At 58.4% G+C, this 55839-nt stretch carries 54 protein-coding genes and 1 pseudogene (1 of these 55 running past the window's edge); 24 read left to right on the top strand and 31 right to left on the bottom strand.

From position 1 onward, the window contains the following. Positions 1–199, top strand: a 199-nt coding sequence (locus ACR0A2_RS15555; RefSeq protein WP_480446871.1) for a hypothetical protein, incomplete at its 5' end; no start/stop codon positions are given. Positions 200–388: 189 nt separating this feature from the next. On the opposite strand, the gene ACR0A2_RS15550 is transcribed toward ACR0A2_RS15555, so the two are convergent. Then, the gene (locus tag ACR0A2_RS15550) at positions 389–892 is read right to left on the bottom strand and encodes a hypothetical protein (RefSeq protein WP_480446872.1); all 504 of its coding nucleotides are present in this window, start codon (positions 890–892) and stop codon (positions 389–391) included. Between the two features lie 421 nt (positions 893–1313). Here ACR0A2_RS15550 and ACR0A2_RS15545 point away from each other — a divergent pair, with 421 nt between their 5' ends. From ACR0A2_RS15545 to ACR0A2_RS15535, 3 genes and pseudogenes are all read left to right on the top strand, one after another. Next, positions 1314–1658: a hypothetical protein gene (locus ACR0A2_RS15545; RefSeq protein WP_480835936.1), complete on the top strand. Its 345-nt coding sequence runs from the start codon at positions 1314–1316 to the stop codon at positions 1656–1658. Between the two features lie 411 nt (positions 1659–2069). Then, positions 2070–2462: pseudogene (locus ACR0A2_RS15540) on the top strand (integrase core domain-containing protein); the annotation flags it as partial. A 265-nt stretch (positions 2463–2727) separates the two neighbouring features. Continuing rightward, on the top strand, positions 2728–3402 hold the full coding sequence (locus ACR0A2_RS15535; RefSeq protein ID WP_480835934.1) for a hypothetical protein: 675 nt from the start codon (positions 2728–2730) through the stop codon (positions 3400–3402). An 878-nt stretch (positions 3403–4280) separates the two neighbouring features. Here the strand turns inward: ACR0A2_RS15535 and ACR0A2_RS15530 are convergent. Together ACR0A2_RS15530 and ACR0A2_RS15525 are read right to left on the bottom strand one after the other, a co-directional pair. Then, a complete protein-coding gene (locus ACR0A2_RS15530; protein WP_480835932.1) occupies positions 4281–5390 on the bottom strand; it encodes a ParB/RepB/Spo0J family partition protein in 1110 nt (369 codons plus the stop codon). Beyond that, on the bottom strand, positions 5387–6694 hold the full coding sequence (locus ACR0A2_RS15525) for an AAA family ATPase (RefSeq protein WP_171118234.1): 1308 nt from the start codon (positions 6692–6694) through the stop codon (positions 5387–5389). Before ACR0A2_RS15525 ends, ACR0A2_RS15530 begins: the two co-directional genes overlap by 4 nt. 696 nt (positions 6695–7390) lie before the next feature. On the opposite strand from ACR0A2_RS15525, the gene ACR0A2_RS15520 reads away from it, so the two are divergent. From ACR0A2_RS15520 to ACR0A2_RS15510, 3 genes are all read left to right on the top strand, one after another. After that, complete coding sequence (locus ACR0A2_RS15520) at positions 7391–7861, top strand: DnaA N-terminal domain-containing protein (protein ID WP_253283585.1); 471 nt, start codon at positions 7391–7393, stop codon at positions 7859–7861. Positions 7862–7901: 40 nt separating this feature from the next. Further along, a complete protein-coding gene (locus tag ACR0A2_RS15515; RefSeq protein ID WP_480835930.1) occupies positions 7902–9041 on the top strand; it encodes an aminotransferase class I/II-fold pyridoxal phosphate-dependent enzyme in 1140 nt (379 codons plus the stop codon). A 77-nt stretch (positions 9042–9118) separates the two neighbouring features. After that, positions 9119–9727 (top strand): helix-turn-helix domain-containing protein, encoded by a 609-nt coding sequence (locus ACR0A2_RS15510; protein ID WP_171118228.1) that lies wholly within the window; start codon positions 9119–9121, stop codon positions 9725–9727. A gap of 54 nt (positions 9728–9781) precedes the next feature. Here ACR0A2_RS15510 and ACR0A2_RS15505 read toward each other — a convergent pair whose 3' ends face one another. Further along, positions 9782–10552, bottom strand: coding sequence for a transporter substrate-binding domain-containing protein (locus ACR0A2_RS15505; protein WP_152460614.1), 771 nt, complete (start codon positions 10550–10552; stop codon positions 9782–9784). 121 nt (positions 10553–10673) lie between these two features. Here ACR0A2_RS15505 and ACR0A2_RS15500 point away from each other — a divergent pair, with 121 nt between their 5' ends. From ACR0A2_RS15500 to ACR0A2_RS15485, 4 genes are read left to right on the top strand one after another with little or no spacing between them, the layout of a single operon-like run. Next, positions 10674–11414 (top strand): amino acid ABC transporter ATP-binding protein, encoded by a 741-nt coding sequence (locus ACR0A2_RS15500; RefSeq protein ID WP_171229337.1) that lies wholly within the window; start codon positions 10674–10676, stop codon positions 11412–11414. 9 nt (positions 11415–11423) lie between these two features. Beyond that, complete coding sequence (locus ACR0A2_RS15495) at positions 11424–12182, top strand: amino acid ABC transporter permease (protein WP_171118222.1); 759 nt, start codon at positions 11424–11426, stop codon at positions 12180–12182. An 11-nt stretch (positions 12183–12193) separates the two neighbouring features. Further along, entirely contained in the window at positions 12194–12529 is a 336-nt protein-coding gene (locus ACR0A2_RS15490) for a carboxymuconolactone decarboxylase family protein (RefSeq protein WP_171331556.1), read from the top strand. Between the two features lie 5 nt (positions 12530–12534). Beyond that, positions 12535–13584 (top strand): aromatic ring-hydroxylating dioxygenase subunit alpha, encoded by a 1050-nt coding sequence (locus ACR0A2_RS15485; protein WP_480835926.1) that lies wholly within the window; start codon positions 12535–12537, stop codon positions 13582–13584. Positions 13585–13587: 3 nt separating this feature from the next. Here the strand turns inward: ACR0A2_RS15485 and ACR0A2_RS15480 are convergent, their stop codons facing one another. Then, positions 13588–14691: a hypothetical protein gene (locus ACR0A2_RS15480; RefSeq protein WP_480835924.1), complete on the bottom strand. Its 1104-nt coding sequence runs from the start codon at positions 14689–14691 to the stop codon at positions 13588–13590. A 153-nt stretch (positions 14692–14844) separates the two neighbouring features. Here ACR0A2_RS15480 and ACR0A2_RS15475 point away from each other — a divergent pair, with 153 nt between their 5' ends. Then, complete coding sequence (locus tag ACR0A2_RS15475; RefSeq protein WP_480835923.1) at positions 14845–15426, top strand: carboxymuconolactone decarboxylase family protein; 582 nt, start codon at positions 14845–14847, stop codon at positions 15424–15426. A gap of 51 nt (positions 15427–15477) precedes the next feature. Here the strand turns inward: ACR0A2_RS15475 and ACR0A2_RS15470 are convergent, their stop codons facing one another. Beyond that, positions 15478–16410 carry a hydrogen peroxide-inducible genes activator gene (locus ACR0A2_RS15470; RefSeq protein WP_480835921.1) on the bottom strand — a complete coding sequence of 311 codons (933 nt, stop codon included), beginning with the start codon at positions 16408–16410 and terminating at the stop codon, positions 15478–15480. Positions 16411–16517: 107 nt separating this feature from the next. Here ACR0A2_RS15470 and katG point away from each other — a divergent pair, with 107 nt between their 5' ends. After that, entirely contained in the window at positions 16518–18698 is a 2181-nt protein-coding gene (gene katG / locus ACR0A2_RS15465) for a catalase/peroxidase HPI (protein ID WP_480835919.1), read from the top strand. Between the two features lie 87 nt (positions 18699–18785). On the opposite strand, the gene ACR0A2_RS15460 is transcribed toward katG, so the two are convergent. The 20 genes from ACR0A2_RS15460 to ACR0A2_RS15365 all read right to left on the bottom strand — a co-directional run bounded on the left by ACR0A2_RS15460 (position 18786) and on the right by ACR0A2_RS15365 (position 39889). Then, on the bottom strand, positions 18786–20300 hold the full coding sequence (locus ACR0A2_RS15460; protein WP_480835917.1) for a malonate--CoA ligase: 1515 nt from the start codon (positions 20298–20300) through the stop codon (positions 18786–18788). 75 nt (positions 20301–20375) lie between these two features. Further along, on the bottom strand, positions 20376–20549 hold the full coding sequence (locus tag ACR0A2_RS15455) for a malonyl-CoA decarboxylase domain-containing protein (RefSeq protein WP_171229344.1): 174 nt from the start codon (positions 20547–20549) through the stop codon (positions 20376–20378). A gap of 84 nt (positions 20550–20633) precedes the next feature. After that, positions 20634–22148 (bottom strand): aldehyde dehydrogenase (NADP(+)), encoded by a 1515-nt coding sequence (locus ACR0A2_RS15450; RefSeq protein WP_480835950.1) that lies wholly within the window; start codon positions 22146–22148, stop codon positions 20634–20636. A gap of 72 nt (positions 22149–22220) precedes the next feature. Next, complete coding sequence (locus ACR0A2_RS15445; protein WP_480835915.1) at positions 22221–22901, bottom strand: GntR family transcriptional regulator; 681 nt, start codon at positions 22899–22901, stop codon at positions 22221–22223. Between the two features lie 190 nt (positions 22902–23091). Beyond that, entirely contained in the window at positions 23092–24117 is a 1026-nt protein-coding gene (locus tag ACR0A2_RS15440) for a trans-3-hydroxy-L-proline dehydratase (protein WP_480446886.1), read from the bottom strand. A 7-nt stretch (positions 24118–24124) separates the two neighbouring features. Beyond that, positions 24125–25228, bottom strand: coding sequence for a cis-3-hydroxy-L-proline dehydratase (locus ACR0A2_RS15435; RefSeq protein ID WP_480446887.1), 1104 nt, complete (start codon positions 25226–25228; stop codon positions 24125–24127). Positions 25229–25243: 15 nt separating this feature from the next. Beyond that, positions 25244–26494 carry an NAD(P)/FAD-dependent oxidoreductase gene (locus tag ACR0A2_RS15430; RefSeq protein ID WP_480835913.1) on the bottom strand — a complete coding sequence of 417 codons (1251 nt, stop codon included), beginning with the start codon at positions 26492–26494 and terminating at the stop codon, positions 25244–25246. 66 nt (positions 26495–26560) lie between these two features. Continuing rightward, the gene (locus tag ACR0A2_RS15425; protein ID WP_480835912.1) at positions 26561–27493 is read right to left on the bottom strand and encodes a 4-hydroxyproline epimerase; all 933 of its coding nucleotides are present in this window, start codon (positions 27491–27493) and stop codon (positions 26561–26563) included. Beyond that, positions 27484–28443 (bottom strand): dihydrodipicolinate synthase family protein, encoded by a 960-nt coding sequence (locus ACR0A2_RS15420; RefSeq protein WP_480835911.1) that lies wholly within the window; start codon positions 28441–28443, stop codon positions 27484–27486. Before ACR0A2_RS15420 ends, ACR0A2_RS15425 begins: the two co-directional genes overlap by 10 nt. A gap of 39 nt (positions 28444–28482) precedes the next feature. Then, positions 28483–29205 carry an amino acid ABC transporter ATP-binding protein gene (locus ACR0A2_RS15415; RefSeq protein ID WP_152460597.1) on the bottom strand — a complete coding sequence of 241 codons (723 nt, stop codon included), beginning with the start codon at positions 29203–29205 and terminating at the stop codon, positions 28483–28485. Further along, on the bottom strand, positions 29202–29864 hold the full coding sequence (locus ACR0A2_RS15410) for an amino acid ABC transporter permease (RefSeq protein ID WP_152460596.1): 663 nt from the start codon (positions 29862–29864) through the stop codon (positions 29202–29204). The genes ACR0A2_RS15415 and ACR0A2_RS15410 overlap by 4 nt, the downstream gene beginning before the upstream one ends. Positions 29865–29875: 11 nt before the next feature. Next, positions 29876–30538 (bottom strand): amino acid ABC transporter permease, encoded by a 663-nt coding sequence (locus ACR0A2_RS15405; RefSeq protein WP_480835909.1) that lies wholly within the window; start codon positions 30536–30538, stop codon positions 29876–29878. A 69-nt stretch (positions 30539–30607) separates the two neighbouring features. Then, positions 30608–31408 (bottom strand): transporter substrate-binding domain-containing protein, encoded by an 801-nt coding sequence (locus ACR0A2_RS15400; protein WP_171229353.1) that lies wholly within the window; start codon positions 31406–31408, stop codon positions 30608–30610. 444 nt (positions 31409–31852) lie between these two features. Further along, entirely contained in the window at positions 31853–33079 is a 1227-nt protein-coding gene (locus tag ACR0A2_RS15395) for a Tm-1-like ATP-binding domain-containing protein (RefSeq protein WP_480835907.1), read from the bottom strand. 13 nt (positions 33080–33092) lie between these two features. Beyond that, positions 33093–34034 carry a homoserine kinase gene (locus tag ACR0A2_RS15390; protein WP_480835905.1) on the bottom strand — a complete coding sequence of 314 codons (942 nt, stop codon included), beginning with the start codon at positions 34032–34034 and terminating at the stop codon, positions 33093–33095. Next, positions 34031–35326 carry an aspartate aminotransferase family protein gene (locus ACR0A2_RS15385; RefSeq protein WP_480835904.1) on the bottom strand — a complete coding sequence of 432 codons (1296 nt, stop codon included), beginning with the start codon at positions 35324–35326 and terminating at the stop codon, positions 34031–34033. Before ACR0A2_RS15385 ends, ACR0A2_RS15390 begins: the two co-directional genes overlap by 4 nt. A 15-nt stretch (positions 35327–35341) precedes the next feature. After that, positions 35342–36826: an aldehyde dehydrogenase gene (locus tag ACR0A2_RS15380; protein WP_480835903.1), complete on the bottom strand. Its 1485-nt coding sequence runs from the start codon at positions 36824–36826 to the stop codon at positions 35342–35344. Between the two features lie 5 nt (positions 36827–36831). Next, complete coding sequence (locus tag ACR0A2_RS15375) at positions 36832–38352, bottom strand: tripartite tricarboxylate transporter permease (RefSeq protein WP_171640792.1); 1521 nt, start codon at positions 38350–38352, stop codon at positions 36832–36834. Between the two features lie 7 nt (positions 38353–38359). Next, complete coding sequence (locus ACR0A2_RS15370) at positions 38360–38896, bottom strand: tripartite tricarboxylate transporter TctB family protein (protein ID WP_480835901.1); 537 nt, start codon at positions 38894–38896, stop codon at positions 38360–38362. A 63-nt stretch (positions 38897–38959) separates the two neighbouring features. After that, on the bottom strand, positions 38960–39889 hold the full coding sequence (locus ACR0A2_RS15365; protein WP_152460587.1) for a tripartite tricarboxylate transporter substrate binding protein: 930 nt from the start codon (positions 39887–39889) through the stop codon (positions 38960–38962). Between the two features lie 108 nt (positions 39890–39997). Here ACR0A2_RS15365 and ACR0A2_RS15360 point away from each other — a divergent pair, with 108 nt between their 5' ends. After that, a complete protein-coding gene (locus ACR0A2_RS15360) occupies positions 39998–40777 on the top strand; it encodes an IclR family transcriptional regulator (RefSeq protein ID WP_480835900.1) in 780 nt (259 codons plus the stop codon). A 34-nt stretch (positions 40778–40811) separates the two neighbouring features. Further along, positions 40812–42164: an aminotransferase class III-fold pyridoxal phosphate-dependent enzyme gene (locus ACR0A2_RS15355; RefSeq protein WP_480446902.1), complete on the top strand. Its 1353-nt coding sequence runs from the start codon at positions 40812–40814 to the stop codon at positions 42162–42164. A gap of 33 nt (positions 42165–42197) precedes the next feature. Here ACR0A2_RS15355 and hpaR read toward each other — a convergent pair whose 3' ends face one another. Further along, entirely contained in the window at positions 42198–42638 is a 441-nt protein-coding gene (gene hpaR / locus ACR0A2_RS15350) for a homoprotocatechuate degradation operon regulator HpaR (protein WP_171233309.1), read from the bottom strand. A gap of 105 nt (positions 42639–42743) precedes the next feature. On the opposite strand from hpaR, the gene ACR0A2_RS15345 reads away from it, so the two are divergent. Genes ACR0A2_RS15345 through ACR0A2_RS15315 form a run of 7 tightly spaced genes read left to right on the top strand, consistent with a single transcriptional unit; the run spans position 42744 to position 49722 of the window. After that, on the top strand, positions 42744–43142 hold the full coding sequence (locus tag ACR0A2_RS15345; RefSeq protein WP_480835899.1) for a 5-carboxymethyl-2-hydroxymuconate Delta-isomerase: 399 nt from the start codon (positions 42744–42746) through the stop codon (positions 43140–43142). A gap of 3 nt (positions 43143–43145) precedes the next feature. Continuing rightward, positions 43146–44654, top strand: coding sequence for a 5-carboxymethyl-2-hydroxymuconate semialdehyde dehydrogenase (gene hpaE, locus ACR0A2_RS15340; RefSeq protein WP_152460582.1), 1509 nt, complete (start codon positions 43146–43148; stop codon positions 44652–44654). Between the two features lie 54 nt (positions 44655–44708). Continuing rightward, positions 44709–45551 carry a 3,4-dihydroxyphenylacetate 2,3-dioxygenase gene (gene hpaD / locus ACR0A2_RS15335; protein ID WP_480446905.1) on the top strand — a complete coding sequence of 281 codons (843 nt, stop codon included), beginning with the start codon at positions 44709–44711 and terminating at the stop codon, positions 45549–45551. 58 nt (positions 45552–45609) lie between these two features. After that, positions 45610–47007 carry a pyridoxal phosphate-dependent decarboxylase family protein gene (locus tag ACR0A2_RS15330; RefSeq protein WP_480835897.1) on the top strand — a complete coding sequence of 466 codons (1398 nt, stop codon included), beginning with the start codon at positions 45610–45612 and terminating at the stop codon, positions 47005–47007. Then, the gene (locus ACR0A2_RS15325; RefSeq protein WP_480835896.1) at positions 47004–47858 is read left to right on the top strand and encodes a fumarylacetoacetate hydrolase family protein; all 855 of its coding nucleotides are present in this window, start codon (positions 47004–47006) and stop codon (positions 47856–47858) included. Before ACR0A2_RS15330 ends, ACR0A2_RS15325 begins: the two co-directional genes overlap by 4 nt. Next, positions 47855–48655 carry a 2-oxo-hept-4-ene-1,7-dioate hydratase gene (gene hpaH, locus ACR0A2_RS15320; protein ID WP_480835895.1) on the top strand — a complete coding sequence of 267 codons (801 nt, stop codon included), beginning with the start codon at positions 47855–47857 and terminating at the stop codon, positions 48653–48655. The genes ACR0A2_RS15325 and hpaH overlap by 4 nt, the downstream gene beginning before the upstream one ends. Before the next feature lie 11 nt (positions 48656–48666). Then, positions 48667–49722 carry an aldolase/citrate lyase family protein gene (locus ACR0A2_RS15315; protein ID WP_480835893.1) on the top strand — a complete coding sequence of 352 codons (1056 nt, stop codon included), beginning with the start codon at positions 48667–48669 and terminating at the stop codon, positions 49720–49722. A gap of 99 nt (positions 49723–49821) precedes the next feature. On the opposite strand, the gene ACR0A2_RS15310 is transcribed toward ACR0A2_RS15315, so the two are convergent. Genes ACR0A2_RS15310 through paaG form a run of 4 tightly spaced genes read right to left on the bottom strand, consistent with a single transcriptional unit; the run spans position 49822 to position 52970 of the window. After that, positions 49822–50418: a TetR/AcrR family transcriptional regulator gene (locus tag ACR0A2_RS15310; RefSeq protein WP_171205859.1), complete on the bottom strand. Its 597-nt coding sequence runs from the start codon at positions 50416–50418 to the stop codon at positions 49822–49824. Between the two features lie 3 nt (positions 50419–50421). After that, a complete protein-coding gene (gene paaK, locus ACR0A2_RS15305; RefSeq protein ID WP_480835892.1) occupies positions 50422–51732 on the bottom strand; it encodes a phenylacetate--CoA ligase PaaK in 1311 nt (436 codons plus the stop codon). A 24-nt stretch (positions 51733–51756) separates the two neighbouring features. Next, a complete protein-coding gene (paaI, locus tag ACR0A2_RS15300; RefSeq protein ID WP_171170296.1) occupies positions 51757–52182 on the bottom strand; it encodes a hydroxyphenylacetyl-CoA thioesterase PaaI in 426 nt (141 codons plus the stop codon). A gap of 2 nt (positions 52183–52184) precedes the next feature. Beyond that, positions 52185–52970 (bottom strand): 2-(1,2-epoxy-1,2-dihydrophenyl)acetyl-CoA isomerase PaaG, encoded by a 786-nt coding sequence (paaG, locus tag ACR0A2_RS15295; protein WP_152460574.1) that lies wholly within the window; start codon positions 52968–52970, stop codon positions 52185–52187. A 121-nt stretch (positions 52971–53091) separates the two neighbouring features. Between paaG and ACR0A2_RS15290 the strand changes: the two genes are divergently transcribed. Further along, positions 53092–55107, top strand: coding sequence for an FAD-dependent oxidoreductase (locus ACR0A2_RS15290; protein WP_480835890.1), 2016 nt, complete (start codon positions 53092–53094; stop codon positions 55105–55107). Between the two features lie 70 nt (positions 55108–55177). Next, positions 55178–55839 carry the 5' portion of a TRAP transporter substrate-binding protein gene (locus ACR0A2_RS15285; protein ID WP_480835888.1) on the top strand. Its footprint extends 358 nt past the window's final position, so 662 of the gene's 1020 nt are visible here — the first part of the coding sequence; the start codon lies at positions 55178–55180; the stop codon falls past the right edge of the window.

Below are 55839 nucleotides of genomic sequence, written 5' to 3'. Positions count from 1 at the left end.
ATCCGTCCGTTTCAGCAGTTTATCCAGCTTGCGGGATAAACGGCTCACCAGTTTCGTCTATACAACTCTCAAAGAAATTTGCGACAGAACCACGCCTAGTATTCCGCTTCCCCAGGTTGGCGGCGGTAGTGGCGGCGGTGGCGACAAAGAGAAAAACATTCGCCCTACGCCGGTGGAACGGCTAGGTAAATCTGGTTAAGAGGACCGCCCTTCGGACACCTAAATTGGTCTCGATGAGGCAGTCGTTCCACAACAAGCCCATGGCAATCATTAACTTGGTTGCCATGGGCTCTTCTCCGACCGGCATAAAGACGGAAAAGCAGTTTATTGAATGGGTGGAAGAAGTCAGGTCAGCCGGGCACGAATGTCGGCTGACCCTGGAAGCTATTCAATCAATTTCGGGCAGCCAAAACCCACCCCGCTCCCAACGGTAAACGCGGTCAACCAATTTCGACGGGCAACAGTTTGAATCATCCTCAGCTAAGTCTTTCCCGACGATATGAAGTCGGGTGGGCGAGAGCGCTTCTACTGATGTCAATCCCCGTGACGGCATACCGACGATGTCAATTTCGGTCGTAGCCCACATGTCGACATAGGCTGCAAAAGGCCGATATTCAGGAACACGCACAACGACCGGAGTGAAAGCGGCTGTTCCTGTTCCACCTGCACAGCCTACGTCCGCAACAGGAAATGCGATATATGTGCTAATATCAAAATCGTCTGTGCCAAGATCCGCAATCAACGTTTTTTCGGCTTCTGAACCCACGCAACCGACAGCATTAACAAATCTGTCCACTTGCTCGTTTACAATAGCCTCTCTGTCAGCATCCATTGCTGTTGCACTCGACGCAAGCAATGCCATCACACCAGTGGAAGCGAGAAATTTTTTCATTTTTTGCCTTACTTGAAACCACAAATTGTTCTGCTTTTAATAAAGGCTGGGTTGGGTTCTTCAACTCAAAAGTGAGCTGTCTCCCGGCCATCGAGGTGATCCGAACTCACTCCCACGGCCGGGTCCGGTTCAGCAAGAACACCCCACCTGGTTCACAGCGCTACTTCTGCCGGCGACCTGTGGTCCAGCTCACTGCAAACAGTGAACATCAACAAATCCGCGAAATTTGCCGCGGTACAAGCTCGTGAGACCTCGCTACCACACTCATGCTTCCTGGCACCCGAATAGTCATTGCTGCTCAGGTGTCGGAGGATATTAGTGTGGATGACGCGTTGTTCTGGTGTCATTCTGATTGCCTTGACGACGCAATATTCCTAATGAAATTGGCTCCACCAAGTGTAATACAGGCGACTAGAACACAATGAAAAAAATAGTCCTCTCAGTAACTTTCGGAATGGTCGCATCAGCAAGCGTGGCTGAGACCATCCATTTATACTCTGACACGCATGATCTTCCGCCGCCGTACTCACAAGAGTGGCGAGCGACTCCTGAAGACAAAGCATTCGAAGAGCAACTTGACCGCGAAGTTTACATCCGTGGCGAAGGCAAACTCGGTGAGTTCTTCGGTGTCTTGTATGTCGATTGCGAACAGCCAAAATACTCAAGATGGTTTGTATCCGATGGGTTCCTCGACCCTGAAGACGTTCCGGCTCAGGCCATCAAGAACCTGCGGAAAGTGATCTGCGATACCGGCGAAGAAGCATAATTAAGATCGCGATTGAAATAAAGGGGACCAAAAGGGGGATCAGGTGCCCCCTGCCCCGATCAACAGTAACTGTAACAGAATCCAGGTGGTCAACCCGTACATGTAAGGGTGAGTCAGATTGACCCAGTTTGGTGGCGTTGGGCTGAAACAGAGAGAAACTCACGGTGGCGACGCAATTCTTACTTAAACGCACCGCGCTACCAGGCTTTTGAAGGCTTTCGCCGAAACCTGCGCCAACCCGAAATCATAGCATTTGACGTACTTAACGAACGCGCACGGTTTATTGTCGACCATACTGAAAACTCAGGCGTGTCAGTCGGGGATGAAAATACAGATGAAGCCCCCTTCTAGAGGCGGTATCCTTGATGCCGTCTAGTAAGCAGATTCTCATTTGATTTCAAAAGTATTTGAGAAGCGACCGTGGTGCACAAGCCGAGGCTGCTCAGCGATTACGGCTCTTCCTTTGTCGCCGCCGAGCTGGCTGACTATCTCGAAGGCAAAGGCATGGATCATGTGCGCGGTGCGCCACATCACCCGCAGACCCAGGGCAAGATCGAGCACTGGCACCAAACAGTGAAGAACCGCGTGCTGCTGGAAAACTACTTCCTGCCAAGCGACCTGGAACGTCAGATCGGCGCCTTCGTCGACCCCTATGACAACCATCGCTAACACGAGAGTCTGGAGAACCTGACCCCTGCCGATGTCTACCACGGTCGCGGGGCAAAGATCCTGAAGATGAGAGAGAAGATCAAGAAAAAGACAATCCGAAAACGCCGGTTGCAGCATCAAGCCGCCGCCGCCTAAACTCAGACAGAAATCGAACCAGAGCCTCCGTTACCAAACTGCTTGCGCTGTCCGGAAAACTCTGACGACGGACAGTCCGGTATTCGATAAAAGCACCAAAATGCCCAACCCACTGTGCCCTTAGCCGGACGGAAGTCTATCAAAATGATTTTAGAGAAAGCCACGCAACACTACGATGAGAAACCATTATAAATTAGCACTTTAGGCTTGCAAAGGTGAGTTGTTGTTTGCAGCTTGCCGTCAACAAAAAGGAGAGTTTTGAACTATGAAGACAGTCACCGCGTTTGTGGCATCCCTGTTTATCCTTCCTGTAGCTTTGGCAGCGCAAGTCACCAAAGATTACGCACCATTCATGGGTGAATGGCGCATGGTTGGGAAGCCGATCCATATGCGCGTCTTTGTTCAGGATGGTGCAGTGGTTGCAGAAGGTTGTATCCTCAAAGAAGGGTATCAGCCGACATCAACTTCGGGAAGGGCCGAGATCTTCCTTGAAAACGGCGTCAAACAACTTCACGCGCCAGGGTTGGGAGCGGCTGCAGTTGAGAATGAGAACTTCCTGAGGGTCGGAAGAAACACTCTTTTGACGCGCACCTCCAGTAAGGAATGGCCCTGCGATAACCCTTATCATGACATTCTGGGATCCTACACGGCGGTCGGAATGTATACTCAAGGCAAGCTCTCACCGTTCACAGCGTACGACGTTCAAATGATTGTTTTCCGCGTGGCTGATACGGTCTTTGCGAAAGAGTGCATGGCGGGCGGCAATCTCAAGCCTCGCGCGCATATCGAGCGATTGACCTACAAGGACAAGACGTACTTTAGCGCTGATCGTGGAACACCTTACGAGGTCACTCCACTCGATGAGGACAAGACGCTTACCAAGGGTGCAGTTGTCTACCGTCCAGACGATGATCTGATCTGGGCCTGCCCGGAAACATAAAATCCAGAGGGCGATACGGTAACCTCGGGTGAGAGTTACCATATCTCCTGCATTAGAGTGGAACCTCGTTCCTGTCGTAGCCCGTTCACAACCTGCAGACAAGTCGGCAATGCCCCCAACTTCATGATGCCCGAACAGGCGCTGTACGCCGCGTTTCCAGAGCGTAGGCATGTACCATCGAAAGTACGGGCCTTTGTCGACTACTTTGCCGACCATTTAGGGAAAGGGCCTCCTTACTGGGATCGTGACGCAGGTCTTACTGCGCTCCTCTAACTAATCCAAACACGAACATATCCACTGTTTCGCCATACATCGCGGCGTGACGCTTCGTCGGGGTTCCGTTGCAAAGTTTTCGCTTGGTCAGAACCCGGCGAAGGGTTCGACCCAGCTTCAAATCTTTCATCTTGCAAACCCCCCACCCGCCTTACGCGCAAAAACTGACCGTTTTGATCGCTACTTTTCGTACATCCCCAAGCTTCTATCATATCCGATAATTTTTCTTATCATTTGGAACTGCTCTAGCCGAGATTGTGTTCAGTGAGTAGCCGTCATATCACCTTATTCCCGTGTCACATGTTGCATGCCGAAATCTCGAGCAGGTATCGGGCGCCCTTCCGTGATCTAAACGTGCGAACCCGAACAAGACCCCGTGGTTTTAGGCCCCGACAACACTCCGTGAAACTGACCGTTCCTGAACCAACATCAATGATCGAAGCCACAAGCCCCGTCTCAAGCTGCGGCAGCATCTATCACGGGACACGAGTTCAAGGCAAAAAAATTATGGGCAGGAATCCCTTGCTGAGAACGCCCTGGCATTAGCGACAAAACAAAGGCGCCGGATTCGACCGGCGCCTTTTCGCGGACCTTCAAACCACACCTTACCCGTGGGTAAGATCGTCTTCCTCGGGAAGAGCATCGATGAAAGCAGCTATTGCCGCCTCAAGTTTGCTGCGATCAACACGCGTAAAGTCCAAATCATATCTCAACTCAATTCGACCACTGGATGCCGAGCACTTGGCGATCCCTGCCCGTCCTGATACCTGAAACGTGGTCTTTGCACGTCGTGGTTTATCGGCGCTTTCAACCGGAGTCTTCTTCGCCACGCTTGTTTCCGGCGCGCCCAGAAATGACCTGAGGATAGCAACCTCACGCGCTCCGTCACGGTCCGGCTCGCTCATGATCGCGGCACTTACCTGGCGCACCAAACCGGGCGTTGCATCCAGTTTGCGCTTCAGCTCTACGCCTACGTTGCGCGGAATGTCGTTCGGATGTTTCAGAACCTTGTCCAACATCATCAGCAAACTGGCAAATGCCCTAATGTAACTCCGCTTTGTGTAACTGGCAGATTTGAACAGCGTAGAAACCGCTTTGTCTACATCCGGGCAATCATTTGCCGGGTCTTCGGCATACGCGCGCGCCAGAGCACCCATTTCCGCAAACGAGATATCCTTGCGGATCAGGTTCTCATCAACCATGCGCCGGTAGCTGCTGTCGAGATCGCCCGCCTCTGAAATACCCGCTGGAATTCTGGCATAAGACTCATCGCCCGTTTCCTCATACAAGGCCCGATAGGCAGACAGGCGCCGCATCCCCTGGATCAGTTCAAATCGTCCGTCTGAGCGACGCTCAAGTCGAATGGGGTTGGACAATCCGATTTCCTGAATTGACGCTTTTAGCTCGTCCAGTTCCGGATCCGGCCCTGGTTTGCGATCCCGCGTCAGCTTTTCAAACAGAATGTCAGCCAATGCTACGCGTTCGGTCACCAGACCTTCGGACCGCAGGCGCACGAGTTCATGCGCAAGACGATCGTTTTCTGCGCGAATGGTTTCTTCCGTCGATTGCTGGTCGCGCAGCGCATCGGCATTTTCCGAAATGGCCGCAGCCATCGGGCCTCGCCGCTTTTCAAGAACCTTGTCCGGAACCTTGCCGACAGGAATGTCATCCATTGCGGGCAGGTCGATATCAAACATTCTGCGCTTGCGGCTCATGCGTCATCCTCCAGCTTGTCCCAGGCAGACAGCATCACACCTCGGAATTCCTCGTAAACATTGTCGAACGTCGAACGGGCCCGACGCCAGGTTTCGCGGGTCATTTCGCGATAATCCATTTCGTACACCGAGCTCAGAAAGCGGCCGGATTGCTCGACCGCGCGGGTCATTTCAACAGGGTGCTGGGCGACGTGGTCTCCGAAAACCTTTTGGAACGCGTCAAACATCGCCAGATGCAACGCGTTTCCGGGCTCGTACCTTGTAAGCAGAAACCGCAGTTCGCAGAAGGTTTTGGGAAGACCGATCTTACCCGTGGGTAAGGTTTTGTCGAACCCATAGGCCAGGTCCTCCAAAGCTTCTGCCAGCTGACCGATAAAGGACGTGGTCGAGTCATATTCCCAGTACCCGGGGCCAGACGGGATGTACAACATGTCCGCCGCGAACACCGCGTTCATGGACTGATACCCAATGGCCGGCGGGCAATCGAACAGGATCAGGTCATAGGCGTCGTCAGGGATTTGATCCAGATACCGGGACACTGCGGCAAAGAAAGACCATTCAGGGTTCAGGTGGCGATACTGTGCCGAGGCAAATTCGACGAAGGCCGCGTTCGCACAGGATGGGATCGCATCGATGGTGGACCAGGACGTCCGCCTGATGAAATCGCTGATCCGCAGATCTCCAAGCCCCATATCCGTGATCGCCGGGGGCAGTTCCCGGCGGGGCAGGGCGGTGCCGGACTCGGCCGCGGCGGGCCGGTTGTTCATGCGCTCGGTCTCGCGGATCAGGTCACGCGCCATGATCCCCCAGACAGTGTAATCCTCGGCGACATCGGTCAGGCCCATAGAATGGCTCAGCGTGGCCTGCGGGTCGAAGTCAACGACAAGAACACGGTACCCATCAAGCGCGGCAGCATGCGCAAGATGCAATGCCACCGTTGACTTGCCCGCCCCGCCCTTGAAGTTCGCCACGGCTGCGCGAATGGCCCGCTTGCCCTCGGGACGCGGCGGCATGAGGGACTTGCGATTCACCTTGAGCCGCCGCCGCAACTCATTCACCTCCTCCAGGCTGAACCAGCGCTGCCGCCCTTCGGGCTCAACCTCGCCTCCGGGCAGAGACGGATCAGCGGCCAGCTTTCCGCGAAAGGTTGACTGGTTGACCCGGAAGATCAGTTCGGACACCTCCCAGCTCGAAAACCGGCGGAGTGTCTTCTCCATCTCGGGGCTGAAGGTCTGCTGGCGAATCCACCCCTGGAGTTTGAGAGATTGATTGCGCAATGCATTCAGGTCTTCGTGCGTGTACATGCCTCATGTCTCTTTGTTTGGAACGTAAATTTCTGTTCGTTTCTTATTTACGCCCGATTTGCGCTTTACGCAAAAGAAAATATGATGAAACTCAAGTCTTACCCACGGGTAAGAAAACAAGGCCCTGCAAGGCCGTCGCCGATTCGGCAGCGCAGAAGATGAAGGGTGACGATTCGCAACACGCCCTCAACCGTATTTAGGGGGGCATTCTTTCTGGACCGGCGATATATGGGGGGACATAACAAGCCAATAAGGGGTCATCCTGAACGTCCCCCTTCACCAATACTTCACCAGATTTCTTTTATTTTTTGATCTGGATTGGCGCAATTTTCTGACCTGTTTCAGACTCTTCTTGACAGAATCGAAGCTTTGGACGCTAATTAGGCCAAGATGACGAAAAGCGTTGGCAAACAGCGCTAGATCGGCGGGACACACCCGTCTGAGGCAGATAGAGCGGTGAGAACGGGTATGCAGCTGGCTAAACCGGTCGGGCGAAATGCGGCGGCCTTGAAATATGATATACTTTCTGCGCTCACCATATATGCGTTGTCAGGCGACAAGCATCGGCAACGCAGCGTACTGCGTGTCATCTCATTGATTACGACACGATATAACTGGCGAAACAACGAATTATCGATTGGACGCGAAGAAATTTCGCGCCTTTGGTCAGTGAACGAAAGGACTGTAAAGCGCGAAATGGCCAGATTTCGCGCATTAGGTTGGGTAACGGTCAAACGGCCTGCTGCACGGGGCCGGGTCGCGGTCTATGAAATCGACCTCAAACAGATCATGATCGATACGCAGGAGGTCTGGCCGATCATAGGCTCCGATTTCCAGGCCCGGATGAGCGAGGATTCCGAGCCCGTAACAAATGTCGTGCCTTTCGCGGCAAAATCCCCGGGGCCTGAAATCAACACTCCCGAAGCCAAGCCCGAGGATGTCTGGTCGCAGGTGCAGTCAATCCTTCACGGCCGCGATCCCGAGCTGTGGGCGAGTTGGTTCCAGCATCTGTCCGAGTCGGAAAGGGCAGGGGGACGCGTCATTCTGGTTGCACCCTCGCGGTTCATGGCGGATTACATTGCACAGAAATGGACGGCACGATTGCTGGCCGCCTACAGCCGCGTCGATCCCAGTATCAGAACGGTTCATGTAAACGCAGCCGATTGAGGCTGTCCGGTGCGCAGCACGGCCGAGCAAAGGATACATCATGATCAACCGAAATTTTCAACCATTTCGGGTCGAACAGTTTCTGTCCGAAACGGAACACGGGGTGGTCTTCAATTTCTCGGAAAGCGGCGTACATCCCATGTCGTTGCAGGGATTGATAGAGCTGGCCGGGATTGATCTCGAGGCTCTGCTGACAACGATGATCGACTATCCGCAAGTCAATGGAAAGCAATCCCTGCGCGACACCATCGCAGGCTTGTATCCGGGGGCCTCGGCAGATGGGGTATTGGTCACGGTCGGCGCAACCGAAGCGAACACGCTGGTGGCCAGCACCTTGTTGGAGCCCGGCGACAACGTTGTGTGTTTCCGACCGACCTATGAACAGATTTCAGGAAATGCCTCCAATCTGGGCAACGAAGTGCGTTGGGTCGATCTGATCGAATCCGCAGGGTGGGGCATAGACGCGGAAGCGCTGGAGCGGGCGGTTGATGACAGAACCCGCATCATCCATGTGGTGAACCCGAACAATCCAACGGGCCGTATCCTGACCGAAGCGGATCGCGCCCGTATCGTATCGGCTGCCGAGCGCGTTGGCGCCTGGATCGTTTCAGACGAGGTTTATGCCGGAACCGAGCGCGAAGGTGACACCGAAACACCTTCGTTCTGGGGAAGTACGGACAGGGTTCTTGTGGTGAACTCCATGTCCAAGGCCTATGGGCTTCCGGGGCTGAGGCTGGGATGGCTGGTTGGGCCCGACGACATCATTCAGCACTGCTGGCGGCGGCACGAATATGCGTCGATCGCGGCATCCATGTTGTCGATGGAACTGGCGGACAAGGCGCTTGCCGAACCGGCACGGTCCAAGTTGAAAGCCCGTGCGCGCCGTTTGATCCGCACGGGGTTTGACGTTCTGACGGAAGAACTGGCGCGGCATCAGGGGGTGTTTTCCGTTGTACCACCTCAGGCGTCGGCCATGTCGTTCGTGCGGTTCAATCTACCGATCGCATCCGAGGCGTTCAGCATGCGCCTGTTGCGCGAAAAAGACGTACTGGTCATTCCGGGGTCGCGGTTCGGGGTCGAGAACCATTTTCGGTTCAGCTCGGCCCTGCCCGAAGATCATCTGCGCAACGGGTTGGCCAAGTTGAATGATCTTACAGGAGACATTCTGAACGGACGCTGAGAGTTTGCCGCCGAATTTGTGCGAGAGGTTGGTGACATTTCTTTTGCCTTTTTCATACGTGTCGATAGGCTTCGCAAATGGAAGATTCACCTGTGCTTTCCGCCGAAAAACCGCCGCTGGATCACCTGGTCGGGTCCGCGGTGAAAACGCATCGCGCGCTGGCCGGGTTGACTCTGGCCGAATTGTCTCAGCGGTCCGGCGTGTCCACGGCGATGATTTCCAAGATCGAGCGCGGTCAGGTGTCAGCCTCACTGGCGACGCTTGAGGCCTTGGCCGGCGGAATCGGCGTTCCGTTGATCAACTTCTTCGCCGGTACGGTCGAACGCACGGATGTGTCATTTGTGGCTGCGGGTGAAGGTGTAACCGTGCAACGGTTGGGCACCGGTTTCGGGCACAGTTACAAGCTGATCGGTCGGGCCGAAGCGAAACATGTCAGTTTCGAGAGTTTCAGCGTTACATTGGAAGGTCCGTTGGACGAACGCCCGCTTTACCAACACCAGGGTGTCGAATTCATCCACGTCACCGCCGGCGAGATGGTCTATGGCTGCGGTGAAGCCGCCTATCACATGCGGCCGGGCGACAGTCTGAGTTTTGATTCAAACGCCACTCATGGGCCGTTGGAGTTGAAAACTGACACGGTCAGCTTTGTCACCGTGGTTGCCAAGGCCGTGTCGGGCGACAATTGAAAAACGCCCGGCGACCGGGCCGGGCGTTTGGGAATCAAGGTGATCCGAGAAGAATCAGAGGCCCCATTTCTTGCGATTTTCCTCGAAGAACCCTTGCGCCTTTTTGACTTCGATCCAGTTGTTTACATAGTTGATCCACACCTGATCGGCCTGTGGCAGGATCATCGCGATGGGTGACGGCGAACGCGGGCCTGCATTCTTCACGCGTACCACCGGAAATTTCGCCTCGAGGGTCGAACCTTCGATGTTCGACGTGATGAAGACATCCGCGCGTCCTGCGATTACTTCCTGAAAACCGCGGGCCGGGGCCTCGACCACCTTGATTTCTGCGTTCGGGAACCATTCGCGGACGCGTTTTTCGAATGTTGTGCCCAGGGTGGTCGCGACCTTTACTCCGGGCTGGTTGATCGAGTCATAACCGTCGAACTTGTCGGCCTTGTCCTTGGTCGTATAGGGGAAGAGTTCCACCGAAATATAGCTGTCGGAAAAACCTGCGACCTTCATGCGTGGCGGCGAAATCGATGCCGAGCCGGTCAGGTGATACTTGCCTGCCACCACACCGTTGACCAGTGTTTTCCAGTCGGTGGGGACATATTCGACCTCGACCCCCAGATCGGCGGCCAGCTCGTTCATGATGTCGATGTCGTACCCTTTGTAGCTGTTGGTAGCAGGGTCGCGGAGCGACATGGGATTCCAATCGCCCGTGGTGCCCACCTTGAGCACGCCGGAATCCAGCACCTCGTTCAGTGCAGATTGCGCCTGCGCAGCGCCTGACAAGACAAGTCCAAGCGCAGCGGCTGCCGCAGCTTTCCAAAAAGTGTTCATCGGTTTCTCCCGTTGGTGGCGTTTCGACCTTGTGGCCGTATTCTTCATTGATTTAAGCCCAAAGGGAAAGATAACCTCAAGAAAATATTATACTGGGACTAAAACAGGGGCAGTTCATCTTATGCCAGACGCCGCAATCGAACTTGTGGGCGTGAACAAGTGGTTCGACACGTTTCACGTTCTCAAGGACATCAATCTGACGGTCAACAGCGGCGAAAAGGTGGTGATTTGCGGGCCTTCCGGGTCAGGAAAATCCACCGTTGTGCGATGTATCAACCAGTTGGAAAAACATCAGAAAGGCACTATCCGCGTAGATGGGATCGAGTTGACGGATGACGAGAAATCCGTGGCCAGGATCCGGTCCGAGGTTGGAATGGTGTTCCAGCAGTTCAACCTGTTCCCGCATCTGACCGTATTGGAAAACCTGACTTTGGGCCCGATCAAGGCGCGCGGTCTCGGCCGCAAAGAGGCAGAGGAAAAAGCGCGCCACTATCTGGACCGGGTGCATATTCCAGATCAGGCCGACAAAAAGCCCATTCAGTTATCGGGTGGTCAGCAGCAACGCGTCGCCATCGCCCGGTCGCTGTGCATGGAGCCGCGTGTGCTGCTGTTTGACGAGCCGACCTCGGCACTGGACCCCGAGATGATCTCGGAAGTGTTGGACGTGATGGTCGAGTTGGCCAATGAGGGGATGACCATGGTGGTTGTCACGCATGAGATGGGGTTTGCCCGAAAGGTGGCCGACAAGATGATCTTCATGGATGCCGGTGAAATCGTCGAAGAAGGCAAGCCCGAACATTTCTTCACCGATCCTCAGTCCGATCGGTGTCGCAAATTCCTGTCCCAGATCCTGCAACACTGAGAGGGGCCGATGAAAAAACTTCTTCTCATTTTGCCTCTGCTTCTTCTGGCAGGCTGTTCGTCGTCGCAGACCTGGGGCTGGTACGTTATCGATCCGACGACGGCCTCGGGTTGGACCAATGTGAAATTCCTGATCTCGGGGATGGGCGCGACGATCCAGATTTCCCTGATCGCCGCCGTTCTGTCGATCGTCATCGGATTGCTGGTCGCCCTGCCGGGATTGTCCGAAAAACGTGGCTGGCGGGTTGTGAACCGGGTTTACGTGGAGTTCATCCGCGCCATTCCCCTGTTGCCGATGCTGTTCTGGGTGTTTTACGGCTTGCCCATCGTGTTTCAGTCGATGGGTCTGAACATCCCCATCGATCCCTTCTGGGGGGCGATCATAACGTTGGCGATTTCAGACAGCGCCTTTACGGCCGAGATCTATCGCGCAGGCATTCAATCCATTGCGCGTGGACAGCGCGAGGCAGCGCAGACCATCGGGCTGAACTATGTGCAGACCATGCGCTATGTGATCCTGCCGCAGGCGATCCGGCGCATTCTGCCGCCTTTGGCAAACCAGTTCATCTACATCGTCAAGATGAGCGCCTTTGCCAGCGTCATCGGGATGCAGGAACTGACCCGCCGGGCGAATGAACTGGTGGTGACGGAATACCGCCCGCTGGAAATCTACACCCTGCTGATTTTCGAATACCTGATCCTGGTTTTGATCATCTCAGCCGGGGTGCGCTGGCTGGAGCGTCGCATGGGCGCGGACGAGCGCGGATAAGGAGTGAAGAAATGAACTGGAAAGATTTCATGGCTGAGACCGAGGCCAATATCGGAACCTTCTCGAAAGAAGTGCCGGAAACCGTGCGCGGCTTTGGCATCATGGGCAAGGCGGCCAAGACTGACGGGGCGCTGAGCGAGAAAACCAAGGAGTTCATGGCGCTCGGCATTGCGATCGCGACCCGCTGCGACAGCTGCATCGGATTCCACGTGCGTGCGCTGGTTCGGCTGGGCGCAACCCGCGCTCAGATGTGCGAGGCATTGGCCATGGCCACCTATATGGGCGGCGGGCCGTCCTATGCCTACAGCGCCAAGGCGCTCAGGGCTTTTGACGAGTTTTCGGAGTAAGAAACATGCGTCCTGATCTGGCCGGAGCAGAGGGGTTTATTCGCAACAGCTGGTACGTCGCCGGACGGTCCGAGGATTTTGGCCGCAGCCTGAGTGCCGTGCGAATGTTGGGCGATGATATCGTAATCTATCGTGACACAGCGGGCAAAGCAATCGCGTTGGAGGACGCTTGCCCGCATAGAAAGCTGCCGCTGTCTCGGGGCACCATCGAAGGGGATCATGTGGTTTGCGGCTATCACGGTCTGACATTCGGCTGCGGCGGTGAATGTGTCAGCGCCCCGACACAGCTGGACAATCCTCCGCGCCGCGCCGCCGTGCATGCATACCCGGCCGAAGACCGCTGGGGGTTTCTTTGGTTGTGGATGGGGGACCCGGACAAAGCCAGCACAGACGATATCATCGACATCCCCAATTTCGACAACCCGTCCTGGGGCAAGACCCGGACCGGGGCGATGGAGATGGCGTGCCATTACCTTTACATTATCGACAACCTGCTGGATCCAAGCCATGTGGCCTGGGTGCATCTGACCTCGTTTGCCGGGGCGGGAACCGACAACCGCCCGCTGGATCTTGAAGAAACCGAAAGCGGCGTCATTGTTTCGCGCTGGATCGCGGATGAACCCGCGCCGCCCTACTATGCGCCGATACTGCCGTTTGGGCCAAGCTGCGACCGCAAGCAGCATTACGAATGCCGTCTGCCGTCCACTGCGATCAACATGTCCATTTACACTCCGGCCGGAGAAGGAAGGGCGGATCGGCCGATTTCGCCCAATGCCTTTGTCAATATTTCGTACAACTTCATCACACCGGTCGATGCGGAAACATCGCGGTATTTCTGGTTCCAGCACCGCAACATGCACGCGGATGACACGGCCATGTCGCAGCGCATGTTCGAAGGCGCGGTCATGGCCTTCAACGAGGACAAAGAGGTTCTGGAACACGTTCAAACCGGCATGGCGCGGCGCAAGACCGGCTATATCAACCTCGGGCTGGACGCAGGCGCGATGCGGTTCCGCGCACGGGTTGCAAAGCTGATCGCGCAGCAGGCCGGCTGATCATCAGGCCGACAAGCGCCCGTTCGCGCCTTGGCCCACGTGTCGGGCCGGGGCGTCGAACACCGCTTTGATGCAGGGATACCGGTCGAGAATTTCAGCCCCACCGGGCAACAGGTCGGCCCGGAGAACACCGGCATCCCAGATCGAAACACCGTCCACGCGGATCGTCGGGTCCAGCACGTTCAGCGAAATCTCACCCGGCGCATAATGCCCGCATGTGTGAAAGTGCAGCAGACGCGGATTGCCAAAGGCCGACCCGCTCCAACGTTCAAAATTGCTTCGGGCCGGGGTCGTGTAGGCGCAGCCCGGGTGGATGCCTGCGTGCCAAGAATGCATGGTCAGGGGGTCAAGGTCGAACATCTTGCCGACTTTTTCGTAATGCATCTGCGCGCAATGCACATCCATGGGATGGCCGTCAAAGCCGGTCAGGCGGTTGTTTTCGAACCGTATGTTCAGCGGTTCGCGCAGGTCGCAGCCGTATGGTTCGTAGAATTTCGAACCGGTGCCGACCAGAAACCCGTCCTGAACCAGCACGCCGGAAAACCCCTGCGCGGGAACCGGGGCAAAGACCGACATCGGAAAACGCGCCACGCTGACATCCGCGGCACCTGCTGGGGGGAAGGCGGCGCCGGGGCCGGCGAAGTCGGTGCCCAATGGGCAGGTTACGTGGATGTGCCCGGCATTGGCCAGCAGCCGGTTGACCGCGTTTTTCAGTTCAACGAACCCGGTGTAGTTTGCGCGCCCGAAACCCGAGGCCAGCATTCCGGCGTCCAGCGCATATGACATGATGGGCCGAACGCCCCTCATTCCCGCGTCGAAACGAATCTGATCGCCGGTGCGGGACAGAAACAAGGTGCGATCCGCCGCTTCCATCGCCGTTTTCAGATCCGCTGGCAGCGATGAACCCATAGGATCGAATGCGAGGGTTCGAACTGTGGTCTTGATCCGGTTCTGTCGCGCGCATTCCACGATAGCCTCGGTGATCTCGGCATCATAATACCCGTTAGCCGCATCTTCGCAGACCACAAGCAACTGGTCGCCCGCCGTCAGGCCGCCGCATCTGAACAACAGGTTTTCGGCACCCGCCATAAGCTCTGGACTGTGCATTCGCGTTGATCCTCAACAAAATCCCCCGCGCTGGTTTTTACATCTTTCACGTTTCCGTGATCCAGAAAAAATTTCACCTTAAGAAAAAAATTAACTGACATGCCTGTGGGCTTTGTACATAAGCTGAGCCCGAACAAGACAGGAGACACAGCAATGAGCGCTTGGATCGAGATGATCTCGGACGACAAGGCCGAGGGCCGCCTGAAAGATCTGCTGGACAAGGCCCGCACCCCTCATGGCACCGTGGACACGGTCATGCGTGTGCATTCATTGCGGCCCGAAACGATGAACGGGCATGTGACGCTGTACCGTTCGGTCCTGCATTCCGACGACAACCAGTTGCCATTCTGGTTCCTCGAAGTTGTCGCCAGCTATACCTCGATCCTGAACGATTGCACCTATTCACTGACCCATCACTTCATGAACGTGCGCAACCTGCTGAAGGACCAGCCGCGCAGCGACCGGATTTTCGTCGCGCTCAAGGCGCATCGGCCCGAGGATGAATTCGAGGGCATGGAACTGGCGCTGCTGCGCTATGCCGCCAAGCTGACGACGGATGTTGGCAAAATGGTCAAGTCCGACTTCGAAGCGCTCAAGATTGCTGGCTGTGAGGATGGCGAGATCCTGGAGGTCAATCAGGTCTGCGCCTATTTCAACTATTCAAACCGGTTGCTGAACGGGTTGGGTGCAACGACCGAGAATGATGTGATCGGCTATTACACCGGTGACGACTGACGAGTTGCGCCGGGTCTGGCCTTCGTGCCGAGGAACATCGTTTCGGGCGGGTCAGCCTGTTGTTTCAGGCTGAGGCGGTTTCACGCCCCACGTGTTTTCCTCGGCTGTTTTGCGGATGATCGCGCCGATCTTCAACAGGTTTTCGCTGAGCGGGTTGGTCTTTCGCCAGATCAGACCAATCGTCCGTGTCGGCGGCGTGTCCTGAAACCGGGCAATGGACACATCCGCGGATCGGGTTTCCAGCCCGACCGCCATTTCCGGTATCAGGGTCACACCGATGCCGGCGCCGACCATCTGAACCAGTGTGGAAAGCGAACTGCCCTCCATGATGTGCTGCGGTTCGATGTTGCGGATCGAACAGAAGGACAGGGCCTGATCCCTGAAGCAATGCCCCTCTTCCAGCAACAGCAGGCGCATGGTTCTGAGCTGCGAGGAACTTGGCATCGGCAGGTCGGCATCCTGCGCCGGGCGAACCAGCAGAAAATCTTCGTTGAACAGCGAGAACTCGCGGAGGCTGGGTTCGGAGACGGGCAGGGCAACGACACCGAAATCCAGTTTCGAATCCAGTATTTCACCGATCAACGTCTTGGTTATCGTTTCCTTGGGTTCGATGGTCAGTTGTGGGAAACGCTGCGACAAAGCTTTGATGATCGAGGGCAGCAAATAGGGCGCGACCGTGGGAATGACCCCGATTCTGATGCGGCCGGACAGGGGGCCCGAGGGAGATTGCACCAATTTCCCCAAATCCTCGACCCGGGTCAGGATTTCGCGGCCATGTTTCAGCACGTCCTCGCCAAGTGCTGTCAGGCGGGTTTGCCGGGCCGCGCGTTCGACCAGCGGCCCACCCATGATTGCCTCCAGCTCTTTGATTTGTATGGAAAGCGCGGGCTGCGATATCGCACTGGCCGCGGCGGCCTTGCCAAAATGGCCGTGCGTGGCGAGCGCCTCGAAATAGCGCAGATGTTTGAGGGTGAGTGCCTTCATATGAAAAATTAATCACAACGATAGTAATTACAAATTTCCAATTATCGAAGCCGTGGGGTACGAGTCAAGATATCTGAACCCCTAGGTAAATACTCAGGAGATTTACAATGGACGGTACCCCCCACAATCACCAAACCGGCGGCTGCCCTGTCATGCATGGCGGCAATACTGGTACGGGCAATTCCGTCACCAAGTGGTGGCCGGATGCGCTGAACCTGGACATTCTGAGCCAGCACGACACGCGCACCAACCCGATGGATGCCGACTACAACCATCGTGAAGCGGTCAAAGGGCTTGATTTCAAAGCGGTCCGTGCCGATGTCGAGGCGTTGCTGACCGACAGCCAGGACTGGTGGCCGGCTGACTGGGGTCACTATGGCGGGCTGATGATCCGTCTGGCGTGGCACTCGGCCGGGTCTTACCGTCTGGGGGATGGTCGAGGTGGCGCCGGTTCGGGCAACATCCGGTTCGCGCCACTGAATTCATGGCCGGACAATGCAAGCCTGGACAAAGCCCGCCGTCTGCTGTGGCCGGTGAAAAAGAAATACGGCAACGCGCTGTCCTGGGCCGATCTGATCGTTCTGTCGGGCACGGTGGCGTATGAATCCATGGGATTGAAGACCTTTGGTTTCGGCTTTGGTCGCGAAGACATCTGGGGCCCCGAGAAAGATGTTTACTGGGGTTCTGAAAACCAGTGGCTGGCCCCGTCCGAGAACCGCTATGGCGATCTGGAAACCCCCGGCACGCTGGAAAACCCTCTGGGTGCGGTGCATATGGGCCTGATCTATGTGAACCCCGAAGGCGTGAACGGCAACCCGGATCCGGCCAAGACCGCGCTGCATATCCGTGAAACCTTTGCGCGTATGGCGATGAACGACGAAGAGACCGCGGCATTGACCTGCGGGGGGCACACCGTCGGCAAAGCCCATGGTGCGATGCCCGGCGACAATATCGGCGCCGAGCCCGAAGCCTGCCCGGTGTCCAGCCAGGGGCTGGGATGGGAAAACCCTGATCAGAACGGCAAAGCGGCCAACGCCTTTACCTCGGGGATCGAAGGGGCGTGGACGAAAGAGCCGTTGAAATTTGACATGGGCTATTTCGACTACCTGTTCGGCTACGAGTGGGAACTGGGCAAATCACCCGCAGGTGCCCATCAGTGGCAGCCCGTCGACATGCCCGAAGACGAAAGGCCGGTTGACCCGACCGACCCCTCTGTTCGTCGCATGCCGATGATGACCGATGCGGATATGGCGATGAAGGTCGACCTGACCTACAACGCGATCTGTCAGAAATTCATGGCGGATCCGGACTATTTTGCCGATACATTTGCACGTGCCTGGTTCAAGTTGACCCACCGCGACATGGGTCCGCGCGTCAACTATTATGGCCCGGACGTGCCGTCGGAAGACCTGATCTGGCAGGATCCGATCCCGGCCGGTTCGACAGATTACGACATAGATGCCGTCAAGGCCAAGATCGCAGACAGCGGCCTGACCATCGCCGAGATGATCACTACCGCCTGGGACAGTGCCCGAACCTTCCGCGGGTCGGACAAGCGCGGCGGCGCAAATGGGGCGCGCATCCGACTGGCGCCGCAAAAGGACTGGGCGGGCAACGAACCCGAACGTCTGGCGAAGGTGCTGGGTGTGCTGGAGCCGATCGCGGCGGAAACCGGTGCATCGATTGCCGACGTGATCGTTCTGGCGGGCAATGTCGGGCTGGAGCAGGCGATCAAGGCCGCAGGCTTTGACGTGGCGGTTCCGTTCTCGGCCGGTCGCGGCGACGCGTCGATCGAGCAGACCGATGTGGACAGCTTCTCGGTACTTGAGCCGCTGGCGGACGGGTTCCGCAACTGGCAGCTGAAGGAATACGCGGTCTCGCCAGAGGCGATGATGCTGGATCGCGCGCAACTGCTGGATCTGACCGCGGCCGAGATGACCGTTCTGGTCGGTGGTCTGCGTGTGCTGGGTGCCAACCATGGCGGATCGCCGCATGGCGTCTTCACCGACCGGGTGGGCCAGCTGACAACCGACTTTTTCGTCAACCTGACGGATATGTCGCTGAGCTGGCATCCGGTTGACGGAGGCACCTATGAGCTGCGCGACCGCGCCTCGGGTGAGGTCAAGTTCACCGCAACCAGCGCTGATCTGGTCTTCGGTTCGAACTCGATCCTGCGCAGCTATGCTGAGGTCTACGCTCAGGACGACAACGCCGAGAAATTCGTGCGCGATTTTGTGGCGGCATGGACCAAGATCATGAACAACGACCGGTTCGATCTGGTTGCCTGAATCATGTAATAAATCAGGCGGGGACACCCTCGCCTGATTTTCTTTTCAGGGGGTGCATCCGCTGATCCCCGCTGTGCCGAGACTTGCTCACACGGTCATGAAGAGATCTTTGTATCGGTCACGCAGAATGTTCTTTTGAACCTTGCCCATCGTGTTGCGGGGCAGTTCATCCAGAACGATCAGCTTGCGCGGATGCTTGAACCGGGCCAGACCTTCGCGGACCGCGCCCGTTATCGCATCCGGATCAGGGGTCTGGCCGGGCTCTGCCACGATGACACCAACAACCGTTTCTCCGAAATCGGGATGTGGCACGCCGATCACGGCGCTTTCCAGAACACCGGGTTGATCATCGAGAACCATCTCGATCTCTTTTGGGTAAATGTTGTAGCCGCCCGAAATGATCAGATCCTTGTTGCGACCAACGATATGGACGTAACCCTCCTCGTCGATGCGGCCCAGATCACCGGTGATGAAAAAGCCGTTGTCGCGCAGTTCGGCAGCGGTTTTTTCAGGCATCTGCCAATACCCTTTGAAGACGTTGGGCCCGCGCACTTCAATTTTGCCGATCTCGCCCGCAGGCAGGGTATTGCCGTCTGAATCACAGATCTTCAGTTCGACCCCGGGCAGCGGGTGCCCGACCGTTCCGGCGCGCCGCTCGCCGTCATATGGGTTTGACGTGTTCATGTTGGTTTCAGTCATGCCATAGCGTTCAAGGATGCGATGGCCCGTTCGTTCTTCGAACTGCACATGGGTTTCCGCCCGCAGCGGTGCCGATCCGGAAACGAACAGGCGCATATGGGTGGCCAGTTCCCTGGTAAAACGCGGGTCGTCCAACAGGCGCGTATAGAAGGTTGGGACACCCATCATCGACGTGGCACAGGGCAATTTGTCGATGATCTGGTCCAGATCGAATTTGGGCAGCCAGATCATGCATCCACCTGCGGCCAGCATGATATTGGTCGCGACGAACAGCCCGTGCGTGTGAAAGATCGGCAGGGCATGCAGCAGCACATCCTGCGAGGTGAAGCGCCATTCCTTGACCAGTGTCCGTGCATTCGACAGCAGATTGTTCTGGGTCAGCATGGCGCCTTTGGAACGGCCTGTGGTTCCGGATGTGTAGAGGAATGCTGCCAGATCCTCGCCATCGCGGGCGACGGTTTCGAAATGTGTCGGCATGGTCGCGGCCAGATCTGTCAGAGACCCGGTGCCATCCGCGTTCAGCGTCTCTACCCGTGCGCCCAGCTGCGCGCCGACAGGGGTGAGTTTTCCTTCTCTTTCGGTGTCGCAGATAATCAGCGAAGCCCCGCTGTTTTCGATGAAATAGGTCAATTCATCGACCGTGTAGGCGGTATTCAGCGGCAGGAACACCAGACCGGCCTGGGCGCAGGCGGCATAAAGCGCCAGCGCCTCGGGGGTTTTTTCAACCTGCGCCGCAACGCGGTCACCGGGGTTCAGGCCCAGATGCGTGGCCACATGCGCAATCTGCGCCGCTTTGCCCAGGAAATCCTGGTGAGAGATCGTTGTCCCGTCCAGCAGCTGTAAAAAAGGTGTGCCTTTGCCGGCGTGGATGCCGAACAGGCCGTCATACAGAGGGTTAGCCATCAGGTTTACCTTTCTTGAGATATGAAAAGAGAGGTGGATGCATCGAGGAAATTGATCTCGAATGAGGCGATCATCTCATGGGTCGTGGCGAATTGGTTTTTGGTACTGGGCAACACGGGTCATTTCATACAGGTAGTTCACCAAAGTGCCAACGGATCGGGCCGGGATTGCGTTGGCCTGAACCGAATGAACAAAAGCACTGTTACCCAAATGAAACTGTGCAATTGGATCCAGGGGCGTGTGCCTCATTCCCCTGACATTGCGCAGTTGCAGCCGCCGACACCCTGCTGCGCGTCGTGCTTTCAGAGTATCGGCGGGTGTCGACTGATTTCCCTATGAGAAGTGTTCCGGCAGCAATGCAACCGGCAGATTCTGATAGCAGACAGGACGCAAGAAACGTCGGATCGACAATGTGCCCACGGATGTGGCACCGAAATTGGTCGAAGCCGGGTAGGGGCCGCCATGGACCATGCTGTCACATACCTCGACCCCCGTGGGGAAGCCATTGGCCAACACACGCCCGGCTTTGCGTTCAAGGATCGGCAGCAGGGACCGCGCCATGCCCATGTCGGCCTCGTCCATATGCAGGGTGCAAGTCAGCTGCCCGTGCAATCCGCGCGCGACGTTGTGCATTTCGTCGGGTGTCTCGGCAGTCACGATGATGCCCAGCGGGCCGAACACCTCTTCCGCGAGGGATGTGTTGGCCAGCCAGGTTGCGGCGCTTGTTCGGTAAAGGAAAGGGGTCGCATTGCGCTGATCGCATGTCGAAGCCAGAACCTCTTGAACGCCAGCGGTTTCAGCAACACGGGCCTGACCGTTGCGATAGGCTTTGGCGATGCCGTCGGTCAGCATGGTCTGCGCCGGAACTTCGGTCAATGCGGCCAGTGCGATCTCGGCGAAACGGTCCGTTGCTTCACCTGCCGGAATCACGACGACGCCCGGGTTGGTGCAGAACTGACCAGCGCCCATCGTCAGCGAGCCGGCCCAGCCTTTGGCGATGTCTTCACCCCGGTTTGCCAGTGCCGCATCCAAAATGAACATGGGATTGACCGATCCAAGCTCACCAAAAAACGGAATCGGTTCGGGGCGCGCGGCGCACAGGTCGAACAGGGCGCGACCGCCCGCAAGAGATCCGGTGAATCCGACCGCCTTGATCAGAGGGTGCTGCACCAAGGCTGAACCCACAGCCGGTCCGCCGTCTTGGATCAGACTGAAAACGCCGGGATGAATGTTGCAACGGCGGATGGCCGCAAGGATGGCTTCGGCGATGATCTCGCCGGTGCCCGGATGGGCGCCGTGGCCTTTGACGACAACCGGGCAGCCAGCAGCCAGTGCGGCGGCGGTGTCCCCCCCGGCGGTGGAAAATGCCAGCGGGAAATTTGATGCGCCGAACACCGCGACCGGGCCGATCGGGCGCTGGATCATTTTCAGATCGGGCCGGAGCAGGGGTGTACGGTGCGGCAGTGCGCTGTCGTGGCGTCGGTCCAGATAATCGCCGCTGAGGATATGCGTTGCGAACAGCCTCAGCTGCCCCGACGTGCGGCCCCGCTCACCTTGCAGCCGAGCCTCGGGCAGGCCGGTTTCCTGAGTGCCGATCTCGGTGATTGCATCGGCGCGCGCTTCGATCTCGTCGGCAATGGCGTTCAGAAAGGCGGCGCGTTCTTCCCGAGTGGAATAGCCATAACTCCAAAACGCCTCTTCCGCGGCCTGCGCAGCGGCGTCGACGTCTGAAATGCGACCTTTCGAAAAGTCATGCGATGGCCCATGTGCGGGTTGTGACGCAAAGAAATCGTCACCAGCAAGCCAGTTGCCGGCGATCAGATGCTTGCCATGCGGAGTAAAGGTCATTCGGGCCTCGTGTTTCGGGATGTCCAGATTAATGGATAATGTATCCAAAATGACAGGACATGCAAGACCGCCCTAGGGTTCGTCTGTCCCGCGCTTCGAGGCGATCATTTCCAGAAGCTGTTCCTTGGTCCGGCGAATATGCTGGGCCAAGACCTCGCAGGCTTTGTCCACATTGCCTTCCCGGGCCAGCCGCAACAGATCACGATGTTCCTTTTTTGCGGGTTCGCGCTGTTTCATCACGCTCAGGTGCATCCTGACATAGCGATCCGATTGCAGGTTGACGCGGTCCAGCAATTCGTTGGTCAGCTTCCGTCGTGACGCCGCATAAAGCGCCGAGTGATACTGATAGTTCAATATCCCCCACTTGCCGACGTCATTTTCATCATACGACGCTTCCATCTGATTGAGGATTTCGTCGCAACGCGCAAATTCCCCTGGGCCCATATTCGGGATGGCCCGGCGGAACAGATCGACTTCGATCAGGATGCGAAGATCGAAAATTTCACCGATTTCGTCGAGGGAATGCTTGGTCACCGAGCCGCCGCGATTGTTGGCCCATTGCACCAGACCTTCGGCATTCAGGCGTTTCAAAGCCTCGCGGATCGGCATGCGAGAGACATCATATTCCTCGGCCAGGGCTTCCTGCCGGATCGTCTCACCTTCGGCGAGTTCGCCGCTGAGGATACGTTCACGCAGATCATTTGCGATGACGTCCGGTAGGCTTTGTTTCGTGATCGCGCGTTTTCCTGCCATTTCCAATATCCCGCCACGGTTTTTTGGATACAATTACCCGCAATCACCGACTTTTCCAAGTCGAACTTGGATTTCGACCCATGTTCGACCCCTGCCCGAGATCTGAAAAAAGGCCTGAATCTGATGATGAAACCGTAAAGTGGCCGCGTATCTTCAGACTTTTCCGTTTTGAAAAACGTGCCTGCTGACATCAAACACCCCAGGTGTCAGACAGACGATAGCCACCGGGCCATGGATCGTCAGGATCCAACATGTGCTGATGAATTCCGGTGATCCAACCGCGACCGCTGATTTCAGGAACGATCGCCGCGCGGCTACCGACCTGCGCTGTGTCAATGATCCGCCCGGTAAAGCGCGATCCGATGATCGAGACAGCCTCGAAGGTCTGGCCGGGTTTCATCACCCCCTTGGCCGCCATCAGCGCCATGCGCGCGGATACAGCGGTGCCCGTCGGCGAACGGTCGACCTTGCCCGGCTGGATCGCCACGGCGGACTTGCCGCTCAGACCGGTTTCCGTTTCATACAACGGGCCGCAAAAGGCGCAGAACGATATATGATCCCAGTCCGGGTTCTCGGGATGCGAGAATCCAAGCTGCTCATTGGCGGCGTTTGTGATCTTTACCCCCAGCCGGGCTATGTCGCGGGCCTCGTGGTCGACGATCGCGAACCCAAGCGCCTGCGCATCGACGACCACGAAACTGTCGCCGCCATAAGCGGTGTCTACCGTGATCGTGCCCAGTCCGGATACCTCGAGCGGGACGGACAGCTTGTCGGCGAAGCTGGGCAGGTTCTGGACAAAGATGCGTTGTGCCTTGCCATCGCGGCATTCCGCACGCACCCGGACCAGCCCGCCCGGTGCCTCGAGCACCATATGGGTTTCCGGCTCGTGCATTGGAATGATCCCGCCATCCAGCAACACGGTTGAGACACAGATCGAGTTGGACCCCGACATGGGCGGCGTGTCTTCGGGTTCCATGATGATCCAGGCGGCGTCCGCCTCGGGGTGTTTTGGCGGAACCAGAAGGTTGACATGGCGGAACACACCGCCGCGTGGTTCGTTCAGAACAAAGTTGCGCAGAGTCTGGTCCCGCGCAATGAAGCTTCGCTGATCCCAGAGAGTGTCGCCCGGCGGTGGGGCGACACCCCCCACGATGACATCCCCAACTTCACCTTCGGCATGGGCCGAGATCACATGTACGGTTTTGCTGCTGCGCATGTTTACCTCAGCTATATTGCGCGACGGGGGCACCCAGCGCGTCGAAGATCGGTGTCACGCCCAGACCGGGACGATCTGCTGCGGTCATCCGGCCATTGACACGCTTTGGCGCACCTTCGGCGATGTCCACGGTACCATAGGAATTGAAGTCGGTGGCCGAGAACGTGAACTCGGACGGTGTCGACCGCGCCAGATGGGCGATCGTGGCTGTGGTGATGTCGCCGCCCCATGTGTCCTCGATGGTCATGGGAATACCGTGCGCCACGCACAGATCCCGCATCAGTTTTGCCTTGGTCAGACCTCCTACCTTGGAGATTTTCAGATTGATCACGTCCATGGCGTCATCGGCGATGCCGCGGACCAAAGTGTTGGGCGTGTCGATGACCTCATCCATCACGAAGGGCAGCGCGGTGCGCCGGCGGATCGACACGCATTCCTCATAGGTCAAACAGGGTTGTTCCACATAGACATCCATGCCCGCGATGGCGCCTACGACACGCGCGGCCTCGTGCCGGGTCCAGCCCGTGTTGGCATCCGCCACCAGCAGGTCGGTCTTTTTCAGAACCGCGCGGGTGGCGTGAATGCGGTCGATGTCATCATTGGCGTCGCCGCCCACTTTCAGTTGAAACTTCGTATAGCCTTCGGCCGCATAACCTTCGATCTTTTGCGCCATGATGTCCGGTGCTTCCTGGCTGATCGCGCGATACAGCACCACGTCCTGTTGCGCGTCGCCGCCCAACAGGGTGTAGAGGGGTTGCCCGGTCGCCTTGCCCAGCAGATCCCAGCAGGCGATATCAACGGGCGCCTTGGCATAGGGGTGGCCACGCAGGGCTGCATCCATGGTGCGATTGATCTGGCCGATATTCAGCGGATCCTGCCCGATCAGATGTAGCGACAATTCCGCCAGCCCGGCCCTGACGCCCAGGGCAAAGGACGGAAGATAAGCCGATCCCAGCGGGCAGCATTCGGCATACCCCTTGAGACCTTCATCCGTGATGATCTCGAGAACGGTGCTGTCGAAGACCTCGACATAGTTGCCATTGGACCAGCTGTAGCGGCCTTCCTTCAGCGGCAGATCCACCTGATATACGTTCAGTGCAGTGATTTTCATGAGGTGTTCTCCTGATCAGAAGCGTGTGGATGCGTAAGGCTTCATGTCGAGCGCGGGCTTGGTGTCCGTGACCAGATCCGCGACCAGTTCCGCCGTGCCTGCGGATTGCGTCAAACCCAGATGGCCATGTCCGAAGGCGTAAAACACCTGTGGTGCACGCGCCGAGCGGTCGATCAGCGGCAAACTGTCGGGCAGCGACGGCCGAAAGCCCATCCATTGCGTGCCGCCTTCCAAATTCAGGCCAGGCATGAAGCGCCCGGCCTTTGCCAGAAGCGCGTCGGCGCGTTTGTAATTGGGCGGCAGCTCCAGCCCGCCCAACTCGACCGCGCCACCGATGCGCACACCGCCGTTGATCCGCGTCACCACAAATCCGTGGCCACCGAATGTCAGATGGGTGCGCAGATCAAAGGCCCCTTGGGGCAGGGTCGTGTTGTACCCGCGCTCGGTTTCCAGAGGGATGCGATCGCCCAGGGTTTTCGCCAAGTGATGAGACCACGCCCCGGCAGCCACGATCACCTGTCTTGCATCAATTTCACCGATCGAAGTCGTCAGGCGAACGCCCGCATCCATGGGTGTGAGCGCGCTGATTGTCGCGATTTCAACCTGACCGCCACGGGCGGTGAACCGGGTGGCCAAATGTCTTGTCCAGCTGGCCGGATCGACCGTGTTCATCCAGGTGGGCGTAAAACCCGCATGGGTAAATCGTCGGTCAAGCCCGGGCTGGATTTCCGCAATCGCGTCGGGGCTGTCCAGCAGATCAAAGGGGATGCCGTGATCCTTGCGCCTGTCCCATGTGGGCAGGCTGGCGCGGAATTCGCCTTCACCCTCGAACACCTGCAACTGGCCGTCGCGTTGCATCAGCGCTTCGCCATCGACATTCGCGATCTGGCGTTCCAGCGCCGCGCGGCTGTGATCCATCAAAGCAGCCTGCGCAGACAAGGCCGTAGCATAGCGATCCTGCCAACTGGCCCGCCAGAACCGCAGCATCCACGGCGCGATGTTCAAAGCGTAAGAAGGAGGAATTGAAAGTGGACCCAGCGGGTCAAACAGCCATTTCGGAGCCTTGCGCATGATCCCGGGGGTGGCCAATGGCACGATGTCGGTAAAGGCAAAGGCTCCGGCGTTGCCCTTCGAGGCGCCGGCTCCTACGCCTTCGCGATCCAGCACCAGCACGCGCCGGCCGCGTTTTTGTAATTCAAGTGCGGTGCTGATGCCGATGATACCGGCACCGATCACAACGGTATCCGTCGGGTTGTCTTGCAGCATGGCCAGATCTTCTCAAACTGTGGTTCGGTTCCGGGGGCTGGATTGCGCCAGTCCCCGATAATTTTGTCAAAGAAGGATCCCACCGCGGAACGGATCGTTTTGCGCGAAAATCAATGTGCCCTCGGCCATGATATGCGCCTGCCCGGTTAGAGTCGGAATGATGCCGCCATTGGGACCGGGCTGAAAGCTCAGCCGGTAGGAACTGCCGATCACGCTTTCCTGCACGATCTCTTGCCCCGGAACCAGAACTCCATCCGCGGCCAGACAGGCCAGACGCGCAGAACTGCCGGTCCCGCACGGGGATCGGTCATATTGATCGTCCGGGCACAGGACGAAATTTCTGCTGTGAATGCCTTTGCCCAGGGATTTGTCCTGCAAGATCACGTGGTCCACCGGTTCCCCGTTTTCGCCACGTACATTCTGGTCGATGCAGGCTTTGCGAATTGCAATGGTCAGATCGGTGAGGGCACGGATGTTGCCGGGCGTCACGTCCATCGGGCTGGGATCGACAATGAAGAACCAGTTGCCACCATAGGCCAGATCGCCGGTCACTTTTCCATGGCCTTCGACGTCTACCGACACCGAAGCCCTGACCCGGCGGCTTTCGATATTGGTGACGCGCACCGTATTGGCGTCCAACAGGTCAACCGAGATGACGCCGGCGGGCGTTTCGACCCTGTGCGTCCCCGGACCGATCCGGCCCAGATGGGCCAGAGTGACCCCAAGGCCGATGGTGCCATGACCGCACATGCCCAGAACGGCATCGGCATCGAAATAGATCACGCCGGTTTCGCAGCCAGACGTTTCCGGGGCCACCAGAAGCGCCCCGACCATGCCGGGTTGACCGCGTGGTTCCAGAAGGACCGATTTGTAGAAATCCTTGTGCTCGGTGGCCAGGCGTTGCGCGCGCTCGGCCAGCGGGCCCGACCCCAGATCGGGGCCGCCGTTCAGGATGACCCGCGTGGGCATGCCTCCGGTATGGCTGTCGATCACATGCATTCAGCGATGACCCCGCCCTGGCTGGACCAGTCGGCAAACCAGGTGCGGAACAGTTTGTATTGCTGTTCGCAATAGTTGCGCTGGGCATCCGTCAACTCGTCGGTTTCGTTGAAGTGCAAGCGGTATTCCTCTTCACCGTTCAGGACCAGCAGGTGCTTGTAGTACAGCACCAAATCGGTGCCTTCGTCAAAGCTGGCCAGCACGCCAAAAGCTTCTTCAAGCTCGCGCGCGCGCAGGCGCGCTTCGGCATGGCCCGCCGCCGCTTTCTGGCACAGGGCGGCCAACAGCAGTGCCTCTTTGGGCAGGGCGGTGCCGATACCGGTAATCGAACCCGTGGCGCCGCAGTTGACGAAGCCATGATAAACCTCGGTGTCCACGCCCACCATCAGCGTGACCTGATCATCCTTCGAGGTGATGTGTTCCGCGGCGTAGCGCAGGTCGCCTTTGCCTCCGAATTCCTTGAACCCGACAAGGTTCGGATGATCTGCACGCAATTCCAGGAACAAATCAGCGCGGGTGGCGAAGCCGTAGACGGGGCTGTTGTATATGATGGCCGGGATATCCGGCGCGGCTGACAGTATTGCCTTGAAGTGGTTGCGCTGTGCCGGGATGGACGATCCGCGCGACAGCACACGTGGGATGACCATAAGCCCTGCCGCGCCGACCTTTTGCGCATGTGCAGCTAGCGCCACGGCAGATTTCGAGTTTATCGCACCGGTGCCGACGACGACAGGAAGGCCGGCGTCGATCAGGCATTCGACACCTTGCATGCGTTCGGCATCCGACAGCAACGGCCAGTCGCCCATCGAGCCGCAATACACCACGGCCGACATGCCGGCCTCGATCATTTCCTTGCCCTTTTTCACCAGGGCATCGAAATCCGGGGTCCGGTCGGCTTTGCACGGGGTCATCAGGGCTGGCATGGTGCCGATAAAGATATTCTTGGACATGAAGGTGATCTTCCTCGTTGTTTCAGGGGGCCGGTGCACTCAGCGCACGTTGGCAAGGAATTTACGGGTATGTTCGGATTGCGCATCACCGAATATCTGCCCGGGCGGACCGATCTCTTCCATCACGCCCTGATGGAAGAAAGCAACCCGGTCCGACACATCGCGTGCGAAACCCATCTCGTGCGTGACACAGATCATGGTCATCCCTTCTTCGGCCAAAAGGCGCATCGTGTCGAGAACCTCGCCCACCAGTTCGGGATCCAGCGCTGACGTCGCCTCATCAAACAGCATGTATTCCGGCTCCATCGCCAGCGCGCGGGCGATGGCCAGACGCTGTTGCTGGCCACCCGAAAGGGCAGATGGGTAGACGCCCAGCTTTTCGCCCAGGCCAACATGGGTCAGTTGGCGGGCGGCGATGTCGCGGGCTTCTGATTTTGACAGTCCCTTGACGATCTTGGGGGCCAGCGCGACGTTTTCCAATGCGGTCAGGTGGGGAAAGCTGTTCCATTGCTGAAACACCATTCCCAGCTTTGTGCGCAGCTTGTTGATGTCGGTGCCCTTGGCATGAACATCAGTGCCATCCACCCTGACCGAGCCTTGCTGGATCGGTTCCAGCCCGTTGATGCAATAAAGCAGGGTCGATTTGCCGGAGCCCGATGCGCCGATCACCGACAGGACCTCTCCTTTCTGCACATCCAGATCGATGCCCTTCAGCACATGCAGCGCGCCGAAATACTTGTGCAGGTCGCGAATTTCGATCATTGGGCCCACCTTTTTTCAAGAGACGCGGAATAGCGCGAAATCGGATAGCTGAGCGCGAAATAGAACGCGCCCGCGATTGTCAGGATCAGGAAAGGTTCCTGCGTCCGGGTGATCAGGATCTGACTGGCCTTGAGCAATTCGACATAGCCCAGCACCGAAACCAACGCGCTGTCCTTCATCACTCCCAGTGCGACACCGACCCAGGCCGGGAACACCGCGCGCCCGCCAATCGGGAAGACGACATAGCGCAGATCCTGCCAATAGGTCATGCCCAGACTGCGCGCGGCACGGCGCATCGGCGCACCGACGGCCTCGATCCCGCCGCGTGCGACATTCGCAACCAATGCGGCCGTGTAGATCGACAGGATCACCACGCCCGAGGCGAAGGGGTCCAGATTGAGCCCGACAATGGGCGCAAAGTTGTAGAACAGCACCAGTTGGATGATCAGCGGGACGGAACGGAAAACATCCAGAAACGGGGCCACTGTCAGGGCTGCGGCCAGCTTGCCCTCGTACAGGATCCACCCGCATACCACGCCAAGAAGCGTTCCGATGGATATCGACAGAACCGAAATCCAGAGTGTCCGCAGGGCCGCTTCGCCCAGAAACCACAGATCATTGATGGTGAAGCCGCTGAAAAAGCTGACAGTGGGTTCCATCCGAGCGTCCTTCAGTAGCGAAAGAGCCGGGTCGCCAGCAGGCGTGAGGCTCCGAGAATGATTTTGACGATCACGTAGTAGATGACCGCGGTGACGGCGAAATATTCAAAGATGCGGAAGGTGCGCGAGGCAAAGAACTGCGTCTCGCCTGACAGCTCGCGGAAACCGACCAGCATGCCCAGCGAGGACATGAGCACGGCCCAGACCATCTGATTGGTGATCGGGTGATAGACGATGCGAAACACCTGCGGGATCACCACGCGTGTGTAAGCCTGCCACGCGGTCATGCCCAGGGAACGAGAGGCCCGCAACTGCGTCTCGGGGACGGCCTGGAAGCCTCCGCGAAAGTTTTCGGCCAGATAGCCGGCGCAATTGAAGGTCAAACCTGCCAGCACGATGAAGTAAGGCGACAGGTGCAGGCCGAATGCGCCAAGCCCGAAGCCGAAAAAGAACAGCTGAAACAGGGCGGGCGTGTTTCGGGCCAGTTCGACCCAGGCCGAGGCGAACCAGTACAGAGGCCCCTTCAGGTGCAGCCGCGTCAGCGCAAGACACAGACCGAAGAGGATGCCCAGGATCATCGCCAGCACCGCGACTTGCAAGGTCAGCAGCGATGCCTCAAGCAAGTCCGGCAAGCTTTTCATGACCGGCCGCCAGTGGAAGTTGTAATCGAACACGGGTTTTTTCCGAATTGACCGGCTCTTTCGCCCGGCCGAAACCAGACGAAAGAGCACTGGGGGGTGAAATCAGTACATCACGCCGGGGATGCGCAGCTCGGGGGCTTCGCCTCCGACATATTTGCCCCACAGGTCCTGGTACCGGCCCGAACGCACCTGATGCGTGACAAACAGGTTCAGGAAATTCAGCCAGGTGACGTCCTGTCGTTTGCCCACGACCGAGGTGTAGTCGGTGGTCCAGGGCATACGGGGGCCGGCCAGCACGGTTTCATACTGCTGGGTGATCGGCAGAACGGCGGTGTTGGTGGTGATGCCGATATCGGCCTTGCCCTGCGCGACCGCCAGAAACACCTCGTTTTCCGACTGGTAGCCCTGATAATTGCCTTCCTCACCCCATTCGGCGGCAATCTTCAGCCATTCCTGTTCCGGCACGGTGCCAATCGCGGCGGCGACGCGTTTGCCGCGGATGTCTTCGAAGGTTTCGATCCCGCTGTCCGCGTTCACGACGCCTTGCGCATAGTAGATTGCATAGGGAATGCTGAAGCCCACGGTCCGCGCCCGTTCAAGGCTGTCCGAGGTTGCGCCGAACACGACGTCGGCGCGCCCGGTCACGATGACCGGCAGGCGTTCGGCCCAGGTCAAAGGCAGGATTTCCGCCTCAACTTCAAGCGCCGCGGCCAGATCATTGCAGTAATCCACGTCAAAACCCGCCGGTTCGTTGTTGGCGTCGCGATACCCGATCGGCGGAAAGTCTAGAACAACGCCGCAGCGAAGAGTGCCGCGATCCACGACATCGTCGAGCGTGTCCGCCATCGCAGGACCTGTTGTGAAAGTGGTGAAGGCCGCCAAAGCGACGAGTTTCTTGAGCATGTGATCCTCCCTGAATCAAAGATGCGACCACGAATAAAGGATATTGGATCCAACATCCATAAAAAATTTGCCACCAGCAGCGATACGGGCCCGTACCCGGCTACAGGATGGATCAATTGGTCAAGAAACGCCCTTCGCTGATTGATCGTCTTGAGGGTGGGGGCAGGCCGATCATCCCATCGTTCAAAACGTTGTGGAGACGCTTTTGGCGCAACATCCAATGAAGGACCGGTCATTCTGATCCGGTCCGCGTGGCGCAGCTTGCACCGGGCCGGGATGGACGAAGACAACCCTAACACGTTCTGCAACCGTCCGCCTGAGGACTGGGTGCCCGAGGGTCACGGAACCGACCTGCACAACCCGGACAGGTGCCCCCATTCGCTGTAAGACAACGCGCAGGGTTGTTTTTCCCTTTCCCGATGCTGCCAATGGCGTTCAGTCTGTTCAGATGACGCCGGTTTCCAACCACGTGTCAAATCGTGACAGAACAGCTTCGCAGAAAGCCGCGTCGTTGATGTGAACATCCAGCTCGGTCATCGGCACCCGGCCAGGCATGACCTTGCGCGCCTCGTCCACCATTTCTGCCAGAGCCTCTGGATCATGCGCCTCTTCGCCTTCCCTGTCCCAGGCCTCGACACCCTGAACGGGCAAAAAGAAATGCACCGGCCCGGTTGCGGCTTCCAGACGGTTGGCGAGTTCCCGAATCCAGGCGCGCCGCTCGGCGCCGTTGAAGACCGAGCTTTTGATCAGGCGGTTGTGTTCGTGGAACGGGCGATCGGCATATTGTTCGGGGATGTCCTGCCAGCCCGCAAAATCCAATAGATCCAGCGCACCGGGTGCCACCATCTGGGGCGTTCCTACGCGCCCGGCATTGGTGACCCGGTCATCGCCGCTGGACACGACAGAGCCCGCCATCAGGTTGCCAAATTCCTGCATGCAGAAGTCCATCACGCAGGCAAACGCGCCTTCGCCCGCCAGTTTTTCATAGGCCATGCCGCCCATTCCGGTAGAGTGGAACACGGCCACTTCAAAGCCGCGGTCTTCCAGTGCCGGTTTCAGAATTTTCATGTAGCGCAGGCAGGACGAACCAAGGCTGGTCATCCCGATCAGAGGTTTGCTGCGATCGGGTGCGGTCGCTGCCCTGGCTGCGCCCACGACGGCCCCGGCAGCCTGGCTGAGCGACGATTTACAGATCGAATTCATGCCATACAGGCCGCCGGCCCACAGGATCATCTGAACATCCGGCGCCAACCGATGCGGAGGGATCAGAGGCGAGAAGCTGACCGTTGACACGATATATTTGGGAACGCCCATCGGCAAAGCCTGCGCACAATCCAGCGCAAGGTCTGTGCCCATGGTTCCGCCCGTGGCCAGCATCCCGTCAAATCGACCTTCTGAATAGGCTTGTGCAACAACTTTTGCGGCCCCTGCGGACATCACGCGAAAGGCTTTGTTCTCGTCTCTTTGCGCGATGACCTGTTCTATTGTCATGCCACCGGCAGCGGCAACGTCGTGTTTCGAGATCTCCGTCGGTTCGGACGGATCACCCAGAACCGATACATCCATGGTCAGCACGTCAGCGCCCTGCGCTCTGACCGCCTTTTCGATGAACCGCATTTCGGGCTCTTTGGTATCATACGTACCAATCAGCAGGATTGTCTTTTCGGCCATCGGTGCCTCCTGTCTAAGTGTGCTGTTGAAGGTATTGGGACATCAACGCCCGGGCGGTTTCAACGAACCGCTCATTGCGTATGCCCGATCCATCTTCGTTCAGGCGGGATGCAACCCATCCCACATAGGTTACGGCGCGCAGTGCCATGAGTAGGTCGAGTTGTTGGGTACAGATCGGTCGCTCAGATCGATACCCCGCCAGCAAAGCACCGCGCAGCCGGTTGAAATCAGGTTCGTGCAGGTTCTTGAGAAGCGTCGTTGCGATATCAAACAGGCGAAAACCGAACCCGGCATCGTCGAAATCAATCAGCCACAGTTTGTCACCGTCAACCATGACGTTTTCGCGGACAAGATCGGCGTGGATCAGGCCGTAATCCAACTGATTTTCCGCGCGCCGAAGGTCACGATCTGCGATATCCCGGAACGCCAGGAAAAGGGCCCGGTCCGTTTTTCCAAGCGTTGGGTTTTCCCAGAAACGACCCCAGACAGGGGCGTCTCCAAGCAACCCGCTGCGATCCCATGACCAACGCACGAAGTCCTGAGGAGGTGTCCATTGGTCGCTGATGTGGTGCAGCCGTGCCATTTCCCGGCCGATTGAGCAAAAGACGCCTGTCCTGTCCTGATGCGTCAAAGCCTGTCCTGTCGCACCCAGAGGGCGGCCCGGCAACCAGTCGAGTATGTCGACCTGAATACCGTCCACCAGATGCAGATAGCGCCCATCTGCGGCCGGAACGGGCGTTGGAACCCGGACCCCGTTTTTGCCGAGAACAGCCATCCACTGTAGCTCTGACCGGAGTTCGGCATCCGTTCGCAAGCCCTTGCGATGCAGTCTCAGGGCATAGGCGGTCTGGCCTGCCTGAACGCGATAGACGCGGTTTTCCCGAGCCGCCACAAGAGACGCCTGGCCATCAGCCAGCCCCCAAAGGGACAGCGCATGTTCCACGATCTGCTTCATGCCACCAGCGGCGTTTCCGCCAACACGTCGTCCAGCGTGTCGAAAAGAAGATCCGCGTTTTCGACAGAGAATGGCATGGGCGGGCGAATTTTCAGAGTATTCTTGTGACGCCCAAGCTTGGAGTGAATGATCCCGCGCTGGCGCATGGCGTTGATGATACGGTCAGTGAATTCACCGGCGGGTTCCTTGCTGTCGCGATCAAGGACCATTTCAGCCCCGAATATCAGCCCCGAGCCGCGTATGTCTCCGATGACGTCATATTTTTCTTTCAAAAGGTTCAGCCGTTTTCGCGCATGGTCGCCAACGGATCTGGCATGTGCGACCAGGCTCTGGTCTTCGATCTCGTCCAAAACCGCCATCGCGGCAGCACAGGAAACAGGGTTTCCGCCAAACGTGTTGAAGTACCGATATCCCTTGCGGAATGCCGAAATGATCTCGGAACCTGTGACCACGCCGCCCACCGGATGGCCGTTGGCCATGGGTTTGCCCAAGGTCATGACATCCGGCACAACGCCCAACTTCTGATGCGCCCACATGTGGGTGCCGGTTCGGCCAAAGCCTGATTGCACCTCGTCGCAGATCAACAGGCCCCCGGCCTGGCGGACGACCTTGGCCGTGGGTGCCAGCCAACCGTCCGGATTTTCGGGAAACCCCTCGTTCAGAAAATAAGGGCAGAGGATCAATGCGGCAAAACCGGTGCCGGCCTTTTCGTGTTCCGCAATCTGTTCCGCCACGGCATCGGCGAATTTTGACCCGTCCGGGTCGGGATGGCGATAGCTGTCGGGTGCGCTGACAAAGCGGAAATACCGGCCCAGACCGAAACCGACCGTCGGAATGTTCGATCTGCTCAACTGGCTGACCAGCGCGGTATTGCCGTGATAGGTGGCGTCGGTGGCAATGATCCCTCGTTTTCCGGTCATCGCCTCGGCCATTCGCAGAGCAATGTCATTTGCCTCGGAGCCGGTACAGGTGAGGATGGCCGTATCCAGGGAGTCGTCCATCGTTCCGGTCAGTTTTTCCACATAGTCCAGAATCCCGTCATGCAGATACCGGGTGTGCGTGTTGAGCGTGCGCGCCTGACGACAGATCGCCTCGACCACGCGCGGGTTGCAATGCCCCACATGAGGCACGTTGTTGTAGCAATCCAGATACTTGCGCCCGTCCGCATCCCACAGCCAGACGCCTTCACCTTTCACGAAATGAACGGGTTCGTCATAGAAGGTCGATACATTGGGCCCCAGAAACCGGGCCCTGCGTTCAATGAGTTCCGCGGATTTTGCTGGAAGGGTCATGCGGGCGGCCTTTTTTCAGAGTTTTATCCAGGCGGTTTTCAGATCGAAGTATTTCTCGATCGCGTGCAGCGATTTGTCGTGCCCGTTGCCGGATTGGCGAACGCCGCCCAGCGGAACGGTCAGGTCGGCACCGCCATACGTATTGACATGAACAACGCCGGCGCGAATGCCGGCCACCATGCGATGCGCGCGGCTGAGGTTCGAGGTCCAGACACCACCGGCCAGCCCAAATACGGTGGCATTGGCAAGGCGCAGCGCTTCGTCTTCGTCGGCAAAGGGCGTGACGGCCAGAACAGGGCCAAAGACCTCATTCTGGAACAGGGTGTCGGTCTCTTTCACGTTGGCCATCACGGTCGGCGCCATGTAATAGCCTCCGGTCTCTGTCAGGATGCGGTTTCCGCCGGTCCGGCGCTCGGCGCCTTCGGCCTCGGCCTTGGTGACGAAATCCAGATTGGCCTGAAGCTCTGGCAGGCTGTGGACCGCACCGATCTGGTTGTTGAGATCCAGCGGGTCGCCGACGCGAAAGCCTTCGGCGTGGCGGCTGATCTCGGTCACGAAGTCCTCGTAGATCTCTTGCTGGACCAACAGGCGCGATCCGGCAACGCAGACCTGACCAGAGTTGCGGAAGATGCCCGCCGCGGAAACCTTGGCTGCTTCGGCCAGATCAGGGGCGTCGGCAAAAACGATGTTCGGGGATTTACCGCCCAGTTCAAGATAGCAGCGTTTCAGGTTCGACCGCGCGGAATATTCCAGCAGCCGCCGCCCGGTTGTGCCCGACCCGGTAAACACCATGATGTCGACATCCATCGACAGGGCCAGCGCCTCACCCACGACCGAGCCACGCCCGGTCACGACGTTGAACACCCCATCGGGCACTCCGGCTTCTGCGGCAAGCTCGGCAATCTTGAGCAGGCTGAGTGAGGCGCTTTCGGCAGGTTTCAGCACGACGGAATTGCCTGCGGCCAGTGCCGGTGCAATTTTCCAGCTGCCGATCATCAGTGGAAAGTTCCAGGGCACGATGGCCCCGACAACCCCGACCGGAGCGTGATGCACAAGACCCAGAACGTCACCGTTTGTCGGGGCGATCTGCCCGTAGATCTTGTCGATCGCCTCGGCATAATACCGGAAAGTGGCCGCCGCCGAGAGCGCCTCGGCCTTGTAGGCCATGGTGATCTCGGTTCCGTTGTCGCGCACGCCCAACACGGCCAGTTCAAGCGCCCGTGCCTCGATCAGGTCAGCCAGTTTCAGCAGCACTTTCTTGCGGCCGGCAGGGGCCATGCGCGACCATCGCCCATCCTCGAACGCGAGGCGCGCCGCGCGCACGGCCATATCGACATCGGCCGGTGTGCCTTCGGCGATCAGCGCCAGAGGTTGGCCGTTGATCGGAGACAGAACCTGATGCCGGGCCCCGGTTTCACCATCCTGACTGCGGCCGTTAATGAAATGCCCGCGCGGAGCAATGTCCTGCGCACGTAGCGCATCAATCGAGGATTGGTCCATGGGGGTTATCCTTGCTGAGTTGAGTCTTCGTCGAGAACCGGCTGCGGTCTGACACGTTCCTTGTGTTCCTTGATCAGCGAACGAACGTGCAGCAGAAGGATTCCGAGGATCATGATGAAAAGCATTGCGGCAATCGGCCGGTCGATGAAATCAAGTGGCGACTTCACCCGCGCCATGGCGCTGCGCAGTTTAACTTCCATGATCCCGCCCAGAACCATGCCCAGAATGATCGGAACAATGGGCAGGTTCAGGCGCTTCAGGATCAGCCCGAACACGCCGAACCCGGCGGCAATGGCACAGTCCGTGACTGAGTTGCGCAGGCTGAATACCCCGACAAAAGACAGCGTCAGGATCATGATCCCCAGAAAGCGCGTCGGGATCTGAATGATCTTCAGCAGCAGGTTGGTCGAGAACAAAAGAAAGACCAGAACGATCACGTTGAGCAGGATCAGCGACATGTACAGCGCCATGACAAAATCCATCTGGTCGGCGAATAGCTGCGGTCCGGGGATCACGTTGTGAACGTAGAAGACGGACAGCATCATCGCGGTCAGCGCCTCGCCTGGAATTCCCAGCGCCAGCAGTGGAATCATCGCAGCCCCGGGGACGGCATTGTTGGCCGCCTCGGACGCCACCAGACCTTCGGGTGACCCATCGCCGAATTTGTCCGGGTCCTCAGAGGTTTTCTGTGCGTATGTGTATGACAGGAACTGTGATGTGAATTCGCCTGTGCCCGGTATCATGCCCATGAGCACACCCAGCGATGACGAAACCGTCGCGATGCGTTTCAGGCCCAGCAGCTCTTTGAGGCCCGCGAAGATGCTGCCGCGCACATGGGCTTCGCCCGGCGCGTGTTCTTTGTCGACCAGCAACAGCAGCGCCTGACTGATGGCGAACAGCCCAAGAACCACCACGATCAGATCGACACCTGACGAAAGCCAGGTTTGGTCAAAGGTGAAACGTTTGGTGTATTTGACGGGTTCCAGACCGACGGTGCTGAGGAAGATGCCGAAGAATGCCAGCATCGCGGCCGAGAAGGTTTGACCGCGATGGGCCAGGATCACCAGAAGGATGCCCATGAGTGCGGCCAGAAAAATCTCACGGCTGCCGAAATGCGGAGCAACCCAGGCCAATACGGGCGACAGGATGATCAGACAGAGGATTGAGAAGATGCCGCCGAAGAACGACGCCGAATAGGCCAGTGACAGGGCCCGGTGGCCCTCGCCGCGCTTGGTCATGGGATAGCCGTCATAGGTGGTCAATGCGTTGACGGCCGTACCGGGCGTGTTGATCAGGATGGCGGGGATTGCGCCGCCATACATGGACGACCCGTAGATGCCCAGCAGAAGGGTCAGGCCGACGATGGGCTCGAACGCGAAGGTGGCGGGCAGCAGGATGGCAATTGCGACAGCAGCGCCGACGCCGGGCAACGCGCCGATGATGACCCCGCCCACCGATCCGATGATCAGCGCCACAACGACCTGCCACTGCGCCAGAATTGCAAAGCCGGAAATCAGATTGTCCATCTTGGCCTCACAGGTAGGTCAGCGCAAAGGCGCGCAGCCCGTCGGGCAGGTATTCGTATATCCGACCGGCAGGAATGTTCACCTGAAGCAACGCGCGGAAAACGACTGCAACGACCGCGCCGAAGCCAAGTGCAACGCAAAAAGCCCCAGGCAATCGAAACCCCAATCGTATCGTCAGCAGGGCTGCAAAAAGCATGGTCGATGGCAGGTATCCAAGCCACGGAACCGCCACGACATAGATCAGGAAGTAGGCAACGTATTCGAGGGACATCAACCAGAACGTCACCTCTCTCAACCGTCCGGGAATGCGTGGGGACAGGACGGAGCCCAGCAAGTGGAGACCGCTGAACAAAACCATGCCCCAGATCGCGATCTTGGGCCACAGGGCGGGTTGCGCAAACCACTTGGTTCGTTTGACGGCCTGAGTCTCAGCGCCGATCTGGCTGAGAAGGAACAGGGAGAAGCCGAAGAAAAGGAAAGCAAAGACAATATCGCCAGGACGTCGATACCGTCGGAACATGTCTTGCAGCGTCTTTGCTATCATTTTGGCCTCCTGTTTGAATCAAACAGACCCGGCGTTGTTAGATCTGGCCGGGCCTGTTTCGGATTATTCGCCCAGAATCTCTTCGATCTTGGCGAAAGAGGCTTTGTCCTGCTCGATCTGAGCATTCGAAGCGTCCGGGTCCTGCCAGTAGATCAAGGCGCCCGTTTCCTCAGCCAGCTTTTTGGCTTTGTCCGAGGACAACGCTTTCTGCGCGGCAGCCGAGATCTTTTCACGCGCGTCGGCGGGCGTGTCCTTGTGCACGAACAGCCCGTTCCAAAGGGCCAATGGCAGATCCGGATTGAGCTCCACGATCGTCGGCGTGTCCGGAACCAGTGAAATCCGCTCGCCGCCGATGCTGGCAAGGACATTCACCTGATCAAGGCAGGGAAGGATAAGCTGTAGCGTAGTATTGATGACATCCACGTCGCCTGAGGCCAGCGTGTTGCAATCCAGGGCGTCGAATGCCGCTTCGCTGGCAAAGTCGAACCCGCTGCTGACCGCAGCTGCAAATGTGACCTGAGTGGGGGGCAGAACCGATCCGAAATGGCCAAGCGCCACGTCATTTTCCTTGCCGTAGTCGGCCAGTTCTTCCCAATTTGAAAACGGCGCGTCTTTGCTGGCCGCGATGACGAAGGGATAGGTCAGGAAGATGCCAATTGGATCAAAAGGATTCGGGTTGAGTTCGGGAATTCCGATTTCGGGACCGATGACAGGTACGCCGATGACGAATGAGCCGATGGTGTAGCCATCCGCCGGAGCGGTTGCCACCTCGACCGCGCCGGGGAATGGGCCGCCTCCGCCGCCGGGTTTGTTCACCACAGCGGCAGGCACACCGTACATGGCCTGGAATTCGTCGGCGATCATCCGGGTAAGGACATCTTCCAGATCACCCGGAGGCCAGGGGACGACAAAACTTACCGGCTTTTCAGGGTATTCAGCCAGTGCGGCAGTGGCCGAAGCCGCAAAAGCGGCGGCTGTTAGAAATTTCTTCATTGACACCTCCCGATAGTGGTTCATTATTTGAACCGCGTTAACAATAATAATGTTGCTTTGTTAAGTTAGTTCTGTCAAGTATTACCTGAGTAAGAGGACCACACGCACATGGGTACAGCCCTTAACGCCCTAAAAATGCTGGACTACTTTTCCAATGCCCGCCCAGAGATCGGGCTGAGTCACCTTGCGCGGTTGTCCGGGCTGAACAAAGCAACGGCATTGCGTCACCTGCGCGCGCTTGAGGAGTTCGGGTTGATCGAACAGAATCCGATGACGAAATCCTATGCGATCGGGCCGGCGGCTTTGCGTTTGGCCGCGCTGCGAGCGATAGCCAGGCCCGGCATCGAGGGCGCGCGCCAAAAGATGCAGGCCGCCATGCAGGTGGTCGGCGAATCCCTGCATCTGTCTTTGCTGGAGAAAACGGGGTTGCAGACGGCGCTTGTGGTGGAAACAACGCTGCACAGTGTCCGTGTCAGCCTGGATCCCAGCGAGATGCTTCCGCTCAATGCGACGGCATCAGGTCTTTGCATGCTCAGTTTCGGGCCGGCTCACCTTTTGGAGCAGTTGGATCAGCACGCGCAGGCACGGTTTACGCAAGCCACGCTTACTGATCCGAAGCTTATCAGGGAACGGGTCGCAAAGATCAGAGTTTCAGGCTGGGCCGACAGCCGTGGCAGTTACGAAGAAGGTGTTTTTGGATATGCCGCGCCGATCTTCGGTATCGATCAGGTCGCATTGGGAACCATCGCGATAGCGGTCCCGGAAACCCGGGCAACCAGCGACCGCCTTCCGGCAATACTGTCGACGCTGCATTCACTTTCGGTTGATCTGACTGCTGGTTTTGGCGGCCAGTTGCCCGACTCCTTTCCAACCGGATTCCACCCGTGACCCGGGGCGGATTCAACACTCGGAGACCCGCGACATGAAAGACTCCAACTTTCTGAAGGAAAACAACGCCCGGTATTTCTGGCACCCGATGGCGCACCCCGCCGACAGCCGGAAGAACCCGCCGACAATTCTCAGCGGTGGTGAAGGGGTCAACATCACTGATGTCGATGGTCACACGGCGCTGGACGCCGTAGGGGGGCTGTGGAACGTCAATCTGGGCTATTCCTGTGAGCCGGTGAAACAGGCCATAGCGGATCAGCTGAACGCGCTGCCCTATTACTCGACCTTTCGCGGCACCAGCAACGACAAGGCGATCGAGCTGTCCTATGAGCTGGCCCAGTTCTTCGAGGCCGACGGGCTGACCCGTTCATTCTTTACGTCGGGCGGGTCGGATTCGGTCGAAATTGCGCTGAAGCTTGCGCGTCAATATCACAAGGTCCGGGGTGAAGCAGGGCGCATCAAGTTCATCAGCCTGAAGCAGGGTTATCACGGCACCCATTTTGCCGCCGCTTCCGTCAACGGCAACCAGAAATTCCGCGCGGTGTATGAGCCGATGATGCCCGGCTGTTTCCACGTGCCCGCACCGTGGACCTATCGCAACCCGTTTGACGAAACCGACCCCGAGCGTCTGGCGCAGCTTTGCGTCAAGGCGCTTGAGGCCGAGATCGGTTTTCAGGGTGCAAACACTGTTGCCGCCTTCATCATGGAACCGGTGCTGGGCGCGGGCGGTGTGATCCCGCCACACAAGAGCTTCATGCCCATGGTGCGCGAGGTCTGTTCGAAACACGGCATCCTGCTGATCTCGGACGAGATCATCACCGCTTTTGGTCGTACCGGCAGCGAGAGCGGTGCGCGGCACTGGGGTGTTCAGCCCGACATCATGACGACGGCCAAGGCGATCACCAACGGGTATTTCCCTTTTGGCGCGGCCATGATTTCCGGTGCGGTCGCAGAGGTGTTTGAAAGTGACACCACGGGCCTGGCGTCCGTGGATCAGGGGTACACCTATTCTGGCCATCCGGTCGGGGCGGCCGCGGCCTTGGCCGCCCTGTCCGAGATCAACCGGCTGAGGATCTGGGAAAATGCTGCTGCGCGCGGGGACGAGTTGTTTGCCGGGTTGCAAAAGCTGGCCGACAAGCATGACGCGATCGGGGACGTGCGGGGCGGCGAGGGACTGATGTGTGCATTGGAACTGGTTTCGGACCGGGCGACCAAGGCGCCTGTCGCAAAACACCTGCCGCTTCAGGTTCAGAAAGCCGCATATGAAGATGGCGTGATGGTGCGTGTGTCTGGCAACAACATCATTCTGTCGCCGCCGCTGATCGTCACTTCGGAAGATGTGGCCAAAATTCTGTCGGCGCTGGATACCGGTCTTGCCACTTTGTAGGCGGTCAACCGACCCCGTCGGAACCTGGCGGGGTCAGACTTTGATGGCTTGCAGCTCCTCGAGCAGATCCAGCAGCTGATCCAGCTTCTCCTTGCCCATCTGCGCTTCGATATTGCTGGAGATCGCAAGTGAAGTGGCCAGGTTTTCCCTGAGGATGGCGCTTCCTGCTTCGGTGATCTTGACCATGGTGCGGCGTTTGTCGTTGCTGTCCTGACGGCGGGTGATCTGGCCGTCGGCCTCCATCGTGCGCAAAATGCGGGTCACGCTGGGCAGCAGCAGGCACGCCTCGTGCGCGATGGTGCTTTGCTCCACTTCGCCCAACTCGTCCAGAACGCGCAGGATGCGCCATTTCTGCTCGGTCAGTTGGATGCCTTGCAGCATATCCCGGATCGGAGCCATGACGGTTTCACGGGCACGCAACAGCGCGATCGGAAGGGACCGGGCAGTGCTTTTGGAATGGCTTTGAGTGTTCATGCGGCCTTCTAGAACGCCGTTCCGTGAATTGCAAAGATTAACAAAGCAATCTCTTGACAGGGGGTGCATTAAAAACTAAACATGTTAACTAATAAAGGAGAGACCATGCCTCACTTCCATGTCGAATATTCCGGCAATCTTGAAGACAGGATCGACATGGATGGCCTGTGCGAGTGCATTCGGTCAACGGCGGCTGGAATCGAGACCTTTCCCATGCCCGGTATTCGTGTGCGCGCGACACGGGTCGATCATTTCGCCATAGCGGACGGCAACCCGGCGCACGGGTTCATTGATATCTCGATCCGCCTGCGGGCGGGCCGATCCGCGGATGTCAAAGAAGATGCGACACAGCGCATATTCGAGGCGGTCAAAACATACCTGGCGCCGGTTTTTTCACAGCATTCCATCGCGCTCTCGCTTGAGATGCGTGACATCGACCCCAAGCTGTCGCCCAAGGCCGGTACGATCCGCGACCACCTGTCGGCGACCACGCAGGAGACCTGACGCATGAGCGCACTGGACACAAACATCGAAAAGCTGAACGGCTTTCTGGACCGGTTCCGGGAAACGGGCATCCGCAACCGTATCGCGGGTGAAGACCGGGACGGATCCGCCGGAGTTTTTCAGTCGGTCTCGCCCGTCGATAAATCCGTGATCTGTGATGTTGCCCATGGCACGGCTGATGACATTGACGCGGCAGCCAAGGCCGCCCACGCAGCCTTTGCAGAGTGGAGAGACATGCCCGCCACCCAACGCCGTCGCATCTTGTTGAATGTGGCTGATGCCATTGAAGCGCGCGCCGAGGAAATCGCACTGTGCGAGTGTTGGGACACGGGGCAGACCCTGCGCTTCATGTCAAAGGCAGCTTTGCGCGGGGCAGAGAACTTCCGGTATTTCGCGGATCAGGTGATTCAGGCGCGGGATGGGCAGCACCTGAAGTCTCCGACGCTGATGAATGTGACGACCCGTGTGCCGATCGGCCCGGTTGGCGTGATTACCCCGTGGAACACGCCGTTCATGCTGTCGACCTGGAAGATCGCGCCTGCGTTGGCTGCGGGTTGCACGGTGGTTCACAAACCCGCCGAGGATTCCCCTCTGACGGCCCGTCTTCTGGTGGAAATCGCCGAACAGGCAGGGCTGCCCAAAGGTGTGCTGAACACGGTCAACGGGTTTGGCCCCGACGCTGGCAAGGCTTTGTGCGAGCATGCGCTGATCAAGGCCATTGCCTTTGTGGGCGAAAGCCGTACCGGCAGTCTGATCGTCAAGCAAGGCGCAGATACCCATAAGCGCAACCATCTGGAACTGGGTGGAAAAAACCCGGTTGTCGTGTTTGATGATGCGGATCTGGACCGCGCTTTGGATGCCGTGATCTTCATGATCTATTCGATCAATGGCGAGCGCTGCACCTCGTCTTCGCGGCTTTTGGTGCAGGACACGATCAAGGAAGACTTCGAAGCCAGATTGATTGAGCGCGTCAACAACATCAAGGTGGGCCACCCCTTGGACCCCGATACCGAGATCGGGCCGTTGGTGACCGAAGAACACTACACCAAGGTCACGAGCTATTTCGACATCGCCAAGGAAGATGGCGCAACTGTCGCCGCTGGCGGCGTCACGGTGGGGGATGCGGGCTATTTCGTCCGGCCGACCCTGTTCACCAATGCCACCAACCAGATGCGCATCGCGCGTGAGGAGATATTTGGCCCTGTCCTGACCTCGATCCCGTTCTCGACCGAGGATGAGGCGCTGGAGACCGCCAACGACACGCCGTATGGCCTGACCGGCTATGTCTGGACCAATGATCTGACCCGCGCGCTTCGGTTTACAGACAAGCTGGAGGCTGGAATGATCTGGGTGAATTCCGAGAACGTGCGACACCTGCCCACGCCGTTCGGTGGGGTCAAAGCGTCCGGCATCGGCCGGGATGGCGGCGACTGGAGCTTTGAATTCTATATGGAACAGAAACATATCGGCTTTGCCACCGGTCAGCACAAGATCATGCAGTTGGGTAAATAGATCACGTAGGCCGACCCCGGCTGGGGCAAGCCCATTACACGAGGAGGAATTGCCATGGGAAAGATAGTACAGGCCGCAAAGATCACGCATGTACCCAGCATCTGGATGTCCCACACGATGCCAAAGTACAAGGGCATCCGGCAATCCGCCATTGATGGATATGCACGCCTGCGTCAGGACGCGATCGACCGCGGGGTCGAGACGTTCATCGTTTTCGACACCCATTGGATCACCAATCAAGGGTTTCACCTGAACACGAAGGAACATCACAAGGGCCGGTTCATAAGTCACGAATTGCCGCATATGTTGGCGGATATGGAGTTCGACTATCGCGGCGATCATGAACTTGGGGCAACCATCCTTGACGTTCTGCGCGAACGGGGAGAGCGGGCGCTGGGCCATTCGCACCCCGACATGGGCATGGAATACGGCACCCTCCTGCCGATGCATTTCATCAATGATGGCGTGAATGCCCGGGTTTTGCCGGTGGCGGTCAATCAATTCTCGTCGATTGCGGAAAACCGTGCCTGGGGCGAGGCCATTGCCGAGGGTATCCGACGTTCGGACCGCAATGTATCCATTCTGGCGTCCGGCTCGCTCAGCCACGACTTTACGCCGAATGAACGCTCGGTCGACGGGCTGAATGCCGTGAATGGCGAGTTCAACCGCCAGATGGACATGCGCGTTCTGGAGCTGTGGCGGCAGGGCCGATTTGAAGAGTTTCTGGAAATGCTGCCGGACTATGCAAAAAAATGCACCGGTGAATGCGCCATGAATGACACCGCTTTGCTGTTTGGTGCGTTGGGGTGGGGAAGCTACAAGGGTGAGATCGACATTTACACCCCGTATTTCGGCAGCTCTGGCACCGGTCAGGCCAATGTCAGCTTTTCGGTGTGACGCACGCAACGAAACAAAAGGGTTTGGCGGTGATCCCGTCACAAAGGAAAGTCAGTAGATGAACTGGGACACGTTTTCGTATTGGGGTCAGCACATCTCGAAATGGGCGGCGGATTATCACAGGACACTTGCTGAACGTCCCGTGCGGGCGCAGACCGCGCCGGGGGAAATCGCGGCACAGCTTGTTGCAACGCCACCCGAGACTGGCGAGCCGATGGACGCCATCATGGCCGATTTCGAACGGATCGTGATGCCGGGCATTACCCATTGGCAGCATCCGCGCTTTTTTGCGTATTTCCCGGCCAACGCTGCACCCCCGTCCATGTTGGCCGAGATGCTGGTGACGACCATCGCGGCCCAATGCATGTTGTGGCAGACCTCGCCTGCCGCGACCGAGGTCGAGGGCGTCATGGTCGACTGGCTGCGGCAGGCCCTTGGATTGCCCGAGGGTATGACCGGCGTCATACAGGACAGCGCCTCTTCGGCCACCTTGTCGGCGGTACTGACCATGCGGGAACGGGCCACCGGCTTTACCGGCAACCGGGAAGGCCTGAACGCCAAGGGGGCGTTGCGGATCTATTGTTCCGATCAGGTGCATTCGTCGATTGACCGGGCATGCTGGGTTGCCGGGATCGGTCAGGACAATCTGGTCAAGTTGCCCACGCAGGGGTCGAATTTCGGGATTGTTCCCTCGGCGCTTGAGGCCGCCATTCAGAATGACGTCGCCGCCGGACATATCCCGGCCGGGATCGTTGCAATTACCGGTGGCACAGGTGTGGGGGCTTGCGATGATCTGATGGCCGTGGCTGATATTGCCCAAAAATACGACCTCTACACCCATCTCGACGCCGCCTGGGCGGGTTCGGCCATGATCTGCCCCGAATTCCGCAGGGCTCTGTGGCAGGGCGCCGACCGCTATGACAGCATCGTCTTCAACCCGCATAAGTGGATGGGTGCGCAATTCGATTGTGCGATCCAGTTCCTGAGGGACGCCACGCCGCAGCTCGATACGCTGAAAATCGAACCGGAATACCTCAAGACGACCGGAGCCGAGGTGACGAATTACTCGGAGTGGACCATCCCGCTGGGCCGCAGGTTCCGGGCGTTGAAAATCTGGTTCCTGTTGCGGTCATATGGGTTGGAGGGATTGCGCGAACGCATCCGCAACCATGTGGCATGGGCCGGCGAACTGGCGGAAAAGATTGGTGCGATCGAGGGGTTCGAGATCACAACCGGCCCGATCCTCAGCCTGTTTTCCTTTCGCTGCCCGGGGGACGATGCTCAGCAGCAGCGTCTGGTGGACGCGCTGAATGACGACGGCCGGATTTACCTGACCCAGGGCATGTTCGACGGCCGCAAAATCATCCGCTTTCAGGTCGGACAGTTCGATACCACCCGCGACGACGTGTTGATGGCGGCGGACGTGATCCGGGACGTGTGGGAGGCCATGAAATGAAGTTTGCCACTTTCGTTTCGGGCGAAGAACGTTTCTTCGGGGCAATCACCGACGGTGGTGCCATTGCCTTGAACCAGGAATTCCCGGAACACGACAGCCTTTATGAGGTGATCGCGGCCGGAGCGTTCGATCAACTGGGAGAGGCGGCCGGGGGCAAACCTGTCACCCATCCCGATTTCGCCTATGACATGGTGATGCCGGATGCGCGACGTATCCTTTGCGTCGGAGTGAACTTTCCCGACCGGAACGCAGAATACAAAGATGGCAGCGCGCAGCCCAAATACATGTCCCTGTTTCCGCGTTTCGCCAGTGGCTTTACCGGCCATGACCGGCCTCTGATCCGCCCGCCGGAAAACCACACGCTGGATTACGAAGGCGAAGTGGCCATCGTGATTGGCAAGGCTGGCCGCCGCATTCCGCAGCAGGACGCGTATGATCACATCGCCGCGCTGACGCTGTGCAATGAAGGAACCATTCGCGACTGGGTTCGGCACGCCAAGTTCAATGTCACCCAAGGCAAGAACTGGGACCGCTCTGGGGCCATCGGCCCGTGGCTGGTTCCCTTCACGGATGCGGCCCAGTTGGATGAGGCGCGTCTTCAAACCCGTGTGAATGGCGAGCTGCGGCAGGATGATACGCTGAACCGCATGATGTTTCCGATCCGGCGCGAGATTGAATACATCTCGACTTTCATGACGCTTCAGCCCGGCGATATCATTGTGACCGGTACACCGACCGGGGCGGGCGCGCGGTTCGATCCGCCAAAGTACCTGGTGCCGGGCGACGTGGTCGAAGTTTCCGTCGAAGGTATCGGGACCCTGCGCAATACCATCGAGGACGAGCAAGCATGACGCCCGAAGATCACGCGCGCGCCGCTGCGGATCTGTTGCAGGCTGAAAGTTCTCGCGAACAGATCGGATTGCTGACCCTGCGCCATCCCGAGATGGGCATGGATGACGCTTACGAGGTGCAGAACGCCATCTGTCGCCAGAAACTGTCCGAAGGGCGCAAGGTGATCGGGTGGAAGATCGGCCTGACTTCGAAAGCCATGCAATACGCGTTGAACATCGACATTCCTGACAGTGGAATTCTGTTTGACGACATGGTTTTTGCACAGGGCGCCACCGTTCCGGCCGGGCGTTTCATCCAGCCCCGGATCGAGGCCGAAATTGCCTTTGTCATGAAATCGGCCATAGGCGGGGAAAACGTGTCCCGCGCAGATATCATCGCGGCGACGGATTACGTCGCGCCGTCCATCGAAATTCTGGATACGCGGATTCAACGGGTGGATCCCGAAACCGGCAAGGCCCGCACGGTTTTTGACACGATCAGTGACAATGCCGCCAATGCCGGTATCGTTTTGGGCAACGATCGCCACAGGGTGGATGCCTTTGATCTGCGATGGGTTGGCGCGCTGACCTTCCGCAATGGCGAGATCGAAGAAACCGGTCTGGGCGCGGGGGTGCTGAACGATCCGGTCGAAAGCGTCGTGTGGCTGGCGCGTCGCATGGCGCAATACGGTCAGAGCATCGCGCCGGGCCAGGTCGTTCTGTCCGGCAGCTTTATCCGCCCGGTCGAATGCCCCCCGGGAACAGAAATCCACGCGGATTTCGGACCGTTCGGCTCAGTCGATATCAATTTCGCCTGAAAGGAGCGCCAATGCCTGCGCCAATCAATTCGTTCAAGGCCGCGCTGACGTCTGGAACCCCTTTGATCGGGTGTTGGATCGGCTTGGCCAATGCCTACACCGCCGAGATCGCCGCAACCGCGCAGTTTGACTGGCTGCTGGTCGACGGTGAGCATGCGCCAAACGATCTGCGCTCGATCCTCGAGCAGGTGAGGGTGATTGAAGGATCTGGCAGTACCCCTGTCGCACGCCTGCCGATTGGCGAGACCTGGATGATCAAGCAATATCTTGATGCCGGTGTGCAGAACATTCTGGTGCCGATGGTCGAAAGCGGCGATCAGGCGCGCGAACTGGTGCGGGCCGTGCAGTATCCACCCCGTGGCGTTCGGGGCGTAGGTTCCGCTTTGGCGCGGGCCTCGCGTTTTGCGGCTATCCCGGATTATCTGAAAACGGCGGACGAGCAGATCTGTCTTTTGGTGCAGGTCGAAAACAGGCTTGGGCTGGAGGCGCTGGACGACATCCTGGCGACCGACGTCGATGGGGTGTTCGTCGGCCCGTCGGATCTGGCCGCAGATATGGGCCATATCGGCGATGCCGGGCACCCGGACGTGATCGAGGCCGTTCTTGATGCGATCCGGCGCATCGTTGCGGCAGGCAAGCCGGCAGGGATATTGTCGCTGGACCCGGTCATGCAGCGAAAATGCCTGGATCTGGGGGCAACATTCGTGGCCACGGACATCGATGTGACTTTGTTCGCCAAGGCAATCCGGGCCGCTGCCGCTGATGGGCTCAGCCAGCTGCCCGATCAGGTGGTTTTGGGAATCGCGCAGACAGGCGCGGCGTCGAAATACCTGCAACAACTTTGCAAACACTGGTCGCACAAGGCTCAGGTAACATTCGATGAAACGCAAGGCAGCGTAAGCTTTCCGGACGGGAACCGCGTCGCCCTTTCGGCAGACGACACCAGCCTGACCGTAACCGCCGCCACCCGGGCGCGCGGTGATCTGGCCCGATGGCAACAGGTCATCGAGGCTCATCTGGCGCGTTTTGCGTTTCGGGAAGAGTTCCGCATTGACTGGTCAGGATGAGGAAAACACGTTGCGGCCCTGAACCTGCCACTGTGGCAACGGGTCAAAGGCAGGCACCCCTGTGTTGAATTTGGACCGGTTTTGCCCAAAAGGCCTCAGTTAGAGCTTCTGGATACCATGGACGGTCAGAGTGCTGACCAGATCGGCATAGTCTTCGCGGGCCTTGGGCCCTGCTCCGCTGTTCCACATGTAATACCAGTTCAGCATCCCAAAAACTGACATCGTGGTGCCGCGCAGCTTGTCCTTGTCATCGTTGAAGGCTGTCGGCGCCAGCTCTTTCAGGATGTCGCGCACAAAATTCACCAATTCCAGCTGATACCCGCGCAGAAGTTTCTGCTGTTCCTCGGTCAAGGCGCTCATGCCGCTGATCTGCACCCGGTGTTCATCATCTGCGCCTTGGTAGGCAAACAGGATTTCGCGCACCGCCTTCCGCAGCTTCTGTTCAGACGTAAGACCGTTCAGATCCACATTGCATATACGGTCGCGAAGCTCGCGCAGGTAGGTTTCAAGGATGTCATACAAGATGGCATCCTTGCTGTCGTAATAGTGGTAGATGTTTGCCTTGGAAATCCCGCACTCTTTTGCCAACAGGGTCATCGAGGCGCGATCAAAGCCTTGGTCGGCGAACACTTTGGCGGCCGTTTTCAGGATTTGCTTCCGCTTCTGGTCGTGATCTTTGGCGATTGTACGGGCCACGGCTTATTCCTTATCGCGATTGTCGACGACGCGCTTCGCCTTGCCCTGAGAGCGTTCGACGTCGCCGGGGTCACCTACAACAATTTCCGTTGAGACGCCAACGACGTCCTTGATCCGCTTGGTCAGCATCCGTGCCGCGGCCGTCTTGGACAGTTCGTCGGTGGAATCCGGAGAAGATTCAACATAAACCCGCATGGCGTCCATGCGGCCGGATTTGTACAACTCGATCTGATAATAAGGGGCCAGGCCCCCCGTCGCCATGACCTGTTCTTCGATCTGGCTGGGAAAGACGTTGACGCCGCGCAGGATCATCATGTCGTCGCTGCGACCGGTGATCTTGGCCATCCGGCGCATGGATCGTGCTGTCCCCGGCAGCAGGCAGGTCAGATCGCGCGTGCGATAGCGGATCATCGGCAAACCTTCCTTGGTCAGGGTCGTGAACACCAACTCGCCAGTTTCGCCATCGGGCAGGACCTCTCCGGTCGCGGGATCAATGATTTCAGGCAGGAAGTGATCTTCCCAGATCACCGGGCCATCCTTGGTTTCCACGCATTCATTGGCCACCCCGGGCCCCATGATTTCGGACAGGCCATAGATGTCGACCGCATGCATATCAAACGCATCCTCGACTTCGGCGCGCATGGCGTCTGTCCAGGGCTCGGCACCGAACACGCCAACCTTCAGCGAGCTTTCACGCGGGTCGAGCCCGGCCTTGTGGAACTGTTCAAGGATATTGAGCATATAGGAAGGCGTAACCATGATCCCGTCGGGCTGGAAATCGTTGATCAGGTTGACTTGCTTTTCGGTTTGCCCGCCGGACATGGGGACGACGGTCGCGCCAAGCCGCTCGATCCCGTAATGTGCACCAAGACCGCCGGTGAACAACCCGTAACCATAGGCATTGTGCACCATGTCACCTTTGCGCAACCCCGATGCGCGCAGGGACCTTGCGCCCAGATCCGCCCAATTGTCGATGTCGTTTTTCGTGTAGCCCACCACCGTCGGCTTGCCCGTCGTACCGGACGAGGCGTGCAGGCGAATGATCTGGCTGCGTGGAACGGCGAACAGACCGAACGGATAGTTGTCACGCAGATCATTCTTGTACGTGAACGGAAACTTCGCCAGATCCGAAAGCTGCTGAAGATCGTCGGGATGCACACCGGATTCGTCAAACCGTTGCTTGTACATCGGAATGTTCTCATAGGCGTGGCGAACGGACCATTTGAGGCGCTCAAGCTGCGTCGCGCGGATTTCGTCGATCGAGGCGATCTCGATCGGGTCCAGATCCGCTTTGTTTGGGGAAAGGTCTTCCATCGCGTCACTCCTCCAGTCGCGAAGCTATTCCTGAAAATTCTGCCCGCCGACCGCGCGGGACATTCCGCGAAACTCGGCGATCAGGGTGTTGTCTTGGTTGGTGACGCGCACGTCATAGATGCCACTGCGGCCGGTGACGGCAACCTCTGACGCGATTGCGGTCAGATGGTCCCCTTTTTTTCCGGGCGCGAGGTAGCTCATCATCGTATGCTGGCCGACGGTTGCCACGTTGCGGCTGTTGCAGGCGAAGGCAAAGGCGCTGTCGGCCAGGGCATGAGTGACGCCCCCGTGGCAAATGCCGTGCCCGTTGCAGTGATGGTCCCCGACTGTCAGGGTCAGAACTGCACGGCCTTCGTCGACTTCGACCAGATCCATCCCGAACCATTTGCTGGCTTGGTCATTCGCCCACATCGCTTCAGCGGATTTCGTGGCACGTTCTTTGGGTGTCATCATCAGCGTCCCTGGAAATTCGGTGCCCGCTTTTCAAGAAAACTGGATACGCCCTCGGCGTAATCCGCGCTTTCCCCGCAGGTCTTCATTGCGTCTGCTTCGATCTCGAGCTGATCCGAGAGCGACGTGGTGGCAGCCGTTTGAATGCACTGTTTTGTCAGCCCGAGCCCGAGGGTGGGGCCGTTTGCCAATTGCGCGGCAAGTGCGCGCGCTTCGGTCATCAATTGATCATCGGCCACCGCCTTCCAGATCAGCCCCCAATCTTCGGCTTGCTTGGCCGGAAGGGGTTGGGCTGTCAGGGCCAGCCCCTTGGCGCGCGCCTCGCCCAACAGGCGCGGCAAGTGCCAACTGCCGCCCGTGTCGGGAATCAGGCCCACCTTGGAAAAGCTCTGAATGAATTTCGCACTTTCCGCGGCCAGAACCATATCACAGGCCAGCGCCAGATTTGCACCCGCCCCGGCGGCCACTCCGTTCACGGCGCAGATCACCGGGATATTCATCGACCGGATCAACCGGACAAGAGGGGCATAGAACCTGCGTACCGTTTTGCTTAGATCCGGCGGGCCATCCATTTTCGACGGGTCGCGATCGCCGAGGTCCTGACCGGCACAAAAGCCTCGTCCGGCACCGGTCAGCAATATCGCGCGGGCCCCGCCGTCGCGCGCGGCTTTCAGCGCATCCTGAAGCGCCAGGTGCATTTCTTCATTGAACGAGTTCAGCTTGTCCGGGCGGTTCAGGGTGATTTCGGCCCAGTTCCCGTTGTCTTGTACAAGAATCGTATCGCTCATGACTGTCTCATCTGGTCTCGTTTCAACTTAATCATTGCATTAACCGAACGGTTGGTCAATATATAAACCCGAACCGAATCTGAACCGATCAAAGGGATTGCAAATGTCGCAGTCGTCGCTGGTGAGCGTTGAATTTAAGGGCGACGTGGCGTGGGTCACCATTGACAACCCGCCGGTAAACGCGACGTCGACAGGTGTTCGGCAAGGGCTGTCTGACGCGGTTGATGCGGTCAAGGGCGCGCGTGTGGCGGTGCTGTGTTGTGCTGGAAAAACCTTTGTCGCAGGCGGCGACATGTCCGAGTTCGATGCGCCGCCGGTCGAGCCGCACTTGCCCGACGTGGTTCAGAAAATCGAAGACAGCGAGGTTCCGTTCATTGCCTGCATGCATGGCAACGTGCTGGGTGGCGGGTTCGAAATCGCCATGGCCTGTGCGTGGCGGATCGCAGCGCCGGGAACGGGTTTTGGTCTGCCGGAAGTCAATGTGGGCTTGATCCCCGGGGCAGGGGGTACACAACGATTGCCGCGTCTGGTCGGGATGCAGGCTGCAATTGACATGGCCTGTTCGGGCAAAATTCTCAAGGCAGAGACACTGGCCGAGCTTGGCGGCGTCGACCGCGTCGCCGAAGACCCCAGGGCGGCTGTCCTGGAATTGGTTGCCGACCTGCCCGAACGCCCAATACCCGTCAGCCAGCGTGCTGTGGCGGAGTTTGCGCCGGATCTGTTGGAGGCGAGCCGCGAGGCTTTGAAAAAACGCGCCAAGGGTCAGAAATCGCCGTTGGAAAACCTGACGGCGCTTGGTTGGTCGGTCGAGCCATTTGCCACCGCACAACCGAAAGAGCGCGCGCGCCATCTGGAGTTGCGCCAAAGCCCGGAAAGCCGCGCTTTGCGCTATGCATTTTTTGCTGAACGTGCCGTGTCCAAACCTTCGTTGATCAAAGACGTGGCCGCCCGTGACATAACACGGATCGCCGTTGTCGGAGGTGGGTTGATGGGGGCAGGGATCGCAACTGCGGCCCTGAACGGCGGGCTGTCCGTGACGTTGATCGAGCGAGACGCTGACGCTGCGGCCGCAGCGCACAATCGGGTCGAGGGTCTGCTGCAAGGCGCGGTCAAGAGAGGCAAGATGTCCGAGGCGCAGCTTCGGGATCGCCTTGCTGCGTTTCGTGCGGTGAACAGTTATGCAGACGCTGCGGATGCCGAACTGGCGATCGAGGCCGTCTTTGAGGACCTGTCCGTCAAGCAGCAGGTATTTGACGAGCTGGCCAGACATATGAGCAGCGATGCGATTTTGGCCACCAATACGTCCTATCTGGACCCGCGCGAGATTTTCGCCGGCGTGGGCAATCAGGCCCGATGCATCGGGCTGCATTTCTTCAGCCCGGCCCATGTCATGAAACTGCTCGAGGTCGTGGTAGCTCCGCAAACCTCTGCTGAAGTGGTCGCAACCGCGGTCGCGCTTGGGAAGAAGCTTCGCAAGGTTTCGGTGCTGTCGGGTATCTGCGATGGGTTCATTGGCAACCGCATGTTGGCCGCTTATCGGCGCGCAGCCGATTATCTGCTGGCAGATGGGGCGCTTCCTTATCAGGTGGACCGTGCAATGCGGGCGTTCGGGATGCCCATGGGGCCTTACGAGCTTCAGGATCTGACCGGTCTTCAAATTGCCTGGGCGAACCGCAAACGCAATGCCGCCAACCGCGACCCGAACGAACGTTATGTCACCATCGCGGACCAGCTTTGTCAGCGCGAGCGTTTCGGCCAGCGTGTCGGCAAAGGGTGGTACCGCTACGAAGAGGGCAGTCGCGATCCAGTTCGGGACCCCGAAGTTGAGGCATTGATCGAAGCCTATTCCGACCAGCAAGGCATCACCCGCAGGGATTTTTCGGACGAGGAAATCTGTTCTCGGTTGCTGGCGGTCTTGGCCAACGAGGGCGCTTTGATCATTGAAGAGGGGATCGCGGAAAACGCCGAAGCTGTCGATATGGTTCAAATCCATGGATACGGCTTTCCCCGCTGGAGAGGAGGACCGATGAACTATTGCAACGAAATCGGCATCAGCCGGTGCGCCCCAAATATGCTAACCGTAGCGAAAGAAAGTCCAGGTTCATGGCGCCTCGCGGGCCAATTGGAAAACAATTAACATGTTGATGGTTACAAAAGTGACCATTAACGCATTCTCGAGTCATGTTTCACAGGGAGGAGACAAAACCATGAAGTTCACCAAGTTGAGCACCCTTTTGGCCTCGGCCGCACTGGCCGTTTCGGGCACAGTGGCGCTGGCGGCGGATTATACGCTGACGATTTCCAGCTGGGCACCGCCGACCCACGGCATCAACGCGAAGATGTGGCCGAAATTCGTGGAAATGGTCGAAGAAGCCACCGATGGCAAAGTCACAGCTGAACTGAAGCTGGGAATTGCCCCGCCGCCGGCGCAGATGGACCTTATCATGGATGGCGCGGCGGATGCGTCGATCATCTTCCACGGATACCAGCCCGGTCGTTTCGTCACCACCAAGATGATCGAGCTGCCCGGATATGAGGGCTCGGCCGAAGCGGCCTCGGTCGCGTATTGGCGTACATACGACAAGTATCTCAAGGCGGCGGACGAACATCGCGGTGTGAAAGTGATCGCCCTGCACACCCACGGCCCGGCACAGCTTCATTCCAGCAGCCCGGTGACCAACCTCAACGAGGTATCGGGCCTCAAGGTGCGTATCCCGGGCGGCGTTGGCGGAGATGTCGGCGCGGCGCTGGGCGCAACCGGAATTCAGGTTCCTGCGCCGAAAGTATACGAGACACTCGCGTCGAAAGCTGCTGATGGTGTGGTCATGCCATTTGAATCCCGCAAGGGTTTCAAGCTGACCGAAGTGGC

The organism is Ruegeria sp. H8 (genome assembly GCF_056532905.1).
The sequence above is the reverse complement of the archived record's forward strand: the minus strand, read 5'-3'. Positions and strand labels throughout refer to the sequence as shown.

Excerpts from the sequence above, each read along its gene's own strand:
- ACR0A2_RS15550 (WP_480446872.1), bottom strand. The coding sequence starts at position 892 with ATGAAAAAATTTCTCGCTTCCACTGGTGTGATGGCATTGCTTGCGTCG.
- ACR0A2_RS15545 (WP_480835936.1), top strand. The coding sequence starts at position 1,314 with ATGAAAAAAATAGTCCTCTCAGTAACTTTCGGAATGGTCGCATCAGCA.
- ACR0A2_RS15535 (WP_480835934.1), top strand. The coding sequence starts at position 2,728 with ATGAAGACAGTCACCGCGTTTGTGGCATCCCTGTTTATCCTTCCTGTA.
- ACR0A2_RS15530 (WP_480835932.1), bottom strand. The coding sequence starts at position 5,390 with ATGAGCCGCAAGCGCAGAATGTTTGATATCGACCTGCCCGCAATGGAT.
- ACR0A2_RS15525 (WP_171118234.1), bottom strand. The coding sequence starts at position 6,694 with ATGTACACGCACGAAGACCTGAATGCATTGCGCAATCAATCTCTCAAA.
- ACR0A2_RS15520 (WP_253283585.1), top strand. The coding sequence starts at position 7,391 with ATGGCCAGATTTCGCGCATTAGGTTGGGTAACGGTCAAACGGCCTGCT.
- ACR0A2_RS15515 (WP_480835930.1), top strand. The coding sequence starts at position 7,902 with ATGATCAACCGAAATTTTCAACCATTTCGGGTCGAACAGTTTCTGTCC.
- ACR0A2_RS15510 (WP_171118228.1), top strand. The coding sequence starts at position 9,119 with ATGGAAGATTCACCTGTGCTTTCCGCCGAAAAACCGCCGCTGGATCAC.
- ACR0A2_RS15505 (WP_152460614.1), bottom strand. The coding sequence starts at position 10,552 with ATGAACACTTTTTGGAAAGCTGCGGCAGCCGCTGCGCTTGGACTTGTC.
- ACR0A2_RS15500 (WP_171229337.1), top strand. The coding sequence starts at position 10,674 with ATGCCAGACGCCGCAATCGAACTTGTGGGCGTGAACAAGTGGTTCGAC.
- ACR0A2_RS15495 (WP_171118222.1), top strand. The coding sequence starts at position 11,424 with ATGAAAAAACTTCTTCTCATTTTGCCTCTGCTTCTTCTGGCAGGCTGT.
- ACR0A2_RS15490 (WP_171331556.1), top strand. The coding sequence starts at position 12,194 with ATGAACTGGAAAGATTTCATGGCTGAGACCGAGGCCAATATCGGAACC.
- ACR0A2_RS15485 (WP_480835926.1), top strand. The coding sequence starts at position 12,535 with ATGCGTCCTGATCTGGCCGGAGCAGAGGGGTTTATTCGCAACAGCTGG.
- ACR0A2_RS15480 (WP_480835924.1), bottom strand. The coding sequence starts at position 14,691 with ATGCACAGTCCAGAGCTTATGGCGGGTGCCGAAAACCTGTTGTTCAGA.
- ACR0A2_RS15475 (WP_480835923.1), top strand. The coding sequence starts at position 14,845 with ATGAGCGCTTGGATCGAGATGATCTCGGACGACAAGGCCGAGGGCCGC.
- ACR0A2_RS15470 (WP_480835921.1), bottom strand. The coding sequence starts at position 16,410 with ATGAAGGCACTCACCCTCAAACATCTGCGCTATTTCGAGGCGCTCGCC.
- katG (WP_480835919.1), top strand. The coding sequence starts at position 16,518 with ATGGACGGTACCCCCCACAATCACCAAACCGGCGGCTGCCCTGTCATG.
- ACR0A2_RS15460 (WP_480835917.1), bottom strand. The coding sequence starts at position 20,300 with ATGGCTAACCCTCTGTATGACGGCCTGTTCGGCATCCACGCCGGCAAA.
- ACR0A2_RS15455 (WP_171229344.1), bottom strand. The coding sequence starts at position 20,549 with ATGAGGCACACGCCCCTGGATCCAATTGCACAGTTTCATTTGGGTAAC.
- ACR0A2_RS15450 (WP_480835950.1), bottom strand. The coding sequence starts at position 22,148 with ATGACCTTTACTCCGCATGGCAAGCATCTGATCGCCGGCAACTGGCTT.
- ACR0A2_RS15445 (WP_480835915.1), bottom strand. The coding sequence starts at position 22,901 with ATGGCAGGAAAACGCGCGATCACGAAACAAAGCCTACCGGACGTCATC.
- ACR0A2_RS15440 (WP_480446886.1), bottom strand. The coding sequence starts at position 24,117 with ATGCGCAGCAGCAAAACCGTACATGTGATCTCGGCCCATGCCGAAGGT.
- ACR0A2_RS15435 (WP_480446887.1), bottom strand. The coding sequence starts at position 25,228 with ATGAAAATCACTGCACTGAACGTATATCAGGTGGATCTGCCGCTGAAG.
- ACR0A2_RS15430 (WP_480835913.1), bottom strand. The coding sequence starts at position 26,494 with ATGCTGCAAGACAACCCGACGGATACCGTTGTGATCGGTGCCGGTATC.
- ACR0A2_RS15425 (WP_480835912.1), bottom strand. The coding sequence starts at position 27,493 with ATGCATGTGATCGACAGCCATACCGGAGGCATGCCCACGCGGGTCATC.
- ACR0A2_RS15420 (WP_480835911.1), bottom strand. The coding sequence starts at position 28,443 with ATGTCCAAGAATATCTTTATCGGCACCATGCCAGCCCTGATGACCCCG.
- ACR0A2_RS15415 (WP_152460597.1), bottom strand. The coding sequence starts at position 29,205 with ATGATCGAAATTCGCGACCTGCACAAGTATTTCGGCGCGCTGCATGTG.
- ACR0A2_RS15410 (WP_152460596.1), bottom strand. The coding sequence starts at position 29,864 with ATGGAACCCACTGTCAGCTTTTTCAGCGGCTTCACCATCAATGATCTG.
- ACR0A2_RS15400 (WP_171229353.1), bottom strand. The coding sequence starts at position 31,408 with ATGCTCAAGAAACTCGTCGCTTTGGCGGCCTTCACCACTTTCACAACA.
- ACR0A2_RS15395 (WP_480835907.1), bottom strand. The coding sequence starts at position 33,079 with ATGGCCGAAAAGACAATCCTGCTGATTGGTACGTATGATACCAAAGAG.
- ACR0A2_RS15390 (WP_480835905.1), bottom strand. The coding sequence starts at position 34,034 with ATGAAGCAGATCGTGGAACATGCGCTGTCCCTTTGGGGGCTGGCTGAT.
- ACR0A2_RS15385 (WP_480835904.1), bottom strand. The coding sequence starts at position 35,326 with ATGACCCTTCCAGCAAAATCCGCGGAACTCATTGAACGCAGGGCCCGG.
- ACR0A2_RS15380 (WP_480835903.1), bottom strand. The coding sequence starts at position 36,826 with ATGGACCAATCCTCGATTGATGCGCTACGTGCGCAGGACATTGCTCCG.
- ACR0A2_RS15375 (WP_171640792.1), bottom strand. The coding sequence starts at position 38,352 with ATGGACAATCTGATTTCCGGCTTTGCAATTCTGGCGCAGTGGCAGGTC.
- ACR0A2_RS15370 (WP_480835901.1), bottom strand. The coding sequence starts at position 38,896 with ATGATAGCAAAGACGCTGCAAGACATGTTCCGACGGTATCGACGTCCT.
- ACR0A2_RS15365 (WP_152460587.1), bottom strand. The coding sequence starts at position 39,889 with ATGAAGAAATTTCTAACAGCCGCCGCTTTTGCGGCTTCGGCCACTGCC.
- ACR0A2_RS15360 (WP_480835900.1), top strand. The coding sequence starts at position 39,998 with ATGGGTACAGCCCTTAACGCCCTAAAAATGCTGGACTACTTTTCCAAT.
- ACR0A2_RS15355 (WP_480446902.1), top strand. The coding sequence starts at position 40,812 with ATGAAAGACTCCAACTTTCTGAAGGAAAACAACGCCCGGTATTTCTGG.
- hpaR (WP_171233309.1), bottom strand. The coding sequence starts at position 42,638 with ATGAACACTCAAAGCCATTCCAAAAGCACTGCCCGGTCCCTTCCGATC.
- ACR0A2_RS15345 (WP_480835899.1), top strand. The coding sequence starts at position 42,744 with ATGCCTCACTTCCATGTCGAATATTCCGGCAATCTTGAAGACAGGATC.
- hpaE (WP_152460582.1), top strand. The coding sequence starts at position 43,146 with ATGAGCGCACTGGACACAAACATCGAAAAGCTGAACGGCTTTCTGGAC.
- hpaD (WP_480446905.1), top strand. The coding sequence starts at position 44,709 with ATGGGAAAGATAGTACAGGCCGCAAAGATCACGCATGTACCCAGCATC.
- ACR0A2_RS15330 (WP_480835897.1), top strand. The coding sequence starts at position 45,610 with ATGAACTGGGACACGTTTTCGTATTGGGGTCAGCACATCTCGAAATGG.
- ACR0A2_RS15325 (WP_480835896.1), top strand. The coding sequence starts at position 47,004 with ATGAAGTTTGCCACTTTCGTTTCGGGCGAAGAACGTTTCTTCGGGGCA.
- hpaH (WP_480835895.1), top strand. The coding sequence starts at position 47,855 with ATGACGCCCGAAGATCACGCGCGCGCCGCTGCGGATCTGTTGCAGGCT.
- ACR0A2_RS15315 (WP_480835893.1), top strand. The coding sequence starts at position 48,667 with ATGCCTGCGCCAATCAATTCGTTCAAGGCCGCGCTGACGTCTGGAACC.
- paaK (WP_480835892.1), bottom strand. The coding sequence starts at position 51,732 with ATGGAAGACCTTTCCCCAAACAAAGCGGATCTGGACCCGATCGAGATC.
- paaI (WP_171170296.1), bottom strand. The coding sequence starts at position 52,182 with ATGACACCCAAAGAACGTGCCACGAAATCCGCTGAAGCGATGTGGGCG.
- paaG (WP_152460574.1), bottom strand. The coding sequence starts at position 52,970 with ATGAGCGATACGATTCTTGTACAAGACAACGGGAACTGGGCCGAAATC.